At 63.5% G+C, this 56,728-nt stretch carries 51 protein-coding genes (2 of these 51 cut by a window edge); 30 read left to right on the plus strand and 21 right to left on the minus strand.

Features of this window, described 5'->3' with window-relative positions; all coding sequences use genetic code 11:
- The 6 genes from VC352_RS22180 to VC352_RS22205 all read left to right on the plus strand — a co-directional run.
- Positions 1-436 carry the 3' portion of an alpha/beta fold hydrolase gene (locus VC352_RS22180; protein ID WP_322981669.1) on the plus strand. The gene continues 476 nt to the left of window position 1, outside the view, so only the last 436 of its 912 coding nucleotides appear in the window; the start codon falls outside the window, past its left edge; it ends in the stop codon at positions 434-436.
- Positions 415-945, plus strand: coding sequence for a DUF1569 domain-containing protein (locus tag VC352_RS22185; RefSeq protein ID WP_322981670.1), 531 nt, complete (start codon positions 415-417; stop codon positions 943-945). The genes VC352_RS22180 and VC352_RS22185 overlap by 22 nt, the downstream gene beginning before the upstream one ends.
- 111 nt (positions 946-1,056) lie before the next feature.
- Positions 1,057-1,968 (plus strand): SDR family oxidoreductase, encoded by a 912-nt coding sequence (locus tag VC352_RS22190; RefSeq protein ID WP_322981671.1) that lies wholly within the window; start codon positions 1,057-1,059, stop codon positions 1,966-1,968.
- A 147-nt stretch (positions 1,969-2,115) separates the two neighbouring features.
- Positions 2,116-2,724, plus strand: a complete 609-nt coding sequence (locus VC352_RS22195) for a DUF2846 domain-containing protein (RefSeq protein ID WP_322981672.1) — start codon at positions 2,116-2,118, stop codon at positions 2,722-2,724.
- A 78-nt stretch (positions 2,725-2,802) separates the two neighbouring features.
- Positions 2,803-3,387, plus strand: a complete 585-nt coding sequence (locus tag VC352_RS22200; protein WP_322981727.1) for a DJ-1/PfpI family protein — start codon at positions 2,803-2,805, stop codon at positions 3,385-3,387.
- Positions 3,388-3,482: 95 nt separating this feature from the next.
- Positions 3,483-3,785, plus strand: a complete 303-nt coding sequence (locus VC352_RS22205; protein ID WP_322981673.1) for a ribbon-helix-helix domain-containing protein — start codon at positions 3,483-3,485, stop codon at positions 3,783-3,785.
- A 227-nt stretch (positions 3,786-4,012) separates the two neighbouring features.
- On the opposite strand, the gene VC352_RS22210 is transcribed toward VC352_RS22205, so the two are convergent.
- The 7 genes from VC352_RS22210 to VC352_RS22240 are packed head-to-tail and all read right to left on the minus strand — an operon-like array spanning position 4,013 to position 10,404.
- The gene (locus tag VC352_RS22210) at positions 4,013-5,491 is read right to left on the minus strand and encodes a sensor histidine kinase (RefSeq protein ID WP_322981674.1); all 1,479 of its coding nucleotides are present in this window, start codon (positions 5,489-5,491) and stop codon (positions 4,013-4,015) included.
- On the minus strand, positions 5,488-6,144 hold the full coding sequence (locus VC352_RS22215; RefSeq protein WP_159973319.1) for a response regulator transcription factor: 657 nt from the start codon (positions 6,142-6,144) through the stop codon (positions 5,488-5,490). The genes VC352_RS22210 and VC352_RS22215 overlap by 4 nt, the downstream gene beginning before the upstream one ends.
- A 24-nt stretch (positions 6,145-6,168) precedes the next feature.
- Positions 6,169-6,819: a tetratricopeptide repeat protein gene (locus tag VC352_RS22220; protein ID WP_322981675.1), complete on the minus strand. Its 651-nt coding sequence runs from the start codon at positions 6,817-6,819 to the stop codon at positions 6,169-6,171.
- 11 nt (positions 6,820-6,830) lie between these two features.
- Complete coding sequence (locus VC352_RS22225; RefSeq protein ID WP_322981676.1) at positions 6,831-7,622, minus strand: SDR family oxidoreductase; 792 nt, start codon at positions 7,620-7,622, stop codon at positions 6,831-6,833.
- A gap of 4 nt (positions 7,623-7,626) precedes the next feature.
- Positions 7,627-8,286, minus strand: a complete 660-nt coding sequence (locus VC352_RS22230) for an iron-containing redox enzyme family protein (RefSeq protein WP_322981677.1) — start codon at positions 8,284-8,286, stop codon at positions 7,627-7,629.
- Positions 8,283-9,731, minus strand: coding sequence for an AMP-binding protein (locus tag VC352_RS22235; RefSeq protein ID WP_322981678.1), 1,449 nt, complete (start codon positions 9,729-9,731; stop codon positions 8,283-8,285). Before VC352_RS22235 ends, VC352_RS22230 begins: the two co-directional genes overlap by 4 nt.
- Positions 9,715-10,404 (minus strand): thermostable hemolysin, encoded by a 690-nt coding sequence (locus tag VC352_RS22240; RefSeq protein ID WP_322981679.1) that lies wholly within the window; start codon positions 10,402-10,404, stop codon positions 9,715-9,717. Before VC352_RS22240 ends, VC352_RS22235 begins: the two co-directional genes overlap by 17 nt.
- Before the next feature lie 319 nt (positions 10,405-10,723).
- Between VC352_RS22240 and VC352_RS22245 the strand changes: the two genes are divergently transcribed.
- The 5 genes from VC352_RS22245 (at position 10,724) to VC352_RS22265 (ending at position 19,344) form a co-directional block, all read left to right on the plus strand.
- Positions 10,724-12,646 (plus strand): class I SAM-dependent DNA methyltransferase, encoded by a 1,923-nt coding sequence (locus VC352_RS22245; RefSeq protein WP_322981680.1) that lies wholly within the window; start codon positions 10,724-10,726, stop codon positions 12,644-12,646.
- Positions 12,643-13,983: a type I restriction endonuclease subunit S gene (locus VC352_RS22250; RefSeq protein WP_322981681.1), complete on the plus strand. Its 1,341-nt coding sequence runs from the start codon at positions 12,643-12,645 to the stop codon at positions 13,981-13,983. The genes VC352_RS22245 and VC352_RS22250 overlap by 4 nt, the downstream gene beginning before the upstream one ends.
- Before the next feature lie 156 nt (positions 13,984-14,139).
- Positions 14,140-15,075, plus strand: a complete 936-nt coding sequence (locus VC352_RS22255; RefSeq protein WP_322981682.1) for a GIY-YIG nuclease family protein — start codon at positions 14,140-14,142, stop codon at positions 15,073-15,075.
- Positions 15,072-16,121: a PDDEXK nuclease domain-containing protein gene (locus tag VC352_RS22260; protein ID WP_322981683.1), complete on the plus strand. Its 1,050-nt coding sequence runs from the start codon at positions 15,072-15,074 to the stop codon at positions 16,119-16,121. The genes VC352_RS22255 and VC352_RS22260 overlap by 4 nt, the downstream gene beginning before the upstream one ends.
- 28 nt (positions 16,122-16,149) lie before the next feature.
- Positions 16,150-19,344, plus strand: a complete 3,195-nt coding sequence (locus VC352_RS22265; RefSeq protein WP_322981684.1) for a type I restriction endonuclease subunit R — start codon at positions 16,150-16,152, stop codon at positions 19,342-19,344.
- 1 nt (position 19,345) lies between these two features.
- On the opposite strand, the gene VC352_RS22270 is transcribed toward VC352_RS22265, so the two are convergent.
- Positions 19,346-19,744, minus strand: a complete 399-nt coding sequence (locus VC352_RS22270) for a nuclear transport factor 2 family protein (RefSeq protein ID WP_322981685.1) — start codon at positions 19,742-19,744, stop codon at positions 19,346-19,348.
- A 112-nt stretch (positions 19,745-19,856) separates the two neighbouring features.
- Here VC352_RS22270 and VC352_RS22275 point away from each other — a divergent pair, with 112 nt between their 5' ends.
- From VC352_RS22275 to zapE, 3 genes are read left to right on the plus strand one after another with little or no spacing between them, the layout of a single operon-like run.
- A complete protein-coding gene (locus tag VC352_RS22275) occupies positions 19,857-20,447 on the plus strand; it encodes a GNAT family N-acetyltransferase (RefSeq protein ID WP_322981686.1) in 591 nt (196 codons plus the stop codon).
- Positions 20,444-21,328: a carbon-nitrogen hydrolase family protein gene (locus tag VC352_RS22280; protein ID WP_322981687.1), complete on the plus strand. Its 885-nt coding sequence runs from the start codon at positions 20,444-20,446 to the stop codon at positions 21,326-21,328. Before VC352_RS22275 ends, VC352_RS22280 begins: the two co-directional genes overlap by 4 nt.
- Entirely contained in the window at positions 21,325-22,443 is a 1,119-nt protein-coding gene (gene zapE / locus VC352_RS22285) for a cell division protein ZapE (protein WP_322981688.1), read from the plus strand. The genes VC352_RS22280 and zapE overlap by 4 nt, the downstream gene beginning before the upstream one ends.
- 1 nt (position 22,444) lies before the next feature.
- On the opposite strand, the gene VC352_RS22290 is transcribed toward zapE, so the two are convergent.
- The gene (locus tag VC352_RS22290) at positions 22,445-22,993 is read right to left on the minus strand and encodes a cysteine hydrolase family protein (RefSeq protein WP_322981689.1); all 549 of its coding nucleotides are present in this window, start codon (positions 22,991-22,993) and stop codon (positions 22,445-22,447) included.
- Between the two features lie 93 nt (positions 22,994-23,086).
- On the opposite strand from VC352_RS22290, the gene VC352_RS22295 reads away from it, so the two are divergent.
- The gene (locus VC352_RS22295) at positions 23,087-24,061 is read left to right on the plus strand and encodes a GlxA family transcriptional regulator (RefSeq protein ID WP_322981690.1); all 975 of its coding nucleotides are present in this window, start codon (positions 23,087-23,089) and stop codon (positions 24,059-24,061) included.
- Positions 24,062-24,133: 72 nt separating this feature from the next.
- The gene (gene dsdA, locus VC352_RS22300; protein ID WP_322981691.1) at positions 24,134-25,495 is read left to right on the plus strand and encodes a D-serine ammonia-lyase; all 1,362 of its coding nucleotides are present in this window, start codon (positions 24,134-24,136) and stop codon (positions 25,493-25,495) included.
- Positions 25,496-25,658: 163 nt separating this feature from the next.
- Here dsdA and VC352_RS22305 read toward each other — a convergent pair whose 3' ends face one another.
- Together VC352_RS22305 and VC352_RS22310 are read right to left on the minus strand one after the other, a co-directional pair.
- Positions 25,659-28,475: a calcium-binding protein gene (locus VC352_RS22305; protein WP_322981692.1), complete on the minus strand. Its 2,817-nt coding sequence runs from the start codon at positions 28,473-28,475 to the stop codon at positions 25,659-25,661.
- A gap of 166 nt (positions 28,476-28,641) precedes the next feature.
- Positions 28,642-30,165, minus strand: a complete 1,524-nt coding sequence (locus tag VC352_RS22310; RefSeq protein WP_322981693.1) for a fumarate hydratase — start codon at positions 30,163-30,165, stop codon at positions 28,642-28,644.
- 274 nt (positions 30,166-30,439) lie between these two features.
- Between VC352_RS22310 and VC352_RS22315 the strand changes: the two genes are divergently transcribed.
- From VC352_RS22315 to VC352_RS22330, 4 genes are read left to right on the plus strand one after another with little or no spacing between them, the layout of a single operon-like run.
- A complete protein-coding gene (locus tag VC352_RS22315; RefSeq protein WP_322981694.1) occupies positions 30,440-31,567 on the plus strand; it encodes a GGDEF domain-containing protein in 1,128 nt (375 codons plus the stop codon).
- Entirely contained in the window at positions 31,560-32,495 is a 936-nt protein-coding gene (locus tag VC352_RS22320) for an iron-sulfur-binding ferredoxin reductase (RefSeq protein WP_322981695.1), read from the plus strand. Before VC352_RS22315 ends, VC352_RS22320 begins: the two co-directional genes overlap by 8 nt.
- A gap of 31 nt (positions 32,496-32,526) precedes the next feature.
- Positions 32,527-33,300, plus strand: a complete 774-nt coding sequence (locus VC352_RS22325) for an enoyl-CoA hydratase (RefSeq protein ID WP_322981696.1) — start codon at positions 32,527-32,529, stop codon at positions 33,298-33,300.
- Positions 33,300-33,503: a hypothetical protein gene (locus tag VC352_RS22330; protein WP_322981697.1), complete on the plus strand. Its 204-nt coding sequence runs from the start codon at positions 33,300-33,302 to the stop codon at positions 33,501-33,503. Before VC352_RS22325 ends, VC352_RS22330 begins: the two co-directional genes overlap by 1 nt.
- 54 nt (positions 33,504-33,557) lie before the next feature.
- On the opposite strand, the gene pyk is transcribed toward VC352_RS22330, so the two are convergent.
- From pyk to VC352_RS22345, 3 genes are all read right to left on the minus strand, one after another.
- A complete protein-coding gene (gene pyk, locus VC352_RS22335) occupies positions 33,558-35,009 on the minus strand; it encodes a pyruvate kinase (RefSeq protein ID WP_322981698.1) in 1,452 nt (483 codons plus the stop codon).
- Positions 35,010-35,080: 71 nt separating this feature from the next.
- Positions 35,081-35,989, minus strand: coding sequence for a universal stress protein (locus VC352_RS22340; protein WP_322981699.1), 909 nt, complete (start codon positions 35,987-35,989; stop codon positions 35,081-35,083).
- Between the two features lie 68 nt (positions 35,990-36,057).
- Entirely contained in the window at positions 36,058-36,864 is an 807-nt protein-coding gene (locus VC352_RS22345) for a tetratricopeptide repeat protein (protein WP_322981700.1), read from the minus strand.
- 150 nt (positions 36,865-37,014) lie between these two features.
- On the opposite strand from VC352_RS22345, the gene VC352_RS22350 reads away from it, so the two are divergent.
- The 3 genes from VC352_RS22350 to VC352_RS22360 all read left to right on the plus strand — a co-directional run bounded on the left by VC352_RS22350 (position 37,015) and on the right by VC352_RS22360 (position 38,537).
- On the plus strand, positions 37,015-37,389 hold the full coding sequence (locus VC352_RS22350; RefSeq protein WP_322981701.1) for a tetratricopeptide repeat protein: 375 nt from the start codon (positions 37,015-37,017) through the stop codon (positions 37,387-37,389).
- A gap of 310 nt (positions 37,390-37,699) precedes the next feature.
- Positions 37,700-38,122, plus strand: coding sequence for a DUF4124 domain-containing protein (locus tag VC352_RS22355; RefSeq protein WP_322981702.1), 423 nt, complete (start codon positions 37,700-37,702; stop codon positions 38,120-38,122).
- Between the two features lie 58 nt (positions 38,123-38,180).
- Positions 38,181-38,537, plus strand: a complete 357-nt coding sequence (locus tag VC352_RS22360) for a PilZ domain-containing protein (RefSeq protein ID WP_322981703.1) — start codon at positions 38,181-38,183, stop codon at positions 38,535-38,537.
- Between the two features lie 2 nt (positions 38,538-38,539).
- Here VC352_RS22360 and VC352_RS22365 read toward each other — a convergent pair whose 3' ends face one another.
- On the minus strand, positions 38,540-39,343 hold the full coding sequence (locus VC352_RS22365; protein WP_322981704.1) for a SirB1 family protein: 804 nt from the start codon (positions 39,341-39,343) through the stop codon (positions 38,540-38,542).
- A 106-nt stretch (positions 39,344-39,449) separates the two neighbouring features.
- Between VC352_RS22365 and VC352_RS22370 the strand changes: the two genes are divergently transcribed.
- The gene (locus VC352_RS22370; RefSeq protein ID WP_322981705.1) at positions 39,450-40,472 is read left to right on the plus strand and encodes a Leu/Phe/Val dehydrogenase; all 1,023 of its coding nucleotides are present in this window, start codon (positions 39,450-39,452) and stop codon (positions 40,470-40,472) included.
- A 47-nt stretch (positions 40,473-40,519) separates the two neighbouring features.
- Here the strand turns inward: VC352_RS22370 and VC352_RS22375 are convergent, their stop codons facing one another.
- Positions 40,520-40,777: a YebG family protein gene (locus tag VC352_RS22375; RefSeq protein ID WP_322981706.1), complete on the minus strand. Its 258-nt coding sequence runs from the start codon at positions 40,775-40,777 to the stop codon at positions 40,520-40,522.
- A gap of 109 nt (positions 40,778-40,886) precedes the next feature.
- The gene (locus VC352_RS22380; protein ID WP_322981707.1) at positions 40,887-41,852 is read right to left on the minus strand and encodes an MBL fold metallo-hydrolase; all 966 of its coding nucleotides are present in this window, start codon (positions 41,850-41,852) and stop codon (positions 40,887-40,889) included.
- A 226-nt stretch (positions 41,853-42,078) separates the two neighbouring features.
- Between VC352_RS22380 and VC352_RS22385 the strand changes: the two genes are divergently transcribed.
- Positions 42,079-43,251, plus strand: coding sequence for a diguanylate cyclase domain-containing protein (locus VC352_RS22385; RefSeq protein WP_322981708.1), 1,173 nt, complete (start codon positions 42,079-42,081; stop codon positions 43,249-43,251).
- 123 nt (positions 43,252-43,374) lie between these two features.
- The gene (locus VC352_RS22390) at positions 43,375-43,869 is read left to right on the plus strand and encodes a phosphate-starvation-inducible protein PsiE (protein ID WP_322981709.1); all 495 of its coding nucleotides are present in this window, start codon (positions 43,375-43,377) and stop codon (positions 43,867-43,869) included.
- Positions 43,870-43,957: 88 nt separating this feature from the next.
- Here the strand turns inward: VC352_RS22390 and VC352_RS22395 are convergent, their stop codons facing one another.
- Both VC352_RS22395 and VC352_RS22400 read right to left on the minus strand, forming a co-directional pair.
- Positions 43,958-46,588, minus strand: a complete 2,631-nt coding sequence (locus tag VC352_RS22395; RefSeq protein WP_322981710.1) for a DEAD/DEAH box helicase — start codon at positions 46,586-46,588, stop codon at positions 43,958-43,960.
- A 121-nt stretch (positions 46,589-46,709) separates the two neighbouring features.
- Positions 46,710-47,582: an AraC family transcriptional regulator gene (locus VC352_RS22400; protein ID WP_322981711.1), complete on the minus strand. Its 873-nt coding sequence runs from the start codon at positions 47,580-47,582 to the stop codon at positions 46,710-46,712.
- A gap of 178 nt (positions 47,583-47,760) precedes the next feature.
- Between VC352_RS22400 and bglX the strand changes: the two genes are divergently transcribed.
- The 4 genes from bglX (at position 47,761) to VC352_RS22420 (ending at position 55,067) form a co-directional block, all read left to right on the plus strand.
- Positions 47,761-50,055 (plus strand): beta-glucosidase BglX, encoded by a 2,295-nt coding sequence (gene bglX, locus VC352_RS22405; RefSeq protein ID WP_322981712.1) that lies wholly within the window; start codon positions 47,761-47,763, stop codon positions 50,053-50,055.
- A gap of 299 nt (positions 50,056-50,354) precedes the next feature.
- Positions 50,355-51,851: a glucan biosynthesis protein G gene (locus VC352_RS22410; RefSeq protein ID WP_322981728.1), complete on the plus strand. Its 1,497-nt coding sequence runs from the start codon at positions 50,355-50,357 to the stop codon at positions 51,849-51,851.
- Entirely contained in the window at positions 51,844-54,390 is a 2,547-nt protein-coding gene (mdoH, locus tag VC352_RS22415) for a glucans biosynthesis glucosyltransferase MdoH (RefSeq protein ID WP_322981713.1), read from the plus strand. The genes VC352_RS22410 and mdoH overlap by 8 nt, the downstream gene beginning before the upstream one ends.
- A 143-nt stretch (positions 54,391-54,533) precedes the next feature.
- Positions 54,534-55,067 carry a cytochrome b gene (locus tag VC352_RS22420; protein WP_322981714.1) on the plus strand — a complete coding sequence of 178 codons (534 nt, stop codon included), beginning with the start codon at positions 54,534-54,536 and terminating at the stop codon, positions 55,065-55,067.
- 179 nt (positions 55,068-55,246) lie between these two features.
- Here the strand turns inward: VC352_RS22420 and VC352_RS22425 are convergent, their stop codons facing one another.
- Together VC352_RS22425 and VC352_RS22430 are read right to left on the minus strand one after the other, a co-directional pair.
- Positions 55,247-56,482 carry an MFS transporter gene (locus tag VC352_RS22425; protein ID WP_322981715.1) on the minus strand — a complete coding sequence of 412 codons (1,236 nt, stop codon included), beginning with the start codon at positions 56,480-56,482 and terminating at the stop codon, positions 55,247-55,249.
- Between the two features lie 107 nt (positions 56,483-56,589).
- A protein-coding gene (locus tag VC352_RS22430; RefSeq protein ID WP_322981716.1) for a LysR family transcriptional regulator crosses the window boundary here: on the minus strand, positions 56,590-56,728 show its 3' end. It continues 761 nt past the right edge of the window; the window shows 139 of its 900 coding nt (coding positions 762-900); its start codon lies off the right edge, out of view; the stop codon is at positions 56,590-56,592.

Here is a 56,728-nt window from a genome sequence, read left to right on the forward strand (position 1 = left end):
GTTCGGGCCGCTGATCGGCCGGCTGTTCTCGCGGCGCAGCCTGGCGCAGAGTTTTGCCCGAATCTTCGGCCCGCAGACTCAGGCCAGCGATGACGAACTGGATGACCTGTGGCGACTGGTCGAATACAACGCCGGCCCAGCGGTGATGCACCGCCTGATCCGCTACATGCCCGAGCGGCGCCAGCAGCGCGAGCGCTGGGTGGCGGCCATGCAGGCCACGCGCGTGCCGATGCTGGTCATCGACGGCGCCTTCGACCCGATTTCCGGTGCCCATATGGTGGCGCGCTACCGGGAGCTGATCGAAAACGCCGATACCGTTCTGCTCGACGGGATCGGACATTATCCACAGCTCGAGGCACCCGCCGAAGTGCTCGGGCATTACCTGCAATTTCGTGATCGCCTGGAGTCCATGGCATGCAACGCAGAACGCTTCTGAAAGGTGCCGCCCTGGGCGGTGTGGCCGCGCTGGGTGCGGGTTTCTGGGCATTGCCCAGCGGCCCTCGTCCGGCCGCGCTGACGCTGGATGGCGCACGTCAGGTGCTGGATTCGCTTGCTGGGCGGCAGCTCAGCAGCATCCGTGGCTGGAGCCCAAGTGAAGTGTTCAACCACTGCGCGCAAAGCATCGACTATTCCATCGATGGTTATCCGCAGCTCAAGCCGACCTGGTTTCGCAGCAGTCTCGGCCCGGCTGCCTTTGCCGTGTTCAGCGCCCGAGGTGCGATGCGTCATGCGCTGGATGAACCCATTCCCGGTGCAGCCCCGCTGGCCGAACCGAGCAGCCAGGAGGCGGCACTGCAGCGCCTGCGCGCAGCCTTCGAACGCTTCGCGGCCTATTCGGGGGAACTGCAGCCGCATTTCGCCTATGGCGCGCTGACGCATGCCGAGTATGCCGAAGCGCACGTGATGCACCTGTACAACCACCTCAGTCTGATTCGTCAGGCATGAACGATAAGGTCGCATTATCGCCTGCCATTCAGGTGCCCCGCGCGGCCTTGTGAAGCTCGCGGGGCTGCCTGACACTCGGGACATTCGCAATCTGCCCGAGGAGCCTGCCCGATGAACGATACCGTCCGTTTCGAAGATCAAGTGGTGATAGTCACCGGTGCCGGCGGTGGTCTGGGCCGTGCCCATGCGCTGCTGTTCGCCCGCCATGGCGCCAAGGTGGTGGTCAACGATCTGGGAGGCAGCACCCACGGTGAAGGCGCCAACGCCTCCGCCGCCGACAAGGTGGTGGAAGAGATTCGCGCCTTTGGCGGCACCGCCGTGGCCAACCATGATTCGGTGACCGATGGCGACAAAATCGTACAAACCGCGCTGGATCATTTCGGCCGCATCGACGTGCTGGTCAACAACGCCGGCATCCTGCGCGACAAGAGCTTCCACAAGATGGAGGACGCCGACTGGGATCTGGTCTACAAGGTGCACGTCGAGGGCGCCTACAAGACCACTCACGCTGCCTGGCCTCACCTGCGCGAGCAGAACTTCGGCCGGGTGATCTTCACCTCGTCCACCTCCGGCATCTACGGCAACTTCGGCCAGAGCAACTACGGCATGGCCAAGCTTGGCCTGTACGGCCTGACCCGCACCCTGGCCATCGAAGGGCGCAAGAACAACATCCTGGTCAACGCCATCGCCCCGACCGGTGCCACGCGCATGACCGAAGGGCTGATCCCGCCACAGGTGTTCGAGCAGCTCAAACCCGAGCTGGTCAGCCCGCTGGTGGTGTACCTCGGCAGCGCCGCCTGCCAGGACACCGGTGGCCTGTTCGAGGTCGGCGGTGGCTGGGTTGGCAAGGTGCGCTGGGAGCGCAGCCTGGGCGCTGGCTTCGATCCCAAGGCCGGCTTCAGCCCCGATGACGTTGCCGCGCAGTGGCAGCGCATTTGTGATTTCGAAGGTGCCGCGCACCCGGCTGACAACGTCGAGGCGCTCAAGGAAATGATGGCGAACCTGCAGAAATACGCGCTCTAAGCAGTAGGCGAACCGCACAAGGCCGGCAGCGATGCCGGCCTTTTTCGTGAGCGATCCGCATAGGTCGCGACCCGCACTTTCGTCGGGTGCCTGCGCCTCGCTGGCCGACTAAGCTCGGTGCATCTGCCTAATAACAGGGAAGCCTTGATGCGCCGTCTGCTGCTGTCATTGCCTGTCGCTCTGCTCGCCGGTTGTTCGACCCCTGGCGCCTTCTTCGGCGAGCTGGATGGCGAGGCCTTCTCGCCGCAGCAGCTAAGCGACGAAAACCATGCACTGGTCTACCTCTACCGCCCGCGCAGCGACTGGGCCGACCAGGAGCTGGAGGCGCCAGGATTGTTTATCGACAACCGCCTGGTTGGCAGCCTGCCGAGCAACGGCCATCTGCTGCTGGAGGTCGACGCCGCCAGCTACAAGCTGGAGATGCGCCGCCCGCTGGCGGGCAGTTTCTGGACGTTGCTGGCCGACGGGCCGCTGGATTTCACCCTGATCGCCAGCTTTACCCTCGATGCCGCCGTCGGTGCCAGCTATTACCTGCGCTACGACGAGGACGGCCCGCCGCCCAGCAGCAGCGGCCTGGACAGTGCCGGCGAGGGGCCGCTGCAGCGGGTGTCCGCCGAGTTGGCCGAGAGCGAGCTCGGTGCCACCCGACGGGTGCAGCCGGCGGAGCATATCGCCGCCAGCCAGGAAGACCCGGAGCGGCCGCAGCGAGGCTTCTGGCGCTCGATTGGCCAGGCGTTGGACAAGGTCGGGATCTGAACACGTAGTACCCGGTTGTTACCCGAGGGTGGAAAAACAGGCGAATAATGAGGCCGTTCCCCCCACCTTCAGGAGACGATCATGGCTGCCAAGAAGATTCTGATGCTGGTCGGCGACTACGCCGAGGACTACGAGACCATGGTGCCCTTCCAGGCATTGCAGATGGTTGGTCACATCGTGCATGCGGTCTGTCCGGGCAAGAGCGCCGGGCAAACGGTGCGCACCGCCATCCACGATTTCGAGGGTGACCAGACCTACAGCGAGAAGCCGGGGCACAACTTTGTGCTGAACTTCGACTTCGCCAAGGTACGTGCCGAAGATTACGATGCCCTGGTCATTCCCGGTGGCCGCGCGCCGGAATACCTGCGCCTGAATGCCGAGGTAATCGCCCTGGTCAAGGCCTTCGCCAGCGCCGACAAGCCCATCGCTGCCGTCTGCCACGGCGCCCAGTTGCTGGCAGCAGCCGGTGTGTTGCAGGGGCGTGAGTGCAGTGCCTATCCGGCCTGCGGCCCGGAAGTCAGCCTAGCGGGTGGCACCTATGTCGACATCCCGGTGGATCAGGCCCACGTCCAGGGCACGCTGGTCACTGCGCCGGCCTGGCCTGCGCACCCCGCCTGGCTGGCGGCGTTTCTCAAGGTGCTGGGCACGGAAATTCGCCTGTAAAGCCCGTAGCCCGTACGCAGCCCGGGGCGCATCATGGACATTCGTCAGTCCACGCGTGGCGGGTTGCACCCGCCCTACCTTTGAGGACACACCTGATGTGCGAACTCTATGTGAAGGCCGACCCCATCCTCTACGAATCGCGCTCACGCTCGCTGCGCATTCGTGGCGTGGTGACCACCTTGCGCCTGGAAAACCAGTTCTGGGACATCCTCAGCGAAATCGCCGAGGTCGATGGCATGACCACCAACCAGTTGATCGCCAAACTCTATGAAGAGGTGATGGACTTCCGTGGCGAGGTGGTCAATTTCGCTTCCTTCCTGCGCGTCAGCTGCACCCGCTACCTGGCGCAGAAGGCCGGGCGCCCGGTGCCGCTGCGGCTGGTCGGCGCGGCCGGATGAATCACGGGTACATCCAGAAATTCGGGTGATCTTCCACGCTCGGCGTAACGGCTTGCTGAGCGGGGCGGGTTGGCTGGAAGAAACGTTTGATCAGGCTCATGGGTCGGGCTCCTGTGAGTGGTGGCGAACAGGCGGCCATGATCGATGGGGAAGGGCGATTGAGAAAACGGATTGTCTCTATCTGATCAATAGTTTTATCAGAAGGCAGGCGCGGATCTATCCGCGCCTCAAGCCGTGCGCCTTGGCAGGCGCACGCTGACCTGCAGGCCGCCCAGCGGGGAGTCTTCCAGGCTGATGCTGCCCTGATGCAGTTCCACCACGCGGCGCACGATCGACAGTCCGAGCCCCGCGCCCTGGCCTTCGCCGAGGCGGAAGAAACGCTCGAACAAACGCTCACGCATGTCGGCCGGCACGCCCGGACCACTGTCCTGCACCTGCAGCACCAGCGCCTGCGCATCGGCCAGCAAGTGCACCTGGATGCAGCCGCCGGCCGGGGTGTATTGCACGGCATTGCTGATCAGGTTCTGCAGCAGGATGCCCAGGCTCGGTGCGTCGGCGATCAACTGGTAGTTGCCGCCTTCGCCAGCTTCGAGAATCAGATCCTGCTGGCGATTGAGCGCCAGTGGCGTCAGCTCGGCCAGCTCACCACGCAGGAACGCCAGCAGATCCAGATTGCCCATGCTCAGGCGCACGCTGTTGGGGTCGAGGCGGGCCAGGGTGAGCAGTTGCGCGACCACGCGGGTGGCGCGGTCGACGCCGCCTGCCAACTGGCGCAGGGCTTCGTCGCGGTCGCCGGCATCGGGTGCTTCCAGCGCGTTCTGCGCGTGGATACGCAGCACCGCCAGCGGTGTGCGCAACTCGTGGGCCGCGTCGGCGATGAAGCGCTTTTCCTGGTCGAGCAACTGGTTGACCTGCATCAGCAGGCGGTTGAGCGCCGCCGCCATCGGCTCCAGTTCGGTCGGCAAGGGCGGGAAGACCAGTGGTGCCAGGCTATCCGGTGCCCGGCCACGGATGGCATCGGCCATTCGTTGCAGCGGGTTCAGGCCCCAGCCCACCGCCAACCACAGCAGCAGACCGACCAGCGGCAGGCCGACCAGCAGGGGCTGCAGGCTGCGCTGGGCGATCTTGCCGATCAACTCGCCGCGCACATCTTCACGCTCACCGGCCAGTACCCAGTGATAGTCGCGGCTGTCATGCAGAACGAACACGCGCCAGCGATGCTCACCGATGCTCAGCGTGTGGTAACCGATCAGGTAGCGGGCCAGTTGCGCCAGGCGTTCGCGCATGGGCTGGCCATCGTTGGGTAGCACCAGGCCGAGCTGTTCGATCATGTCGTTGAGCAAGCCTGGAGGGGCGCTGGCGGATTGGAACAGCAGCTTGCCGTCGTCATCGAGCATCTGGAAGGCCAGCTTGCCTTCGTATTCGTGGCCCAGCAGGTTGTCCGGGTTCTGCGACTTATGCAGCAGCAGCGCTTCATCGAGTACCGCCTGCATCTCGCGGCGGCCTTCATCATCGAGGTCGTGACGCACCAGGCCCATGAGCAGGCGCGCGGTCTGCGAGAGCTGGGCGTCGAACAGCTCGCGCACCTCATGCACCGAGTCGTTATAGATCTTGTGGCTGATCAGGCCGAAGCTGGCGGCCAGCATCAGCAACAGGAGAACCAGCAGGCGGGTACGGATGGAGCCGAGGACTTTCAGCAGCCTCATTTGTCCACCAGATAGCCGACGCCACGCACGGTGCGGATCAGCTCCGGGAAGAATTTCTTGCGCAGGTGGTGCACGTGCACTTCCAGGGCGTTGCTTTCCACTTCTTCGTCCCAGCCATAGAGCGCCTGCTGCAGCTTGTCGCGGGTCAGTACGCGACCGGGCTGGATCAACAGTTCATGCAGGAGCAGGAATTCCTTGCGCGGCAGGCTGACGGTATTGCCCTGGTACTCGACCACCTGGCTGGCCGGGTCGAGGCGGATACCACGGTATTCCAGCGCCGGTTCGGGGCGCTGGAAGCTGCGCCGCAGCAGGGCACGCAGGCGTGCCTTGAGTTCGGCGACATCGAAGGGTTTGATCAGGTAGTCGTCGGCGCCGGCATCGAGGCCGGCGATGCGGTCGCTGGTGGCGTCACGCGCCGTGAGCACCAGCACCGGCACCGGGTTGGCCGCGGCACGCAGGTGCTTGAGCACCTGCAGGCCGTCCATGCGCGGCAAGCCCAGATCGAGGATGGCCAGCTCGAAACTCTCGTGGCTCAGCGCATGCAGCGCGCTGGCACCGTCCTGCAGCCAGTCGACGGTGTAGCCCTCCGGTTTCAATGCGGTTCGAATGCCTTCGCCCAATGCCTGGTCGTCTTCGACGAGAAGAATGCGCATGGCTACTCCTGTAAGCGGTCCGAGTTACTTGAGTTTACGCTCGACCTGCTGCAAAAGCGCCTGGGCTTCTGCACGACGGCCCTTGTCGGCGAGTTCGCGGCCTGGGCGATCCTTGGCGGCCAGAGCTTTTTCCAGCGCGGCGCGGGCTTCCTCAAAGCGCTTCTGCCGTTGCAGGAAGTCGCCGTAGAAGTAGTTCGGGTCGATGCCGTCCGGGTTGATCGCCAGCGCCTGCTTGAGCATCTTCTCGGCCTGTTCGTCATCGCCGAAACCGATCGGCCAGCCTGGCACCTGGTAGTAGAGGCTGCCGAGGCTGGTGTAGGCCGAGCCGCCCAGCGCCTGCGGGTCGATGGCCAGGGCCTGTTCCAGGTTGCTCTTGGCTTCCTTGACCAGGCTCAGTGCGCCGAGGCCACCTTTGGCGCCGGCCTCGGTGCTGAGAATGATGCCGCGCCAGATCAGCAGCTCGGGGGCTTTCGGCTCGCTGGCCAGGGCCGCGTCGGCCTGGGTGACCAGCTTGGCGAAGGCTTCCTCACGCTGCTTTTCCGGCGTCTGGTAGTTGATCTCGGCCCAGCTCGTCTGCAATTGGTGCAGCTGCGCTTCGCCGCTCTCGCTGAGGGCGAAGGCGGGCAGGGTGGTGAAGCCGAGCGTGGCGATGATCAGGGTACGCAATGCGTTCACGGGCAGTTTCCTCAGTGTTTATGACGGGCGAAGCGTTGGATGATCGGCAACTGCTTGCGCAGGGCCTGGTCGACCACGCGTGGCAGCAGGCCGTTGAGGCGCACGAACAGGCGCTCCGGCCAGCCCAGATAGCGCTCTTCCTGCTCGTGGCGGATGGCTTGCAGCAACTCGGCGGCGACCTTTTCCGGGTCATCCATGGCCACGCCCAGTTCGTCGTTCATCGCCACCACGCTGGGCGCGTTCATCGCCGTGCGGGTGGCGCGTGGGGCGAAGTACAGAACGCGCACATTGGTGTCGGCCAGCTCGCGGCGCAGCGCTTCGGAGAACCCGCGCAGGGCGAACTTGCTGGCGCAGTAGGCGGCGAAGCCCGGATAGCCGATGGTGCCGAAGGTGGAGCCGACGTTGATCAGCAGGGCACGGCGCTGCGCGCGCAGCAGCGGCAGCAGGCGCTGGGTGAGTTGCAGCGTGGCGGTGACGTTGAGGCCGATCAGCTCGGCGATCTGCTGCTCGTCCTGCTGGTCGAGCAGGCCGAAGCGGTTGACTCCGGCGGCATTGATCACGCAGTTGAGGCCTCCGAAGTTCTGCGCCGCCGCGACTAGCGCATCACGCCCGGCGCGGGTGCCGATATCGGCCTGCACCAGCTGGATCTGTTGCGGGAAGCGCTTGAGCAGCGGCTGCAAGGCGTCCAGGTGACGGCCTGCCAGGAGCAGGTGGGCACCTTCATTGGCCAGGGCGTACACCAGCGCCTGGCCGATACCTCCGCTGGCACCGGTGATCAGGGCACGGCAATCCGTAGGTTGCATGGCTTCACTCCTGGGCAGAAAGCGGCAGGCTGCGGAACATATCGCCGTACAGACGGTAGACGACCTTGGCAGTGTGCACCACGGCGGCCTTGTCATCGTCGTTGTCCAGGCGGTTCATCAGCTTCTTGAAGAACTCGATGTGCTCCAGATCCAGGCTGCCGTGGGAGTTGAGGTAGCTGAAGGCCTTGCTCGGCAGCTGCAGCTTGTCCTGGATGATGCCGGCGGCCTGGGTGGCCAGGGCGATGCTGGTGCCTTCGAGGACGTTGACCATGCCAAAGAAGCTCACCGGGTTGTGCCGGGCGATGCGGTCGTAGACGTAGGCCACCATCAGCTCGGTGGCCATGTGCGGGGTGCCATGGCGCACCGCTTCCTTGTCCGCACCGCAGGCGGCGATGTCGTTGAGCACCCACTCCTGGTGGCCGGTTTCTTCCTCGATGTACTCGGCGATGGCTTCGCGCAGCCACTCCAGGCGCTCCGGCAGACGCGCGCCGCAGGCCATCAGCAGCGGTACGGTGTGCTTGACGTGGTGGTAGGCCTCGGTGAGGAAGGCGATGTAGCTGTGCAGGGCGACCTGACCGGTCATGGCCTGCTGGATGATCGGCGCACCGAGCAGGTAGTCGCGTTCGGCTTGGGTCTGGGCCAGCAGGGATTCGTAGAAGCTCATGCGTGTACTCCTTCTGCCATCAAGGCTTCGATGGCGGCTTGGTAATGGTTGAACAGGGCGGTGCGGCGCAGGCGACCGTTGGCCGTGGCCAGGTCGTTGCTCGCGTTGAAGGGGGCATCGGCGCGCAGCCAGTGGTGCACGCGGGCGTAGTCCGGCAGGCCGTGATTGACGGCGTCCACGGCCGCCTGCAACTGCGCGTCAGAGGTATTGGGGTAGCGCGGCACCAGCACCGCGACGTTGGCTGGCAGCGCCTCGCCGTGCAGCCAGGCCTGGGCGATGGGTAACTGCTGCACCAGCTCGGACTCGACCCATTCCGGGTTGACGTTACGCCCGTAGGCGGTGATGAACTGATGCTTCTTGCGCCCGTGCAGCACCAGGAAACCGTCCTCGAAATGACCGAGGTCGCCGGTGCGCAGCCATTCGCCCTGTGGCGCCGGATCGCCGATGTAGCCGAGCATGCGCGCGCCCTTGACCAGCACCTCGCCGTCATCCGTCAGGCGAATTTGCAGATGCTCCAGCGGTTTGCCGGTGCTGCCGATATGGCGCTGCTCGGGGGTGTTCAGGCAGACCACCGAGGCGCACTCGGACAGCCCGTAACCCTCGAAGATCGGCAGGCCCAGTGCATCGGCGCGTTGCAGCAGCTGGGCGGAGACGCGCCCGCCACCGACGGCGACGAAACGCAGCGAGCCCGGCACCGGCAGTTTGCGCTCGGCCGCGCTGACCAGCGCCAGCAGCAATTGCGGCAGCAGGATCAGGCTGTTCGGCTGGGCGGCTTGCAGCGCCTGCAGAAAGCGCATCAGGTCGAAGCCACTGGCGCCGCTCAGGCCGATCTGCGCCATGGGCATCAGCTCCACGCGCGCACCGGCCAGCAGCGGCGCGTAGACGCCAGCGATGTTCTCCAGCAGGGTCGCCAGCGGCAGGATGCACAGATGGCGCTCCACTTCGCGGCTGGCGCTGGCCTTGACCAGGCTGTCGGCCACCGCCAGTTGCGTGGCCAGATCCAGGCACACGCCCTTGGGCTGACCCGTGGTGCCGGAGGTGTAGGTGATCTTGCAGGTGCCGGCATGCAGCTCGGGCGGCTGGGCCACGGTGCGGCGATGAATGTCGTTCTCGACGGTGGCGAAGCCGGGGGCGCCGGCGCCGATCAGGCAGTCGATGCCGGCACTGTCGAGTACATGGCGCTGCTGATCGGCGGAGAAGAACCCCGGCACCGGCACGCAAACCAGGCCGGCATGCAGCGCCGCCAGATCCCACAGCACCCAGTCGATGCCGTTATCCAGCGCCAGTGCCACGCGCTGGGCGCCCAGCTCGCGCAGATGGCGGCTGCGACTGGCCACGGCCGCCAGCAGACCGTCATAGGTGAGTTCGTGGCTATCCTCGACCAGCGCCGTGCGCGGGCCAAAGGCGGCCAGACGCTCGAAGAAGGATTCAGCTGCAGACCACATGGGGCATGTCCTCCAGGGCATAGAGTGGTTGGTGACCGAGACGGGGGTAGGCGCCCAGTTGCAGCAGACGCTGATGGCCGCCATGGATGTCGCCGGCCATGACCAGCGGGCGGCTGTCGTAGTAACTGCCCCAGTCGGCCAGCTCTTCGCCCATACGGGTCGGGTCTGCCTCGCCGAGGGCGATAGGGGTCAGGCCCAGGCGCTGGAAGCTGTTGAGCAGCGTCGGCGTACCGGTGAAGGTGACCCAGCGAAAACCCAGGGCTACCAGCAAGTCGGTCAGCGCAACGATCAGCAGACGCGCCGCGCCGGGGCTGTCAGCGGCCAGGTTGCCGACTTCCACCACCTCGCCACGACCGGGTTCGACATGACCCAGGCGGCCGCCGATAGCGGTTTCGATCGGCTCGTTCAGGTAGCGCTCAAGAAACAGCGCCCCGCTATTGCCACCGCGCACGCCCACCGCACCGAGCAGTTGCCCGGCCTGGTTTTCCAGGCCGAACAGGCAGGGCATGAAGTGACGGATGCGAGCACCGTGCTGCAACTCGAAGCGCTGGCGGATGAACTGCTCCAGCATTTCGCGCCGCGCGCTGCCAGGGGAAGCCAGGTGGAGTTCGTAAGTATCGCCGCGCCCGATACGGGCAACGGGACGGTCGTGATGCGCCCAGGGTAGTTCCATCGTCGGAACCTCGGTGATTGGCCTGGGGGTGATTCTGGGAGGGCTGGCTTAACGCTGTATTAAGGCTTTGCAGAATGTTTCGGGCGTTGGGTTATCGCGGCTAAAGCCCCTCCTACAGGCCGTGCGGCAGCGGAGGCCAGCGTTCAGGCTCAGCACCCCTAGGAGGCGCTTTAGCGGCGAGCTTTTCTATCGCGGCTGAAGCCGCTCCGCTCTGACACTGGCTCATGAGCGGGGGAGCGGGTAAGGTTCGCCATCGTTAGAAACACCTCGCAGGCAGGCGCGCAAGGCGCCTTGCGGCATTCGCTCAAGGAATACACGCGTGAACCAGCAAAACCTCGCCGACTTCATCTGGAACGTGGCCGATGTGCTGCGCGGCGACTTCAAACAGTCCATCTACGGCCGCATCATCCTGCCCTTCACCTTGCTGCGTCGTCTGGAGTGTGTGCTGGAGCCAACCCGTGACGCGGTGCGGGCCCAGCATCAGGCGATGAAATCCAGCAGCGTTGATCTGGATCTGATCCTGCCCGCCACGGCCAAGGCCACCTTCTACAACGTCTCGCAATTCGACCTGGCCACCCTGGGCGCCACCGACACCCGCGCCAACCTCGAAGACTACATCGCCAAGTTTTCCGCCAACGCCCGCCAGGTGTTCGAGCACTTCGCCTTTTCCGACTGGCTGGTGCAGCTCGACAAGGCCAAGTTGTTGTACCTGGTCACGCAGAAGTTCGCTGCCATCGACCTGCACCCCGAGGTGCTGAGCAACCACGAAATGGGCCTGGTGTTCGAGCACCTGATCCGCAAGTTTGCCGAATCCGCCAACGACACCGCCGGGGAGTTCTTCACTCCGCGTGACGTGGTGCGCCTGACCACCACCCTGGTATTCGCCCCCGATCACCGCGCCCTCAATCAGGAAGGCGCGGTGCGCACCGTGTACGACTGCGCCGCCGGTACGGGCGGTTTTCTGTCTTCGGCCATCGAACTGGTCAAGGATGAATGGAAGGCTCCGGCGCGCATCGTGCCCTACGCCCAGGAGCTGAACCCGGAAACCTACGCCATCTCCGTGGCGGACAAACTCATCCAGGGCTTCGAGACCAAGAACATCAAGCTTGGCAACACCCTGTCCAACGACCTGCTGCCCGCCGAGCGCTTCGACTACTGCCTGGCCAACCCGCCGTTCGGCGTGAAGTGGGAGAAGGTGCAGCCGCAGGTGCAGGCCGAGCACAGCCAGCATGGCTTCTACGGGCGCTTCGGCCCTGGCCTGCCGCGTGTGGGCGATGGTTCGCTGCTGTTTCTGATGCACCTGCTGTCCAAGCGCAAACCGCCGGAGGAGGGCGGCACCCGCATCGGCATCGTGCTGTCCGGCTCGCCGCTGTTCAACGGTGGTGCCGGCTCGGGCGAGTCGGAGATTCGCCGCTGGATACTGGAGAACGACTGGCTGGAGGCGATCATCGCCCTGCCCAATGACCTGTTCTACAACACCGGCATCGGCACCTATGTCTGGGTGCTGTCCAACCACAAGGACGAACTGCGCAAAGGCAAGGTGCAACTGATCGACGCCACCGCCATGCACGCGCCCATGCGCAAGAGCCTGGGCAACAAGCGCAAGTACCTGTCCGAGGCGCAGATCGCCGAAATCGCCAAGCTGCACGAAGCCTGCGAGCAAGGCGCCCAGTCGAAAATCTTCGCCACCAGTGACTTCGGCTACCGCCGCATTACCGTCGAGCGCCCGCTGCGCCTGCGCTTTAGCGTCACCGCGGAAAAGCTCGCCGCCTACCGCGAGGCCAAGGGTGCTGATCAGATCGACGCCTTCGCCAGCGTGAGCGGCGAGTTCGACAATCTGCCTGCTTTTCTCAAGGCCGCTGGTATCAAGAAGCTTGGCAAGGGCGCGCTGAAAGCCGCACTGGCCTGCTTCGGCGAACGTGACCCCAGCGCCCAGCCGATGCTCGATGAAAAGGGCAAGCTGCAGCCCGACCCCGACCTGCGCGAGTTCGAGAACGTGCCGCTGAGCCAGCACATCGACGACTACTTCGCCCGCGAAGTGCTGCCCCACGTGCCCGATGCCTGGATCGACACCGGCAAGCTCGACCCGAAGGATGGCCAGGTGGGCATCGTCGGCTACGAGATCAACTTCAACCGCTACTTCTACGTCTACCAGCCGCCGCGCCCGCTGGCCGAGATCGACGCCGACCTCAAGGCCGTGGAGGCCGAGATCGCCGCGCTGCTGGGTGAGGTGACGGCGTGAGTCAGTACAAGCCGTACCCGGCCTATAAGGATTCCGGGGTGGAGTGGTTGGGGCGGGTGCCGGAGCATTGGCAGGTGAAACGCCTCAAGCATATCGCTACCGTGCAAACCGGTATGGCGAAAGGCAAGGATCATGAAGGTAAGGACACCATCGAGGTGCCCTACCTGCGCGTTGCCAATGTGCAGGATGGCTATTTATCGCTGGATGACGTGGCGACAATGGAAATCCCGCGTGAAGAGCTGGCACGTTATAGCTTGCAGCCCGGTGATGTGTTGATGAACGAAGGGGGTGACTTCGACAAGTTGGGACGCGGCAGCGTGTGGCAAGGTGAGATCGAACCCTGCATTCACCAGAATCATGTGTTTGCCGTGCGGCCTTTTGCAGTGTCATCGGCCTGGCTGAACGCCTTTACCGGTTCGCTTACGGCTCAGTTCTATTTCATGGGGCGCGCGAAACAGAGCACCAATCTGGCCTCCATTTCTTCCAGCAGCATCATGGAACTGCCCGTAGTAGTGCCGCCTGAAGTAGAAATTGACTTGCTACTTTCCCAACTCGACCGCGAAACCGCCCGCATCGATGCGCTGATCGAAAAGAAAACCCGCTTTATCGAACTGCTGCGCGAAAAGCGCCAGGCGCTGATCACCCATGCCGTCACCAAGGGGCTTGACCCGAACTTAAAGATGAAAGACTCCGGCGTGGAGTGGCTGGGGGAGGTGCCGGAGCATTGGGCCGTCTGTAAGCTCAGCTTCCGTTACTCGGTCGAGCTAGGAAAAATGCTAGATGAGAAGCGAATTACGAGTGCCAGCCTACGGCCTTACCTGCGTAATCAAGATGTGCAGTGGGGACAGATAAATACCGAGAGTTTGCCGGAAATGGACATCCATTCTGAGGAGTTATCGCGTTACACCGTGCTTAATGGTGATCTTCTAGTATGTGAGGGCGGTGATGTAGGCCGTGCCGCAATATGGCGCGGCGAGAATGGAGTAATTGGCTATCAAAAGGCTTTGCATCGTTTGCGCCCTCGTAATGATGTTGCTGATACCGCGGAGTTTTTTTTCTTCGCTCTGATGGCTGCCAAGCTGAAAGGCGTTTTCGATGAGTCAGACTCTAAAGCGACCATCGCACATCTGCCGGCTGAGAAGTTTCGCCAGTATCGCTTTGCTTTCCCTCCGGAATATGAACAGCGCGAAATTGCCTTCCATATACGTACCCAGACACAACGTCTGGAGAAAATACTGTCAACGACGGAGCACAGCATCACCCTCCTAAAAGAACGCCGCTCCGCCCTGATCACTGCTGCTGTCACCGGCCAGATCGACCTGCGGGAGGCGGTATGAGCTGTAGGGTGGATCACGCTTTATCGATCCACCGAGCGCTCTTGCAGGGGGCTGCCTGCCGCCGTGTTGTGCAGCGGTGGATGAAAAGAGCGTTATCCACCCCGCGTGATATGTTCCGCTCCACGCTTTTTCGCTAACACCTGACAAGGACGTGCCATGACCCAAGGCCGCAGCATTCGACTCTTTCTGGTGGATGGCACGCCCAATGGCCTGCTGACCGCCGAGATCATGAATTGGACGGGCCATGTGCTGACCGGCCCGCGCAGCAAGCTAGCCGAGCTGGTGCAGCGCCCGGAATGTGCGCGTACCGGCGTGTACTTCCTGGTCGGCCCCGACCCGGACGACAGCCTGCGCACTCGTGTGTATATCGGCGAATCCGACGATGTGGCCCAACGCCTGAAAACCCATAACCGCCCGGAAGACGCAGGCGGCAAGGATTTCTGGGAGCGTGTGTGCCTGGTCACCAGCAAGGATCAGAACCTGACCAAGGCCCATGTGAAGTACCTGGAAAGCAAGCTGATCGGCATCGCTACCAGCGCCGGGCGTTGTGTGCTGAGTAATGGCACGGCACATGAGTACGCCGGGCTGCCCGAGTCTGACCGCGCCGATATGGCGTTCTTTCTCGACCAAATCCGCACGGTGCTGCCGGTGCTGGGTTTCGAGTTTCTGCGTGAGTTGAGCAAACCGCCTGCTCCGGTGATGGCCGAGAGCGTACCCATCATCGAGCGCTCGCCGCGTTTCCGTCTGGATATTCCCAAGTTCGGCGTGACGGCTTATGCCCAGGAAATCGGTGGTGAGTTCTTCGTGCTCAAAGGCTCGCGCACGCGCAAACAGTGGATTGGCGTGGATGGCGGTTATCAGGGATTGTTCCTGCAACTGGTCGCCGATGGCGTGCTGATCGCTGATGGTGCTGAGCACCTGGCATTCAAGGACGACTATGCATTCGCCAGCCCCAGTGCAGCAGCGGCAGTGGTTTCCGGGCGTAGCGCTAATGGCCGTGTCGTCTGGTCTGTCGATGGCACCGGACAAACCTATGCCGCTTGGCAGGATCAACAGCTAAGCGCGTTGCAACCGGCGCTGGAAGACGCATGAGCGCGTCCAACCAACAGACCGCGCTGCAACCCTTGCTCGCCGAGCTGGCTGGGCTGATCCGCCAGGCACGGCAGCAGGCGGTGCGTGCGGTAGATGCGATTCAGGTGCAAACCTGCTGGGAAGTGGGGCGGCATATCGTCGAGTTCGAGCAGGCTGGGCAGGCACGTGCTACCTACGGCAAGAAGCTGCTGGCCAACCTGGCCAATGGGCTGACGGCCGAGTTCGGCAAGGGCTTCGATGAGCGCAACCTGCGGCATATGCGCGCCTTCTATCAGGCATTCCCGATTTGGAACGCACTGCGTTCCGAATTGAGCTGGACGCACTATCGCACTCTGCTCAAGGTGGAAAGTGACAGTGCCCGCCAGTGGTACATGAACGAGGCCGCCACGCAGAACTGGAGCACCCGCGCGCTGGAGCGGCAGATCGGCACGCTGTATTACGAGCGCCTGCTGGCCAGCCAGGATCGCGCGGCGGTGGAGCAGGAAGCCGCGAGCAACCTGCAGGCACTGGGCAAGAGCCCGCGCGACTTCGTACGTGACCCGGTGCTGCTGGAGTTTCTCGGCCTGCCCAATGCCGGCACCTTGCTGGAAAGCGAGCTGGAGCAGGCGCTGATCGACCAGTTGCAGCAGTTTTTGCTGGAGCTGGGCAAGGGCTTCGCCTTCGTCGGTCGGCAGCAGCGCATCAGCACCGAGAGCAAGGATTTCTACATCGACCTGGTGTTCTACAACTACCTGCTCAAGTGCTTCGTGATCTTCGATCTCAAACGCGGCGAGCTGACCCATCAGGACATCGGCCAGATGGATATGTATGTACGCATGTTCGATGACCTTAAACGCGGCCCGGAGGATGGCCCGACTGTTGGCATCATCCTCTGTGCGCAAAAAGATGCGTCGCTGGTGCGCTACTCGGTGCTACAGGGCAGCGAGCAACTGTTCGCCAGCAAGTACAAGCTGGTGTTGCCCAGCGAAGAAGAGCTGCGCGCCGAGCTGGATCGGGAGCGGGCGCGCCTGGCCGAGCAGCACGGGCTGTATGACACGCGGGCCTAAGCCCACTGATTGGATTGCGAGGGATGGCATGAGCCACGTGCACCACGAATGCGAATTGGAGCGACACATCGTCGAGCAACTGGCCGCTGCCGGGTGGCTGGTCGGCCGCTCCGCGAACTACGACGCGGCGCGTGCGTTGTACAGCGAAGATGTGCTGGCCTGGCTCGATACCAGCCAGGCTGAGGCGATGGCCAAGCTGCGCGCACTCAATGGTGCGGGCACCGAGGCTGCGTTGCTCGATCGCCTGGTCAAGCAACTGGAGAACAAGACCGAAGGCGGCACGCTCAATGTGCTGCGCAGCGGTTTTTCCATTGCGGGCGCCGGCACCTTGGCCATGAGCCAGGCGCTGCCCGAGGATGCGCGCAATGAAACGGTGGCCATGCGTTACGCCGCCAATCGCCTGCGGGTGGTGCCGCAATTGCGTTATTCGCAGGACAAGGCCGACGAACTCGACCTGGCGCTGTTCATCAACGGCATACCTGTGGCCACGGTGGAACTGAAGACCGATTTCACCCAGTCGGTGGAGGCGGCCATGGCGCAGTACCGCCAGGATCGTCGCCCCGAGCGCAAGAGCGGCGGTACGGAACCGCTGCTGACTTTCAAGCGCGGCGCGGTGGTGCACTTCGCCATGAGCGACAGCGATATCCGCATGAGCACGCAACTGGCGGGAGCCGAGACGGTTTTTCTGCCATTCAACCGAGGTAATGACGGTGCTGCCGGCAACAAGGCCGAAGGCGACGACTACCCGGTGAGCTATCTGTGGCAGAGCGTGCTGCAGAAGGACAACTGGCTGCACATCTTCCACCGCTTCGTGCTGTTGGAGCGCAAGGCCCAGCAGGACGCCAACGGCAATACCCGATTCAGGGAGCGCCTGGTATTCCCGCGCTTTCATCAGTGGGACGGGGTGACGCGAATGATCGATGCGGTGCGCCGTGAGGGTGTCGGCCAGCCGTATCTGATCCAGCACAGCGCCGGTTCCGGCAAGACCAACACCATCGCCTGGACAGCGCATTCGTTGATTCGTGTGCGCCGGCCTGATGGCGAGCCGTATTTTCATAGCGTCATCGTCGTCACCGACCGCCAGGTGCTGGATCAACAGTTGCAGGAGGCGATTCGCCAGATCGACCACCAAGCCGGTGTGGTGCGCGCCATCGACCGTGAGCAGTCCAGCCTGCCCAAGAGCAAGCAACTAGCGGAGGCGATGCTGGCGGGTGTGCCGATCATCGTCTGCACCCTGCAGACCTTCCCTCATGCGCAGAAGGCCATTCTCGAAGAGCGCAACCTGCGTGATCGCCGCTTCGCCATCATCATCGACGAGGCGCACAGCTCCACGGGCGGCAGCACGGCGGATGATCTGCGTTACGTGCTCACCGGGCAGAGCGAGGATGAGTGGAAGAAGCTATCGCGTGATGAGCGTTTGTCGGTCTGGCAGTCGTCGCGCAGCCGGCCGAACAACGCCAGTTATTTCGCCTTTACCGCCACGCCCAAGCATTCGACGCTGAGCCTGTTCGGTCGTCCGCGCCAGCCCGAGTTGGCAGTGAGCAAAAGCAACCCACCTGTGCCGTTTCACCTGTACACCATGCAACAGGCCATCGAGGAAGGGTTCATCCTCGATGTGCTGCGCAACTACACCAGCTACGACGTGGCGCTGCGCATCGGCAACGAGCTGGTGGACGACAAACGCGTGGACGAGAAGAGCGCGCGGCGCAAGCTGGCCAAGTGGCTGTCGCTGAACCCGGTGAACGTCGGGCAGAAGGTCGAGCTGATCGTCGAGCACTTTCGCAAGAACGTCGCTCACCTGCTCGGTGGCCAGGCCAAGGCCATGGTGGTGACCAGCTCGCGCGCGGCAGCGGTGAAGTACCACCTGGCGCTGGAGGATTACTGCCAGCGGCGTGGCTACGGCAATGTGCGGGCGATGGTGGCGTTCTCCGGTGATGTGCCCAACCTCGACCCTGATCTGAAAGCGCCGCTGGCCGCCAGCCTGCCGGACGAGCATGCCTTCAACGAGCAGAACCTCAACGCCAAACTGGGCAACCAGGACATGCGCACGCTGTTCGATACGCCGCATTACCAGGTGATGATCGTCGCCAACAAGTACCAGACCGGCTTCGACCAGCCCAAGCTGGTGGCCATGTACCTGGACAAGAAGATTTCCGGTGTGGAAGCGGTGCAGACCCTGTCACGGTTGAATCGAACCTATCCAGGCAAGGACAAGACCTACGTCATCGACTTCGCCAACGAGGCCAAGGAGATTCTCGAAGCCTTCCAGACCTTCTACCGCGATGCGCGGATGGCCGATATTCAAGACCCGAACATCGTCTTCGATATTCGCCAGCGCCTGGATGGCATGCACCTGTACGAGCGCGCCGAGGTGGAGGCATTCGGTGATGCCATCGTCGATCCCAAGGTCACGCACCAGAAACTCTATGCGCTGACTCAGCCGGCTACTGACCGCTTCAACGGCAAGCTCAAGACCCTCACCGATGCCATTGAGCAATGGGAGCGGGCTTTGCTCAAGGCCGAAGAAGCGGGCGATGAAGCCGGCGCAGCCTATGCCGATGCGCAGCGTGCGGAGTACTGCAAGCAACGCGACGCGTTGTTGATCTTCAGCGAGAGTCTGTCCAAGTTCGTGCGTTGCTATGAATACATCGCGCAACTGGTGGACTTGGGCGACCCGAGCCTGGAAGCCTTCGCCAGTTTCGCCCGCCTATTGCGTAAGCGCCTCAAGGGCATTGGCGCCGAGCAGGTGGATCTGGGCGATCTCAAGCTCAGCCATTACCGAGTCAAATCGGGTGAGCGCCTCGATGGCGTGGCGGTGCAAGGGGAAACACCCGGCCTGTACGGTATTACCGACAATGGTCTGCGCGAGGCCCGCGACCGTGAGAAGAAGTACCTGACCGAGCTGATCGAGCGGCTTAACGCTGCCTTCGGCAAGGATGTTTCCGACACCGATCAGGTGATGTTGGCGCTACAGGTGTCCGAGACGCTGCGCAGTGATCCGGTGGTGATGGCGCAGATTCACAACAACGACCTCGAACAGGCGCTGAAGGCTGACCTGCCGATCCGCGCCGTTGAGGCCATAGTCGGTGCCATGAGCAGCCATAACAGCATGGCGACTCGCTTGCTGAGCGATGAGCCCAGCCGCGAGTTCTTCATCACAGTGCTCTACGAGCTGCTCAAGCGTGATGTGGGGGCGCAGTTGCTGGGCGCTGCGCGGCAGTGATTCAGCAGACCTGAGCGATCCAGTCATTCAGGTTGTAATAGTTGCTGATGCGCGCGACCTTGCCGTTTTTGATCTCGAAGAAGGCGCCGGCTGGCAGCACGTAGGTCTGGCCGTTGGCCGGTGGCAGGCCTTCGTCGTCGGCCAGGTACTCGCCATGCACCACGAACTCGGCGGCCGCGCGGTCGCCGGCGGCGTTCTGCATGACCACGATGTCGGCCAGGCGCTCGCGGTAGCAGCGGTTCATTTTGTCCATGAAGGCGGCGAAGGTGGCCTTGCCGACCTGGCGCTCGCCCTGGTTGATGTCGTGCACCACGTCCTCGGCCAGCAGGTCGAGGAAGGTGGGCATGTCGCCGGCGTTGAAGGCGGCGTAGTAGGCCTGAACCAGTTCGGTGGCGGTCATGGCTAAGTTCCTTTCGTAGCGTGGTTAGTGGTGGGTTGGCCCGCATGATAAGTTCGCGCCTTCGAGCCGGCATAGCCGCCGGCGTCACCCTGCTGCTGGCGAACGACTCCAGATGGACATCGAATTGCTCCGGGGGCCGCAGATAGCCCCCCATATCGAAGACCTGGCGCATTTGCGGATCACGGTCTTCCGCGAATTTCCCTACCTCTACGACGGCAGCCTCGACTACGAGGCCGAGTACCTCGATACCTATGTGCGCAGCGCCGATAGCCTGTGCGTGCTGGTGCGTGACGAAGGCCGAGTGGTCGGTGCCTCGACGGCGCTGCCGCTGGCCGATGAAACCCTGGAGTTCCAGCAGCCGTTCTTATCGGCGGGTTGGGATCCGGCGCGCATTTTCTACTGCGCCGAGTCGGTGGTGTTGCCGGCCTGGCGCGGCCATGGTCTGGGTGTGCGCTTCTTTGCCGAGCGCGAGGCACATGCGCGCCAGCTGGGCCGTTTCGACTGGTGCGCCTTCTGCGCCGTGCAGCGCCCGTCCGATCATCCCCGGCGCCCCGCCGACTACCAGCCGCTGGACGCTTTCTGGGCGCGTCGCGGCTATCGCCATCATCCCGAACTGCACACCCAGTATCATTGGCGCGATCTGGACGAAGCCGAGGAGTCGGCCAAGCCCATGTCGTTCTGGCTCAAGGAACTCAGCTCATGATCAAGGTTGCCGCCTGCCAATATCACATCGACCTGCTGACGAGTTGGGACGCTTATGCCGCGCATCTGGCCGCGCTGTGCGAAGAGGCCGCCGGGCAGGGCGCCGAGCTGCTGCTGCTGCCGGAATACGCCGGGCTGGTGCTGACCGGGCAGTTGCCAGAGGCCCAGCGCAGCGATCTGCATGGCTCCATTGCCGGCATCCAGGCGCTGCTGCCGCGCTGGCTGGAACTGTGCGAGAGCCTGGCGCGGCGGCTGAAGGTGCATCTGCAACCCGGTTCGGTGGCTGTGCTGGATGATGACGGCCTCTACCGCAACCGCGCCTGGCTGTTCGGCCCGGACGGCTGCCTGGGCAGCCAGGACAAGCTGATGATGACCCGCTTCGAGCTGGAGCAATGGCAGATCGCTGCCGGCAGCGGGCTCAAGGTATTCGACACGGCGCTGGGCAAGCTGGGCATCCTGATCTGCTACGACAACGAGTTTCCGCTGCTGGCGCGCACCCTGGCCGAGGCCGGAGTGGATCTGATTCTGGCGCCCAGTTGTACGGACACCGAAGCGGGCTTCTATCGTGTGCGCATCGGCGCCCAGGCCCGCGCTCTGGAGAACCAGATCGCCGTGCTGCAGTCGCCCACCGTCGGCCTGGCGCCCTGGTCGCCAGCGCTGGACGAGAACATCGGCCGCGCTGCGCTGTACGTGCCTTCGGATTACGGCATGCCGGCCACTGGCGTGATTGCCGAGAGTGCCGAGCTGTGCCCCGCACGCAGCCACTGGCTGTTCGCCGAGCTGGATCTGGCCGAGGTGCGCCGCGTGCGCGAGCAGGGTCAGGTATTCACCCGGCGTGACTGGCCAAAGCAGTTCGAAGGCAGCCGGCTGGTGCTGCGTTGAACGCGCCAGAGGCATTGCCAGGCTCGCCGCTGGCTGCTTATGAACAGGCCCTGGCGGGTGGCTTCGTCGCCGATGCCGCGCAGCGCCGAGCGGTCGAGGCGCTGCAGCAGTGTCATGAGGCCGTGCATCGCGGTGAATGCCCGCCCGGTGTTTACCTCTGGGGGCCGGTGGGGCGCGGCAAGACCTGGCTGATGGACAGCTTCTACAACAGTCTGCGAGTGCCGGCGCGGCGGCAGCATTTCCATCACTTCATGCAGTGGGTGCATCGTCGCCAGTTCGAGTTGACCGGCAATGCCGACCCACTGCGTCTGCTGGCCGAGGAGCTGGGGCGCGAGCTGCGTGTACTGTGCTTCGACGAACTGTTCGTCAGCGACATCGGCGATGCCATGTTGCTCGGTCGCCTGCTCAGCCTGGTGGTGGAGCAACGCGTGGTGCTGGTGGCCACGTCCAACCAGCCGCCGGATCAGTTGTATGCCGACGGTTTCAACCGCGAGCGTTTCCTGCCGGCCATCGCCGCGCTCGAAGCGCACATGCAGGTGGTGACCGTGGACGGTGAGCAGGATCATCGCCTGCACCCCGGCGCCGAGGTGCAACGCTATTGGGTGCAGCAGCCGCAGGCGCTGGCTGAGCTGTTTGCCCGCGTGAGAGAGGGCCAGGCGGTCAGCCGTGAGCCGGTCGAACTGAGCTATCGGCATATCGCCAATCTGGGCCACAGCCCGGCGGCGCTGTGGTGCCGCTTCAGCGATCTATGTGAACAGCCGCTGGCCGCAGCCGATTTCATCGAGCTGTGCGAGCGCTTTCCGATCATCCTGCTTGGCGAGGTGCCACGCCTGGGCGGTGAGCAACGCGAGGGCCGCATCGCCCGTGGCACCGAGGACGGCGCCGAGCGGGTCGTGGCTGGCGATCGGCCGCTACCGGCTCTGGCGCGCAATGACGATGCGGTGCGCCGCTTCATCGCTCTGGTCGATGAGTGCTACGACCGCCGCGTGCCGCTGTATATCGAGGCCGAGGTAGCGCTGGAGGCGCTGTACACCCAGGGCTACCTCGAGTTTGCCTTCCGCCGCACGCTGAGCCGTTTACGCGAGATGCAACTGCAGCGCTTTGGCGCCAGCTGAATCAGCCGGCCAGATACTGTTCGGTCGAGACGACCTGGGCATAGGCGAAGGCCAGGGCGGCCATGTTGGCTGCGTGCACCTGAGCAGCGGCCACGGTGACGCCTTCGAACGTCTGATCGTGGGTGGCGCAGGCATCGTGAACGACCGTGGTCGCGTAACCGAAGTCGGCACTGGCGCGGGCTGCAGCGGCGATGCACATGTGGCTCATGGCGCCGACCAGGGTGATCTGCTCGATGGCGGCTGCATCGAGCTGCGCCTTGAGGTCGGTGCCGAGGAAGGCATTGACCTGATGCTTGAGCACGATCGCCTCGTCGGCCTGCGGTAGCACGCTGGCATGGGTACGGGCACCCTCACTACCTGGGGCGAAGAAGGGCGCATCGTCGCTCTCGAACTCATGACGGACGTGAATAACCGTATCGCCCGCCGCGCGCGCGGCTGCCAACACCTGTGCGGCATGGGCAGCGGCAGTGTCCATGCCGGCCAGCGGCCATTTACCGTCTGCAAAGTAATCGTTCTGGATGTCGATGAGGATCAGGGCGCGCTTGCTCATGGGGTTCTCCGTGGGATGATGTGCGCCCACATTAGCGCTGCAGCGCTGGCGTGAGGATGGGCGAGGCCGACAATCTGCGGGGAAAAACTGACAATGAGCGAACGTTGCCTGGAGATCGGACTGTTGCTGTATCCGGGGGTGCAACTGGCTGCGGTGTACGGCCTGGGCGATCTGTTCGGCGTGGCCAACCGCCGGGTCGTCGAGCAGAACCGCCACGGCCTGCCTACCTTGCGCATCAGCCATTGGCAGGCGGATGAGAGCGGTCGTTTGCGCCGGGTGTACGACAGCCAGCCGCAGGACGCCGGCACGCCGCAGGTGGTGATCCTGCCGCCCTGCCTTGACGGTGACGCCGAGCAACCGCTCGCCGCCTGTTACCACGACTGGCTGCGCCACCTGCATGGTACCGGAGCGACCCTGGCCTCGGTCTGCGCGGGCGCCTTCCCACTGGCCGATGCCGGTCTGCTCGACGGCCGCACGGTGACCACGCACTGGGCCTTGGCAGCAGAACTGGCGGCGCGTTTTCCCAGGGTTCAGGTGCTGCCCGAGCGCATGGTGATCGACGATGGTGACCTGATCACCGCCGGCGGTCTGATGGCCTGGACTGACCTGGGATTGGCACTTGTGACGCGCCTGCTGGGGCCGACCATTGCCGCAGAAACCGCACGCTTTCTGGTGGTGGATCTGAACCGCGAATCGCAGCGGCATTTCAGCAGCTTCGCGCCCAGCTTCGATCATGGCGATGCGGCGGTGTTGGCCGTGCAGCACTGGCTGCAGGGCGACGCTGGCGCCGAGGCGAGTCTGGCCAGCATGGCGGCTCGCGCCGGCCTGGGTGAACGCACCTTCCTGCGGCGCTTCCGCGCGGCCACCGGGCTGAAACCCACCGAGTATTGCCAGCAGTTGCGTGTGACCAAGGCCCGCGAGCTGCTCGAATTCACCCGCCAGAGCATCGATCAGGTGGCCTGGCAGGTGGGCTATCGCGACAGTGGAGCCTTCCGCAAGGTGTTCGCCCGCCTGGTCGGCGTCTCGCCGGGTGACTATCGCCGGCGTTTCGGTACGGCTGCGCGCTAGTCATCCTTTGCCAGGCGACTGACAGGCTTATCTAATGCTCTCAATCCGATGCCTGCAATCAGGAGTACCGTCATGATCCTTGGCAAACCGCTCGCCGCCTGGCGCGCGCAATACCCGCTGCTCGACGAGCTGATCGCCCTGCGCGAAACCAGTTGGTTCAATCCTGCCGTGGCACCTGCCGCAGAGGCGCTCGGCGATGTCGGCTTGAGTGCTGTTGACGTGGCCGAGGCCAGTGCGCGCCTGGAGCGCTTCGCACCCTATCTGGCGCGGGTCTTTCCGCAGACCGCCGCCAGCGCCGGGATCATCGAGTCGGACATCCTGCCTCTGCCGCAGATGCAGGCCTTGCTGAGTGAAGAGATTCAGGGCGAAGGCGAGATTGGCGCGCTATGGCTCAAGCGTGACAGTCACCTGCCCATCTCCGGTTCGATCAAGGCCCGCGGCGGCATCTACGAGGTGCTCAAGCATGCCGAGGATTTGGCGCTGGCCGCCGGCCTGCTCAGCCTCGATGACGATTACGCCTGCCTCGACAGCGATGCGATGCGCTCCTTCTTCGGTGGCTATCAGGTGGCGGTCGGCTCCACCGGCAATCTCGGCCTGTCCATCGGCATCATCAGCGCGCGGCTGGGCTTTCAGGCCACGGTGCACATGTCCGCCGATGCACGTCAGTGGAAGAAGGACAAGCTGCGTGCCCATGGCGTGACCGTGGTCGAATATGCCAGCGACTACAGCGTGGCAGTGGAGCAGGGGCGGCGCCAGGCCGAAGGTGATCCGCGCTGCCACTTCGTCGATGACGAGAACTCCAGGTACCTGTTCCTCGGCTACGCGGTGGCCGGCGAACGCCTCAAGCAGCAACTGGCTGCGGCCAAGGTCGTGGTCGATGCCGAGCATCCACTGTTCGTCTATCTGCCCTGTGGTGTCGGCGGTGGGCCTGGTGGTGTGGCCTTCGGCCTGAAGCTGGCATTTGGCGATGCGGTGCATTGCCTGTTCGCCGAGCCGACGCATTCGCCGTGCATGCTGCTCGGCGTTCACACCGGCCGGCATGAAGAACTGGCGGTGCAGGATTTCGGCATCGACAACCGCACCGCAGCCGATGGCCTGGCGGTCGGCCGCCCATCCGGCTTCGTCGGCCGGGCCATGCAGCGCCTGATCGATGGCTACTACACGGTCAGCGACGAGCAGATGTTCCGCTACCTGGCGCTGCTGGAACAGGCCGAAGGCCAGCGCCTGGAGCCTTCGGCCCTGGCCGGCATGCCGGGGGTGCTGCGTGTGCTGGCCGAGCAGCAGGGCTACCGTCAGCGCATGGGCCTGACGCCGCAACGTATGACACAGGCGACCCATCTGGTCTGGGCCACGGGCGGCAGCATGGTGCCGGAGGCGGAGATGGAGCGTTATCTGACCATCGGGCGAGAGCAGCTACAAGCCGGAAAACGCTGAGAGCGTATTGCTGGCCAGTGCTATGGCCGGAAGATCCCCCGGCTGCCTTGACAGGGACTGATAGCTGAATGAGCTCCGCCCGACAATAAGGGCGGAGTTCGATTCGAGCGATCCAGAGGGCGAGCCTGAAGGGGCGGTCGGATGAGACGATACGCAGCTATTTTTAGCCGAGCAGCAGATCCCCAGCCTGCAGTTGACTGACGCCGAGTAGCTTGATGGAAAAGTCCGGGTTGAGATCGCCGCCACTGTTGCCATAAAGCATCAGACCGTCGTCCACACGCTCGTAGCGCAGTTGCTTTGTACCATCGAAAGCATCGTCGCCCTTGAAGCTGTAGCCCTTGAATGCCTTGAAGTCGAGTGTGTCCTCGCCGCTGACGAAGTCGACGATCACGTCCTGATTTCCCTCGCCCAAGCCCAGGTGGTTGAGTGCAGTGAAGCGGAAAATGTCATTGCCAGCGCCGCCGCTGAGTATGTCTGCGCCTATACCGCCGATCAGGATGTCATTGCCGTCGCCACCGAAGAGCTGATCGTTGCCGGCCTCTCCGCTGAGGATATTGTCGGCATCGTTACCGGTCAGGATGTTGTCGAGCGCGTTGCCCGTCAGGTGGAGCTGGACGCTGCCGGTCTGGCTGGCATCGAGGTTTTCCAGATGGAGTTGAAGCTTAAGGGTGCTGGCCTTGAGGGTGTCGTTACCACCTCGCAACACGAGCGTATCGTTGCCTTCTCCAGCCAGTTCGGTGATGGAGTCTTGCAGGGTGTTCTTGCTGGTCAGGTCGACGATATAGGTGTCGTCGCCTTTACCACCGAGCAGCTTATCCACGCCAGCGCCGCCATCAAGGGTGTTATTGCCGTCGTTGCCGATCAGCGTGTTGGTCAGGGCATTGCCGGTCGCATTGAGGTTATCGCTGCCGAGCAGGCTCAGGTTCTCCAGGTTGTCACCGAGGACATAGCTCACGTAGACCTTCACCAGGTCGATGCCACCGTTGGCTTCCTCGATCACCGTGTCGCCGGCGCCGACGATATAGGTGTCGTTGCCACCGAGGCCACGCAGTTCGTTGGCTGCGGCGTTCTGCGAGCCGTCCAGGATGTTGGCCAGATTGTTGCCGGTTCCGGAGATGGCCTGATCGCCGGTCAGCTCCAGGTTTTCCAGGCCGTTGCCGAGGGTGTAGGCGATGCTTGCCCGCACGGTGTCGATGCCGGCGCTGTCGATGATCACGTCGCCGCTGTCGTCGACGATGTAGGTGTCATTGCCTGCGCCACCGTTCATCACATCGGCGCCCAGACCGCCATCGAGCACGTTGTTCGCCGCGTTGCCAATCAGGGTGTTGGCGAGGTCGTTACCGGTCAGGTTGAAGGCGACCTTGCTGGTCAACGTGGCATTCTCGACATGATCGCCCAAGGTGTAGGTGCCACCTGCCGTGGCGATGGCAACCTGCACCAGGTCGATGCCTTGATCGGCCTGTTCGGTGACCACATCGCCGACATTGTCGACCACGTAGGTGTCGTTGCCATCACCGCCGATCAGGGTATCGGCACCGGCGCCGCCGTTGAGCACATTGTTCGCCGCGTTGCCGGTAATGACGTTGTCCAGCGCGTTACCGGTCAGGTTCAGGCGGGTGCTTCCGGTCGCACTGGCGTCGAGATTTTCGAAGTTGTTGGCCAGGGCGATGGTCGCCACCGTGGTCAGAGCCGCATTGCCACCGCGCAACTGGACGGTATCGCTGCCCTCGTTGGCATTTTCAACGAAGCTATCTTCCAGAGTGTTCTTCGTGGTCAGGTCGATGATGTAGGTGTCATTACCCTTGCCACCGCGCAGCGTGTCCACGCCGGCGCCGCCATCGAGCACGTTGTTGCCGTCGTTGCCGGTGATGGTGTTGACCAGGCCGTTACCCGTGCCATCGATATGAGTGCTGCCCAGCAGCGTCAGGTTCTCCAGGTTATCACCCAGGGTATAGCTATACGCGGACTGTACCGAGTCGATGCCGCCGTTGGCTTCTTCGATAACCGTATCGCCGATTCCGACGATATAGGTGTCGTTACCGCCCAGGCCACGCAGTTCGTTGGCTGCGGCGTTCTGCGAGCCGTCCAGGACGTTGGCCAGAGTGTTGCCGGTACCGGAGATGGCCTGATTGCCGGTCAGCACGAGATTTTCCAGACCGTTGCCGAGGGTATAGCTGAGGTCGGTCTCCACCGTGTCGATACCAGCACTGTCGATGATCACATCACCGATGTCGTCGACCACATAAGTGTCGTTGCCAGCGCCGCCGTTCATCGTGTCGGCACCCAGGCCGCCATCGATGCGGTTCGCGGCGGCGTTGCCGAGCAGAACGTTGTTCAGGTCATTGCCCACGAGATTGAAGGCGACCTTGTTGATCAGGGCAGCATTTTCCAGATTAGCGCCCAGGGTGTAGCTGCCGCCTACCGTGTTGATGTCCACTCTGACTTGGTCAGTGCCTTCATTGGCATTTTCGATGATCACGTCGGTCAGGCTGTCGATCACATAGATATCGTCGCCCAGACCACCAGTCAGGGTGTCGCTACCTGTACCGCCATCGAGCAGGTCATTGCCATTACCACCAATCAGTTGGTCATCGCCGGCATAGCCATAGATGCTGTCGTTACCTTCGTACCCCGCGAGTACATCGGCGTACTTCGAGCCTTTAACGGTATCGTTGCCAGCATGCATGAGTAGCAGCAGCTCGGCGGCTCGTTGACTGGTGTAGAGGTTGTAGACAGTAACTGCGCTGAGGGAAAGCCCGCTGATGCTCATGAACAGCGTCCCATCCTGGGTGTAGCTGTAACCGTTCAGCGTTCCTCCAGTGACGGCATCGCCCCAGTAATTGAACCTGAAGCTGCCAGTGAAGCTTTCCTTGTGATAGCCATCTGTAATCGTGAGGCGGGTGCTCGAGCCGCTGACTTCACCCAGCCAGGAGCTCTGGTCAAAATCGGCGAGTGGGCGGTAGTAACTGATGACGGCCATGGCAACATCCCTGTAAGGCTGAGGTTGGCGATTCTGAGCCCGGATATGCTTGATGGCAATATGCTCCTTGGCCGCCTCGATGATTTTTCTGGGCCACATAAACGCAGAAGCCCGGCACTTGGCCGGGCTTCTGCTTGCAGTGTGAAGCTTATCGCTTGCGACTGCCTTACTTCACTTCCACCGCCAGACTTTCGGCGATCTTCTTGCTCCAGATCGCCGGGCCGGTGTTGTGCACCGACTCGCCCTTGGTGTCGACCGCGACGGTCACCGGCATGTCCTTGACCTCGAATTCGTAGATCGCTTCCATGCCCAGCTCGGGGAAGGCGATGGTCTTCGAGGCCTTGATCGCCTGGGCCACCAGGTAGGCGGCGCCGCCGACGGCCATCAGGTACACGGCCTTGTTGTCCTTGATCGCTTCGATGGCGATCGGACCACGTTCGGACTTGCCGATCATGCCCAGCAGGCCGGTGCTTTCCAGGATCTGGCGAGTGAACTTGTCCATGCGCGTGGCAGTGGTCGGGCCGGCTGGGCCGACCACTTCGTCACCGACCGGATCGACCGGGCCGACGTAGTAGATGAAGCGGCCTTTCAGGTCTACCGGCAGCTCTTCGCCCTTGTTCAGCATGTCGACCATGCGCTTGTGCGCAGCGTCGCGGCCGGTGAGCATCTTGCCGTTGAGCAGGACGGTCTCGCCCGGCTTCCAGCTCTGCACTTCTTCCGGGGTGATGGTGTCGAGGTTGACGCGGCGCGCGCTCGGGCCGGCTTCCCAGACGATTTCCGGGTAGGCGTCCAGATCCGGCGCTTCCAGCGAGGCCGGGCCGGAGCCGTCGAGCACGAAGTGAGCGTGACGGGTGGCGGCGCAGTTGGGGATCATGCACACCGGCAGGGAGGCGGCGTGGGTCGGGTAATCCATGATCTTCACGTCGAGCACGGTGGTCAGGCCACCCAGGCCCTGGGCGCCGATGCCCAGCTGGTTGACCTTCTCGAACAGCTCCAGGCGCAGTTCCTCGATGCGGTTCTGCGGGCCGCGGGCTTTCAGCTCGTGGATGTCGATGTGCTCCATCAGCACTTCCTTGGCCATTACCGCAGCCTTCTCGGCGGTGCCGCCGATGCCGATGCCGAGCATGCCCGGCGGGCACCAGCCGGCGCCCATGGTCGGTACGGTCTTGAGCACCCAGTCGACGATGGAGTCGGACGGGTTGAGCATGGCCATCTTCGACTTGTTTTCGGAGCCGCCGCCCTTGGCCGCGACGTCCACTTCCACCTTGTCACCGGGGACGATGGAGTAGTGGATCACCGCCGGGGTGTTGTCCTTGGTGTTCTTGCGGGCACCGGCCGGGTCGGCCAGGATCGAGGCGCGCAGAACGTTCTCGGGCAGGTTGTAGGCGCGACGCACGCCCTCGTTGATCATGTCGTCGACGCTCATGGTGGCGCCGTCCCAGCGCACGTCCATACCGACCTTGACGAATACGGTGACGATGCCGGTGTCCTGGCAGATCGGGCGGTGGCCGGTGGCACACATGCGCGAGTTGATCAGGATCTGCGCCATGGAGTCCTTGGCGGCCGGCGACTCTTCCTTCAGGTAGGCCTCGTGCATGGCCTGGATGAAGTCGACGGGATGGTAATAGGAGATGAACTGCAGGGCGTCAGCGACGCTCTGAATCAGGTCGTCCTGCTTGATCACGGTCATTGGGGCGCTCCTCTGTCAGGGAACATCTATAAGGAAGCGCCGAATCATGACCCGGCGCAACGGCGTAAAAAGGTCGGGGAAATCGTCCCGCGACGGCCTGGACAATGGCCGCCGGCAATGGCGGGCCACGAAAAAGGCGCGGCAGTATAACGCGCCGGGGTTGAGGGGCACAGCAGTCGAGGTTGAAGAAGGGCTGACCCCGGCTGAGTTGTAACTAGGATTTTTCTGAGGAGGCCTGTAGAGTACGGCCAGATGCCAGTATGGGACGGAGCCCATGAGCTCGATCAGCCGCCGCGCCTCGCAACGCAGCTTGCAGAAACTATTGCTCAAACGCTTCGCCATGGCAGTCACGACCTACGCGATGATGGCGCTTGTCTGCTGGTTCGCCATCTTCAATGGTCTGTTCATCGGTACGGTCAGTACCGCCGGCTGGCTCACCCTGGGCGTGTTCGCCAGCCAGCTGGTATTCCTCTGGCTGTTTCTTTCCGGCCGCAATCTCCGTTGCGCCGACCCTAGCCTGACTGAAGCTCAGGTGCTGGTAGCGCTGGCCTGGCAGCCCCCGGTGCTGGCGCTGTTCGACAGCGCGCGCGGGGTGATGATGGTCTTCTACGTACTGATCCTGCTGTTCGGCGTATTCCAGCTGCGCCCGCCTGTGTTCGTGCGCTGCGCGGCCTTCGCCTTCCTCGGTTTCGCCGCGATGGTGCTGCTCGAGGCCTATCGCATGCAGTTGGTCGACCCAAGCATGGCCTGGTTGCAGGTGTGGGTGCTGTTCATTCTGCTGGTCTGGTTGTGCCTGTTTTCCAGTTACGTGCAGGCGATGCGCAAGCGCATGCGTCAGCGCCGTTTCGCCCTGCAGGCGCACCAGGACACGCTGCGCGGCATGATGCGCCAGCTCGAGGATCTGGTCGCCACCGACGAGTTGACTGGCCTGTTCAATCGTCGCCATTTCCTGCGCTTGGCCGGGCGTGAGCTGCAGGCGATGCATGCAGGGCAGCGGCACGGCCTGGCGCTGATCGACCTCGATCATTTCAAGCGTATCAACGACCGCTACGGCCATGCTGCCGGTGACCGCGTGCTGCAAACCTTTGCCTCCGTGGCGCGTTCCTGCCTGCGTGACGGCGATACCATCGCCCGTTATGGCGGTGAGGAGTTCGTGCTGCTGCTGCCCAATACCGATGCCGATCAGTTCAGCAGTTGCTGCGAGCGCCTACGAGAAACCTTCAGTCGGGCTGAACCGGTGGGCGTAAAGGTGGATAATCTCAGCCTTTCCGTGGGCATGACCCTGCTCTGTGCCGGAGACGACCTCGACGAGGCACTGCACCGCGCCGATCAGGCGCTCTACCAGGCCAAGCGCAGTGGTCGTAACCGTTGCGAAGCCACCTGGGATGAGGCTGATGCCTGAACTGCGCGTAGGTGACCGAAGCTTTCAGGTCACTGCACAAAGCAACCTGCTCGATGCCCTGTTGGGCAATGGCGTAAGCGTGCCGTACAGCTGCCGCTCCGGCAATTGTCATGCCTGCCTGGTGCGCTGCCTGCGTGGCGAGCCGCGGGATCGTTTGCCTGAAGCGCTGCCGGCTGAGCGCCGCGCGGAGGGTTGGCGTCTGGCCTGTCAGTGCCAGGTGCTCGACGATCTGCAGGTGGAGCCCTTCGATCCGCAACGTGATGGCATGTCCGCCGAGGTGCTGAGCGCCGACTGGCTCAGCCCACGGGTATTGCGTCTGCGCCTGCAGCCGAGCCGTCCCTTGCGTTATCGACCCGGCCAGCACCTGGTGCTGTGGTGTGGCGAAGTGGCGCGGCCCTATTCATTGGCCAGCGTGCCGGCGGAGGACACCTGGCTGGAGTTTCATATCGACTGCGGCCATAGCGGAGCCTTCGCCGATGCGGCGCGTTCATTGGCTGTGGGCGATACGCTGCGTCTGGGCGAGCTGCGTGGCGGCGCCTTGCATTATGACCCCGACTGGCAGGCCCGTCCGCTCTGGTTGCTGGCCGCAGGTACCGGCCTGGCGCCGCTGTTCGGCGTGCTGCGCGAAGCCCTGCGCCAGGAGCATGCAGCGCCCATTCGCCTGCTGCATGTCGCTGCGGAGCCGGCCGAGCATTACCTGGCCGAGCCCTTGCAGACGCTGGCTACTGCTCATCCACAGTTGCAGCTCGAACAGGTGACGGCGGCGCAGTTGCCGGCTGCTTTGGCTGAACTGCGCCTTGTTTCGCGGCAGACCCTCGCCTTACTCTGCGGCCATCCCACGACGGTCGAGAGCTTCGCGCGGCGCCTCTACATGGCCGGTTTGCCGCGCGGCCAGATGCTCGCCGACGCCTTTCTGACCCGCGCCTAGGTCGTCTGCCGATGGCGCTGCGGAGTGCCTGATGAGCGAGTACCTGTCTATCGCGCGTGACGACGGCCTGTTGACCTTGCGCATGCAGCGCCCGGACAAGAAGAACGCGCTGACCCGCGCCATGTACGCCGGCATGGCCGAGGTGCTGGATGAGGCTGCGCGCGACTCCAGCGTGCGCGTGGTATTGCTGACCGGCGGCGAGCATTGCTTCACCAGTGGCAACGATGTCAGCGATTTCCTGCAGGCGCCGCCCAGCGGGCTGAACAGTGAAGTATTCCAGTTCATGCGCGCACTGTTCGACTTTCCCAAGCCGGTCGTGGCGGCGGTGGCGGGCCCCGCAGTCGGCATCGGCACCACCTTGCTGCTGCATTGCGATCTGGTCTACGTCAGCCGTGATGCGCAATTGAAGATGCCTTTCGTCAACCTCGGCCTGTGCCCGGAGTACGGTTCCAGTCTGATTCTGCCGCGCCTGCTCGGGCACGCACGCGCTGCCGAGTTGTTGTTGCTCGGGCAGAGCTTCAGTGGCGAGCAGGCGGCGGCCTGGGGCATCGCCAACCAGGCGCTCGACGATGGCGCCGCGACACTTGGCAAGGCCCGCGAGATGGCGCGGCGGTTTCTCCAGTTGGCGCCATCGGCGCTCGCCGACAGCAAGCGCCTGATGCGTGCACCGGATCGCGAGCAACTGCGCCAGGTGATCGAGGAGGAGGGTGCCTTGTTCGGTCAACGCTTGCGCTCACCGGAGGCCATCGAGGCGCTGACGGCGTTCATGCAACGGCGCCCGGCGGATTTCACGAGGTTCGCCTGATGGACGCTGCCGCGCTGCTCTGGGGCTTGCTGTTCGGCAGCATCGGCCTGGGCTTCGTCATCTACGGGCGACGCCAGAGCAAACCCGTGCCGTTTCTCTGTGGCCTGGGACTGATGGGGTTGCCCTACCTGGTCGATGGCACATTGTGGTTGGTGCTGGGCGGCTTGGCGCTGATCGGCATTGCCTATTTCGTGCGTACCTGAGCCCCAGAAACGAAGAGGCCGCTCACTGAGCGGCCTCTTGCATTCACGCCTGGATCACACCATCGGATCGCCGACATGCAGGATCTTCATGGTGTTGGTGCCGCCGGTGCCGTGGTAGCTGTCGCCCTTGGTCAGGATGACCCAGTCACCCGGTTCCACCACGCCGCGCTTGAGCAACTCGTCCACCGCGGCCTGGCTGACCTTGTTCGCCGGCAGCGAAGCCGGGTCGAACGGCACGGTGTAGACGCCGCGGAACAGCGCCACGCGGGCCTGGGCTTCGCGGTGCGGGGTGAAGGCGAAGATCGGGATCGACGAGCGGATGCGCGACATGATCAGCGGGCTGTAGCCACTCTCGGTCAGGCTGATGATGGCCTTGACGCCCGGGAAGTGGTTGGCGGTGTACATGGTGGCCAGGGCGATGCTTTCGTCGCAGCGCTCGAAGGTGCGGCCCAGACGGTGGCTGGACTGCTTGCTGGTCGGGTGCTTTTCGGCACCCAGGCACACGCGGGCCATGGCCTGTACGGCTTCGACCGGGTATTCGCCGGCGGCGCTCTCGGCCGACAGCATCACCGCATCGGTGTAGTCCAGCGCGGCGTTGGCCACGTCGGAGACTTCGGCGCGGGTCGGCATCGGGCTGTGGATCATCGACTCCATCATCTGGGTCGCGGTGATCACGGCTTTGTTCAGGCGACGGGCGTGAGCGATGATCTTCTTCTGGATGCCGACCAGCTCGGCGTCGCCGATTTCCACGGCCAGGTCGCCACGGGCGACCATTACTGCGTCACTGGCGCGGATCAGGCCGTCGAGGGCTTCGTCATCGGCCACGGCTTCGGCGCGTTCGATCTTGGCCACCAGCCAGGCGGTACCGCCGGCTTCGGTGAGCAGGCGACGGGCGTAGTCCATGTCGGCAGCGTCGCGCGGGAAGGACACGGCCAGGTAGTCCAGATCCATCTCGGCGGCGACCTTGATGTCGGCCTTGTCTTTCTCGGTCAGGGCCGGAGCAGTCAGGCCGCCACCACGGCGGTTGATGCCCTTGTTGTCCGACAGCGGGCCGCCGATCAGTACGCGGCAATGCAGTTCGTCGGCGCCCTTGAGTTCGACGCGCATGACCACGCGGCCGTCGTCGAGCAGCAGTTCGTCACCAACGTCGCAATCCTGGATCAGCGCAGGGTAGTCGATGCCGACCACGTCCTGAGTGCCCGCAGTGCGCGAGTGGCTGGAGGAGAGGCGGAACAGGTCGCCATCCTTGAGTTCGATGCGCTTGTTCTCGAACTTGGCGATACGGATTTTCGGGCCTTGCAGGTCGCCGAGCAGGGCGACATGACGGCCATGCTTGGCAGCCAGTTCACGAACCAGAGCGGCACGCGCCTTGTGATCGTCGGGCGTGCCGTGGGAGAAGTTCAGACGGGCCACGTCCAGGCCGGCGAGGATCAGTTGTTCCAGCACTTCCGGCGAGCTGCTGGCTGGGCCCAGGGTGGCGACGATTTTGGTGCGGCGAAAGGTCATGCACGAACTCCCTAGTGGACTATGCCTGGGAGGCTACTACGGCCTTTCGCTGTAGTCATTGTTCCTGTGCACTACCCTTTGTCGTCCGCTTTGAGCACCAGCAGGTCGCACTCCACGCGCTCCAGCACCCGTTCGGCGGTATGGCCGATCAGCAGGCTGTCCAGTTGGCCGCGGGCGATGGCGCCCATCACCAGCAGATCGATATTGTGCTTGTGCACGAAATGCGGGATGGCGTCTTCGGCGAAACCGTCGAGCAGGTGGGCGCGTTCGGCGGCGATCGGATACTGGCCGATCAGAGTGTCGAAGGCCTGGCGATGCGCCTGAGCGCTGCGCGTCACGTAGTCGTCATACGCCTGGGCTACCTCGGCATCGAACAGCAGCGAATGCGGCATTGGCGCCAGGGCATGCACGTAATCGCCCTGCAGGCCGAGTTGCATCTGCAATGCCTGGCTTTCGCGGATCAGCTTGTGGTCGAGTGCGGCCGGTTTGTCGGCGCTGTGCAACGGGTCGAGCGCGGTACACATGCGCTGCCCACGCCAGTGCATGTCGTGCACTAGCCACAGCGGCATTGGGCAATGGCGGATCAGTTGCCAGCAGGTGTCGCTGAACAGCAGGCGACGCAGCATGCCTCCGGGGTGGGCGGACTTGAGCAGCAGGTCGACCTGAAGCTCGGCGGCTCGGGCGAGAATGGCCTCATGACGGTGCTTGTGCCAGCGCACTTCCACGTCGATCTGCAGCCCCTCGTCGATAAATTCGGCGACGCTGGCGTGCAGGCTGTCCTGGCGCTGTTGCAGCAGCGCTTCGCGGGCGCGTTTGAGCATGTGCCCGTCGAGCAGGCCGTTCTCGAGGCGCGGGTGGTAGTCCACCTGCAGCAGATGCAGGCGCACGCCGCTCTGGCGGGCCAGCCACAGCGCGCGTTGCAGGGCGGGTTGCTGATCCTGGTCGGGGTCGATGATCACCAGCAGGCGTTCGAGTTTCATGACGGGGCCTCGCCTTGGGGGAGTTCCCGCATTACAGGTCAGCGCAGGCCATCCGGCATTGATGTGGGTCAGCGTTGCCCCGGGTTCAGCGCCAGATCGAGGTGGCGAGCCGCTTTCGCGGCGAGTGCGCCGTTGGGGTATTGCGCCAGCAGGCGGCGCAGGTAGGCAATGGCCTTGTCGCGATCCGGTGTCGGGTTGTCGGGCGCCATGTGCATCAGTGCCAGTTGATACAGCGCCTTCTCCTTGATGTCGGCCGGTACATGCGGGTCAGCCAGGCCCAATTGGTAGAGCGTTTCGGCTTCGGCGACGCGGCCCTTGAGCACGGCGCGGCGCGACAGCAGGGTCATGTCCGGATCGAGGCTGGGTTGGTACAGATCGAGATTCTGGCTCGGCTGCCACTGCGCCAGGCGTTCGCGTGCGTTCTGCTGGATGGGCTGCGCGTCGCGCTGGCGCATCAGTGTGATGCGCTCCTCGGCGCGGCTGGCGGTGTGCGTGGCGGGAAACTCGTTGATCACCTGGTAGAAATAATTGCGTGCCCGGGTGTCATCACGCTGATCATTGAAGGCGTTCATGTAGATCAGGCCGATCTGGTACAGCGCGATGGCGCGCACCTCGCTGCTCAGGCGGGTGTCGCGGTAGCCCTCCAGGTAGAGCGCTTCGGCCTTGTCGCTGTGGGCATCGCGAATGGCCAGGGCGCTGTAGGTCAGCAGATCACCTTCCTCTTCGATGGCTGCCGCCATGCGCTTGGCCTTGAGCGCCTTGTATTCCACCACCTCGTTGGTGGTCAGTTGGGCGACGAACAATGGCGTGGTCGGCGCACAGGCGCTCAACAGCAGGGCGCCGAGGGTAATGGGAAGCAGGCGGGTGAGCGGCATGCGGGCTCCTTGGCCGTAATCGACCGGTGGCCCGCAGTCTAGTGTGAGCTGTTCAAGGTGCAAGGCGATGGCTGCACAACCCATCGGAGGTTTGTGGCTGTTCAGTTTTTCTCCACGCTGTCGATACACTGCTCATTGGAGGATTTGCCCATGCGTACCCTGATCATTCTGGCCGTGGCCCTGGCTGCTACGGGTTGTTCCCGTGTCTCGCTCGATCATCACCTGAACAATGCCTATCGCGCCTATAACGAAGGTGATTGCGCCCAGGCTGCGCTGGAGCTTTCGCAGGCCGAGCGGCAGAGCCGCTCGCGCAGCTACGTGCAGCCGGAAATCTCCCTGTTGCGTGGCCAGTGCCTGGAGCGGGAAAGCCTGTTCGTCGACGCGGCGCAGACCTATCAGTTCATCATTACCCGTTACCCCGCCAGCGAGTACGCCTACCGTGCGCGGGCACGTCTGCAGACGCTGGAGCAGCTCGGCCACTACACGCCTGGTGCGCCGGCCAAACCCAGCCCGGCTCCGCTGTAGGGCACCTCTAAAAACTACCTCGGCTTTGGCTTCCTGCGTCGCTCTACCTCCTGCATCCATGCAGTCGTGCGTTGCCATCGCTGCGTTAAAAACAGGCTCGTGCGCGAGTCCGATCAAAATGCTCATTTACAGCGCGTAAAGTCGAACGCGACTCCGAGCGTTTTTCGCCTGTTTTTGCGGGGCCGCCATCGGTATTGCGCTGGCTGCCTCGCCTACGTTTTTAGAGGCGCCCTGTAAGTGGCGGGCAGTGCGTCTTTGCCGGTTCCGCGTGGCGGTATAAGCTGACGGCCTTCGTTCATGGAGGATGAACATGCGCCGTCTGCTGCTGATCGCGTCGTTACTGCCGGCTCTGGCAGGTGCGGAAATCTATCGCTGGACCGATGCACAGGGGCAGGTGCATTTTGGCCAGCGCCCGGTCAATGGTGCCGAGCGGGTCGAGGTCAAACCGCAGGTGGTCGAGCGCGACGCCCACACCCGCGAACGTGAGGCACGCAGCGAGCGCTACTACCAGGCGCGTCAGGCCGAGCGCGAGCAAGCCGCCGCCACGGCCGCCCAGCAGCGTCAGGAGCGCGACGGCGAATGTCGCGAGTTGCGCCAGCGCCTGGCGCAGTTGCCCGATGGCTATCGGTATTTCCGCGAGGGCGCCAACGGCGAACGAATCTACTACAGTGATGAAGAGCTCGACGCCGCTCGTCGCCAGGTGCGCGAACGGCTCGCCGAGCGGTGCTCCTGAGGCTGGTGTGGTGGCGGCCAGGGGCGCATACTCCAATCCCTTGTAGCGATATGCCACCATGCGTAGCCAACGTCGAATCGAGCGGCACCAACTGCCCTACTACCTGAAGGTGTTCAACCGTATCACCGACAAGCCGATGGGGTCCATCGGCAATGTTTCGGTGGACGGGCTGATGCTGATCAGTCAGTTACCCATGCTGGTCGGCGGTTGCTTCGACATGCGCCTGAAATTGCCGGGTCTGAGTGGCCCGCATTTCATCGACTTTTCCGCCAATTGCCAGTGGTGCCGCGAGGACGTCACGCCAGGCAGCTACGACTCAGGTTTTGCCCTGGTTGCACCGCCGGCGGATTACATCGAGATGATCGACGCGCTGCGCTACTACTTCAGCTTCCACACCCAATCAGCCTCGGCCTGATTTCAATGCAGTGCCGTTACCGCCTCCAGATTACGCAGGCGTTGGCTCAGGTGCAGGCGTTGCCCGACTTCCTCGCATAGCAGCAGCGCATGCTGCAGGTCGTAGCGTTCGCCCTGCGGGCATTCCAGGCGGTGATAGATGTCGGCGCGAGCCAGGTGATCGGCCAGATTCGGCGGGCCCAGCTGCAGCACGCGCTCGGCATCCTTGAGCGCGGCCAGGTGGTCGTCCTGTTGCAGGTGCAGGTGACGCAGGTTGCGTGACAGACGCTGCAGCATGCCGCGTGCGTCGGCGCCTTGCAGATGCGTTGCGCTCAGTTCCACCGCCGGCCCCAGGTGATGCAGCAGCAGTTCGCGGCAGTCGCGCGTATACAGGCGGCGCCCGCCACAGGGATCGAGCAGGTGATCGGCGCCAGGCACGCGCAGGAGAAAGTGCCCGGGAAAGTTCACGCCCTGCAGCGGTATATCCAGACGTCTGGCTAGTTCCAGCGCGATCAAGGCCAGGACCAGCGGCTGGCCGCGCCGCCAGCGCAGCACTTCGTGCAGCAGCGCGTGGCGAGGGCGTGTCGGGCCCTCGTCATTTTCGAGGTAGTCCAGTTCGCTGAGGCGTCGCAATAGCGGTTGCGCCAGCTCACGCCGCGGCAGTTCCGGCAGGCCGGCATCGATCTGTACCTGCAGGCCATGCAGATCGGCCAGCGCCTGAGCCGGTTGCAGGTGCGGGTCATGCTCGGCGGCAATCCACAGTGCCGCTTCGAAAAAGGCCGGCGGCTCGCGCTCCAGACACAGCAGACAGGCTTGACGTGGGCTCATCGCACAATCTCCGCTTGGTCTCTGGTTTGTAGCGCTTTGTCGGTCGGGCGTCCAGTTTCGGCCTGCGGCCTATACTGGGTGGACACGTTCAGACGGGGAGCCTGCCATGTTTGCTGCGATGGAAGCGGCCCGCCTCGAGGCCCTGCACCTGGTGCAGGATCCGGCCAGCGGCCTGCGTGCCGTGATCGCCATCCACAACACCCGTATGGGGCCGGCACTGGGTGGCTGCCGTTATCTGCAATATGGCGATGAGCGCAGTGCCATCGAAGATGCCATCCGCCTGGCCAGGAGCATGAGCTACAAGGCGGCGCTGGCGGGCCTGGAGCAGGGTGGGGGCAAGGCGGTGATTCTGCGCGAGCCCCATGTGCAGAACCGGGCGTCGTTGTTCGAGGCATTCGGACGCTTCATCGAAACCCTGGGTGGCCGCTATATCACCGCCACCGACAGCGGCACCTCAAGCATCGACATGGATTGCATCGCCCGGCATACCCAGCACGTCACCAGCACCAGCGAGCAGGGCGATCCTTCGCCGCTCACGGCCATGGGCGTATTCACCGGTATTCGCGCCACGGCCATGGCACGGCTGGGCAATGATGATCTGGATGGGCTGCGCGTCGCCATTCAGGGGCTGGGCAGCGTTGGGTTCGCGCTGGCCGAGGCCCTGCATGCCGCAGGCGCCGAGCTGCTGGTCAGCGACCTCGATGGTGGTCGCGTGCAGCTCGCCGTCGAGCAATTGGGGGCGCATCCGGTGGCATGCGAGGCATTGCTCACCACGCCGTGTGACATCCTCGCCCCCTGTGGCCTGGGTGGCGTGCTCGACATGCAGACGGTTGCTCATTTGCGTTGTGCTGCCGTGGCGGGCGCGGCCAACAATCAATTGGCCAGCCCGGACGTGGCCGAGTCACTGGAGGCGCGCGGCATCCTCTACGCGCCGGACTACGTGATCAATGCCGGCGGCTTGATCCATGTCGCCCTGCGCCATCTTGGCGAACCGCCGAGTGCGGTCACCGCCCATCTGGCCCGCATCAGGCAGCGGCTGACGGAAATCTACGCTCATGCCCAGGCGGACAAACGTTCCCCCGCGCGCGTTGCCGACCAGTTGGCCGAGCGGCTGTTGTACGGCGCCTGAGCTACCCCATAAAAAGAAAGCCCCGCAGATGCGGGGCCAAGGGGACATCATTCGGCGTTCTCGCCCAGCTCGTCGAGTGCGTCGGGCTGGTTCTTGAAGGCCTTGGCGAACACATCGCGATTCTTGGCCATATAAATGCCCAGTTCTTCGCCTTGCTGCTCGCTCAGCGAGGGAACGGCCTTGTGCAGCACCTCGGTCAGCCGCTCGGCCAGCTCGAGCATCTTGTCGTAACGATCGGCTTCGGCCTTATCCATGAACAAATGCTCCGGATCGCGACTGCTGCGGTACACCACTTCGACGGCCATTCATCACCTCATCTGCCTTCATGCGTGTCAGTTGTTTGCTGTGTATTTATACAGTGTTCGAAGCATAAAGAACTCGCTGCCATTTGGCCAGCAGCGAGTGAGCCGATATTCACCGATCACTGCGCACCGGGCTGAACTCGACTGGTACCCAGGCGTAGCCCTGTGCTTCCTTGCGCACGTGACCGAGACCGGGGAAGGGCAGGTGCGCGCCGGCAACCCAGAGTTTGTCCTGAGCCGCTTCGGCCAGCAGACGCTGGCGCGACTCACGCGCCTTGTCGCTGTCGACGTCGAACTCGATCACCACCTCCGGCTTGGCGAACTGCACGGCATGGTTGTGCACGATGTCGCCCCAGACCAGCAGGCGCTGCTCGCCCGACTTGAACAGGTAGGAGGTGTGCCCAGGCGTATGACCGATGCTGGATACCAGGTCGATACCGGGCAGCAACGTACCTTCGTTCTGGTACTGCTTGAGCTTGCCGGCCTTGATGTAGGGCGCAACAGCGGTCTGGGCGAGCTTGAACATGCCCTGCATGCCTTCGGGCGCCTTGGCCATGTTCGCCTCGCTCAGCCAGAAGTCCGCTTCGGCCTTGGGAACCTCCACGGTGGCGTTGGGGTAGGCCGGGGTGCCGTCGGTTTTCAGCAGGCCGCAGGCGTGATCCGGATGCAGGTGGGTGAGCAGGACGGTATCCACCTGATCGGCCGTATAGCCGGATGCCTCGAGGTTGCGTTCTACCACGCCGAGGGTGGGGCCGAAGCATTGCGCGGCGCCGGTGTCGACCAGCACGAGGTTGTTGCCGGTGTTGACCAGGTAGGCATTGACTGCGGTCTGCACGCCAGGCGTGGACTGCACGAACATACGCGCCAGCAGATCCTGCAGATCCTTGTCGCCAATGCCCTTGAGCAGGGTGCTGGGAAGGTCGACGTAACCGTCATAGAGCGCGGTGACCTCGAACTCACCGAGCATCATGCGGTAGTAGCCTGGCACCTGGGTTTTCTGTTGGGCCGGCGCCTGGGCATGGGCGGGCAGGCTGAACCAGGCGATCAGGGCAGCGGTACCGATCGATAGAAGTCGCATGTGTTGCTCCTTGGGCGAGTCAAAGACAGAAGTTTGCGCCGTGATGGCATATTTTGCGAGCCGGCAAATAAGTTGTGCTGTACAGGTTGTGTATATGTCACGGCAGGCCCAGAATCCATCGGCAGATGCTGGTGCAAATCCCGTTTTGAACCGTTATCTCATTGGCCGCTAGGGTGTCGTCAGAGCACTACCGAAACCTTCGTTGACCCTTTGGCGCGAGGTCTACATGTTCAACTCAATTGGTCGAGTCGAGCGCAAGCTGCTTGCGCTCGTGGCGCTGTTCTACCTCAGCCTGATGCTGCTGGTGGGTGCCATCTGGGGCAGTCAGACCAGCTTGTCGAATGGACGCTCTGTACAGGATTTGTATCGGTCGCTTTACCTGCTTTCCGAGCTGCTCTCCAGCCTGCAGGATGCCGAGATCGGTCAGCGCGGCTACCTGCTGAGCAATGATGAGCGCTACCTGGCGCCATACGAACGGGCAATCAAGCTGGTCGACGGTCAACTGGAGCAGTTGCTCGAAAACCCGGTGCTCGACTCCTACGCAGCTGATCTTGCCGCCATTACGCAGCTCAGTCGGCTCAAGCGCGACGAGTTGGCCGATAGCATTGCGCGGCGTCGCCAGAACGGCAAAGACCGCCCGGAGGGGCTGGAACCCAGGGGCAAGGTCTATATGGACGAACTGCGAGCACGCATTGCCCATATTCGCAGCGGCGTGAGCGCAGCCCTGCTCGAGCAGAAGCAGGATCTGGTCACGCGGTCGGCGCTGGCACTTTGGGGCGGCGGTGGCGGTGCCGTGCTCATGCTGGGGCTGCTGACGCTGCTGTTCGTCGACCTGCGCAAGGATTTGCGCGAGCGTGCCGAGTTGCTCCAGCGCCTGGCGTTCGAATCGCAGCACGACAGCCTGACGCAACTGCCCAATCGCCGTGCATTCAATGACGCACTCGATCAGGCCGTGGCGTTGGCGCGCCGCGGTGAGCGGCAGGTGGCGCTGCTGTACCTCGATCTGGACGGTTTCAAGCCGGTGAACGACCAGCTTGGGCACGCGACCGGAGATGCGCTGCTCAAGGCGGTGGTGGCGCGCTGGCAGACGGTGATACGCGAGGGCGAGTTGTTGGCACGGCTCGGTGGAGACGAATTCGCGGTGATCGCGGCAGGCGATGCCGATGCCGTCGAACGCTTGGCGGCACGTTTGATCGAGGTACTAGACAGCGCCCTGCTGCCGCAGCATCCGCAGGTGCGGGTCGGTGTCAGCGTGGGGCTGGCGCTCTATGCCGAGCACGGTGAGGACAGGCGCCGGCTGGTCGCGGCAGCCGATACCGCGATGTATCGTGCCAAGGAGGCCGGCAAGCACTGTTATGCCTGGCCTGAATCCCGCTCTCCGGTGTTGGCCGCTGTGTAAGGCTGTGTCTTGCGGTCATCTTCCAGCTTCATCCTGTAGTTGGTCTTTTTCCTGCATCCTCGTTTGGGGAGCGCTCATCCCGAGCGCTCAGGCGTCGATGCCGGTTTTGGGGAGAAGTACGGAATGAATTGGGCGGAACGTCTGCGCGAAGGGCTGCATGGCCTGGCCGAATCGCTGGGCAACCTGTTGATGGAGGCCTTCCATTATCTGGCGTTGTTCGCCATCGGTGCGATCACCGCCTGGGCGGGTGTGATGGCTTTCCTCGGCATGCTGGAGAAAGGCCACATCACGGTCGATGACATCCTGCTGCTGTTCATCTACCTGGAACTGGCAGCGATGGTGGGGATTTATTTCAAGACCAACCACATGCCGATTCGCTTCATGATCTATGTGGCGATCACGGCACTGACGCGTTTGCTGATCTCCGATATTTCCCATACCCACAAGCCGAGCTGGGGTGTGGTGATGGTATCGGGCGCGATTCTGCTGCTGGCGCTGGCGATTCTGGTGGTGCGCTATGCCTCGTCGCGTTTCCCAGCCGTGGCAGCGCCCAATCCGCGCAGCAAACCGCGTAATCGCGAGGATGCCGAGGCCGAGCGCGACGATACGTCGGATTGACGCGTAGGGTGAATGACGCTCTTCTCATCTACCAGGGCGGGCGTCACGGTGGATCGATGGAGCGCGATCCACCCTACGAGACGCGGTGTCAGTCGAGTGGTGCGAACAGCGCTGCCAGATCGGCTTCATCCAGTTGCCACTGGCCCTGGCTGCTGCCTTCGAGTACGCCCTTGGCCAGGCTGGCCTTGGCCTGCTGCAATTGCTGGATCTTTTCCTCGACGCTGCCACGGGCGATCAGCTTGTAGACGAATACCGGCTTGTCCTGGCCGATGCGATAGGCGCGGTCGCTGGCCTGGGCTTCGGCGGCGGGGTTCCACCAGGGATCGAAGTGAATCACGGTGTCGGCGGCGGTCAGGTTCAGGCCGCTGCCGCCTGCCTTGAGGCTGATCAGGAACACCGGAAATTCCCCGGCCTGGAAGCGCTGCACCGGCGTGCGCCGATCCTGGGTGCTGCCGGTCAGTTTGGCGTAGCCGATGTCGCGTGCCAGAAGCTCCGCTTCGATCAGTGCCAGCATCGAGGTGAACTGCGAGAACAGCAGCACGCGGCGGCCCTCGGCGACCAACTCCTCGAGCATGTCCAGCAGCGCGCTGAGCTTGCCGGAGTCGCTGGCCTGCAGCGCTTGGTCCGCCTCGCCCAGCAGGCGCAGGTCACAGCAGCTCTGGCGCAGGCGCAGCAGCGCTTCGAGGATGACGATGTGGCTGCGCGCCAGGCCCTGGCGGGCGATTTCGTCACGCACCTTCTGATCCATGGCCAGGCGCAGGGTCTCGTAACGGTCGCGTTGCAGCTGCGTCATCTCGACCCATTGGACGATCTCGGTCTTCGGTGGCAGTTCGCTGGCCACCTGTTCCTTGGTACGGCGCAGCAGGAAGGGGCGGATACGTCCATTCAGGTGGTTCAGGCGTTGGGCGTCGCCACGTTTCTCGATGGGCGTGCGGTAGTCACGGGTGAAGGCCTTGGCGTCGCCCAGCCAGCCCGGCATGAGGAAATGGAACAACGACCAGAGTTCGCCCAGGTGGTTTTCCAGGGGCGTGCCGGTCAGGCACAGGCGCAGGTCGGTCTGCACCTGAGCGGCGGCAGTAGCCGCCTTGCTGCGCGGGTTCTTGATGTTCTGCGCTTCGTCGAGGATCAGCAGGCGATAACGCTGCTGATTCAGCGTCTTGAGGTCGCGCGGTAGCAGAGCATAGGTGGTGAGGATCAGATCGTGCTCGGCGATCTCCTCGAACAGCGCCTTGCGTTTGCTGCCATGCAGGGCCAGTACGCGCAGGCTGGGCGTGAAGCGTGCGGCCTCGTCCTGCCAGTTGGGGATCAGGCTGGTGGGCATGACGATCAGCGCTGGCCTGTCGAGACGTCCGGCCTGTTTCTCGCAGAGAATGTGCGCCAGGGTCTGCAGGGTCTTGCCCAGGCCCATGTCGTCGGCCAGCACGCCGCCGACACGCAGTTCAGCCAGGGTCTGCATCCAGTTCAGGCCTTGCAACTGATAGCTGCGCAATTCGGCCTGCAAGCCCTCGGGTGGAGCTATCTCGCGCACGGCCAGGTTCTGCAGGCGCTGGGCAAAACCGCGCAGTTCTTCGCCCCCTTGCCAGCTCAGTGCGGAACCATGCGCGAGTTCGCCCAGGCGCGCGGCATCGGCGCGGCCCAGGCGCAGCGGCAGATGGTCTTCGCCCGGGTCGCGGAAATACAGCTCGCCCAGGGTAGCCAGCAATGGCTTGAGGCGAGCGAAGGGCAGGGCGATGCGTTTGCCGCCGTGTGGCAGGTTGACCAGCAGGCGGTCTTCATCGGCACGCTGGGCCAGCGCTTCGGGCGCCAGCAGCCAGGGCGTGCGGCGAATGGCCTGGAGCAGGATCGGCAGCAGGCTCAGGCGCTGGCCTTCGACTTCGATGCCCAGCTCCAGATCGAACCAGTTCTGCTGCGGATCTTCCTCGACCTCGGCGTACCAGCTGTCGACCTCGGCGAGGTTGTACTGGAAGTCGGGGCGCATGTGGATCTGCCAGCCTTCGGCGCGCAACTGCGGCAACTGCTGCTGGACGAAATTCAGCCAGTCGCGCTCGCGTTCCAGCTCGAATGGCTCGCCTGCTTCCGCCGGCAGTGCATCGCTCTGGCGCAAGGCTACCTGCAGGCCAAGGCTTTCCAGGCGCTTGCGCAGAGCGGCCTCGGCGGCGCCATCGCGGATCAGGCGCAGATTGGTTTCTGCATCCAGACGCTTGACCAGATCCTTGGCCGGTTTGCCGAAGACCTTGTGTCCGGCATAGTCGAAGGCCAGTGCGGCGCGGTGCTGGGTCTGCTCCTGCATGCGCCCCTTGCGCGCATCGAAATGCACGCGCACCTGGCTCCCCAGGCTGAGGATGGCCGTGGGCGCGATGCCCTCCAGACGCGTTTCCGCCAGTTCCTTGTCGGCCACGATGATGGTCGAGAGGTCGCTGCCAGCGCGTTGCTGGGCTTCCAGGGTGAGCAGGGCGGCGGCTACATGCTTGCAGTTGAAACCCACCGGACAGGTGCAGTGACCGGTCACGCTCCATTTGCGCCCGTAAGGGTGCAGGGTGATGCGTTGCTGGTAGGTCTCCCAGCCGGATCCGCGGCAATTGGCGAGCAGGCTGTTGTCCCTGAGGCTGAGCAGTTTGCTGCGCTTTTCTTCCGCGTAGGCGATGCCACGGCGCAAGTCGCCGGCACCGAATTCGGAGCGCCAGTCGTCCTGGTGCAGGTGATGGATATCCAGGGTCATCGACGATGACTCGAGCGAGCAGTAGCGAGGCGCATGAAACAGCCGTTGATCGATGCAAAGCCGCAAATTCTCGCATAGCTGCACGGCGATTAGCAGGCGTGCCGACGAGATTGCAGCGATGCTAGATAAAGGCGTTACGGTACTGGCCGGGCGTGGCGCCGATGGCCTGGCGGAAACGATTGCTGAAGTGGCTGGCGCTGGCGAAACCACAGGCCAGGGCCACCTCGCCCAGCGCCAGTGTGCCGTGGCGCAGCAGATGGCAGGCCTGAGCCAGGCGCCTGGCGAGTACGTAGCGGTGCGGCGGCAGGCCGAAGCTGATCTGGAACATGCGCGCGAAATGGTATTCCGAGAGGGCGCAGAGGCCGGCCAGCTCGCTCAGCGGCAGCGGTTCGGCCAGGTGCTGCTCGATATAGTCGCGCAACTGGCGACGTTGGTGTGGCGCCAGGCCGCCTTTCAGTTGCAGGCCCTGACGCAGGCCAACCTGGGTCAGCAGGGCGTGGTCGAGCAGGTCATGCGCCAGGCTGCTGGCCAACACGCGCTCGCTTGGCTCCTGCCAGTCGAGCGTGCACAACTGACGGAAACGAGTCGCCTGCTCGGCGTCCTCGAGGAAGGTGGCCTCTGTCAGTTGCAGGCTACGCGGTTCGCGGTCGAGCAAGGTGACGGCGCCCAGGGCGAAACGCTCCGGTTCGATATAGAGGTGCGCCAGTTGCACCTTGCCATTGATGATCCAGGCCGACTCATGCCCGGCCGGCATGACGCACAGGCGATCCGGCGCGCCTTTGGCAAACGGCTGCTCACGGCGGAAGGTGCCGGTGCCGCCGCTCAGGTAGCACGACAGGGTGTGATGGCTCGGGGCGACGTAATCGCGGGAGTCGTGGGCATTGCTCCAGCGCGCCAGCGCCAGGCCAGCGCCCAGATCGGCCCGCGCATGCAGGTGCGCATTGGGCGATTGGCTCATGCTGTGAAAGACCTGCAGATGTTCCAGTGGCGCCATCACATTCTCCGGTTGAGCGATGATGCTACCCTCACTGCACCGGCATGCCAGCCCCTTGGCCATAAAAAGCGCAAGTTCATGCAAGTGAATATTTTTCTCTCGCCCAGGCGCGGGATGTGCGCAGTCGCGGTATCTTGGCGGCCATTCGAATAATGCACCCAGCTGGATGTCACACTTGATGAAATGCCTGCACCCGCTCGCGCTCGCCACTCTTCTTTGCTCTTCAGGCCTCGTTTTCGCCAGCCCCTCGCTGGATGACAAGGACGCCTTTATCAATGATCTGATCAATCGCATGACGCTGGAGGAGAAGGTCGGTCAACTTCGATTGATCAGTATCGGTGCTGAGATGCCGCGCCAGCTGATACGTCAGGAGATCGCCGCCGGGCGCATCGGCGGGACTTTTAACTCCATCAGTCGACCGGAGAACCGACCGATGCAGGAGGCCGCCATGCGCAGCCGCCTGAAGATTCCGATGTTCTTCGCCTATGACGTTATTCATGGCCATCGCACGACATTCCCCATCGGCCTGGGTCTGGCGTCGAGCTGGGATCTGCCCGCGATCGAGAACAGCGCGCGAATCGCAGCGCTGGAGGCCAGTTCCGACAGTCTGGACATGACCTTCGCGCCGACCGTGGATATCGCTCGCGATCCGCGCTGGGGGCGCACATCCGAAGGCTTTGGCGAAGATCCGTTCCTGGTCTCGCGTGTGGCCGAGTCGATGGTCAGGGGCTATCAGGGCGAGGGTGCCAACTCACCGCAGCGCATCATGTCTGTCGTCAAACACTTCGCCCTGTACGGCGCCGTGGAGGGCGGGCGTGACTACAACGTGGTCGATATGAGCCCGATGCGCATGTACCAGGACTACCTGCCGCCCTATCGAGCTGCCATCGATGCCGGTGCGGGCGGGGTGATGGTCGCCCTGAATGCGGTCAACGGTGTGCCGGCTTCGGCCAACACCTGGCTGCTACAGGATCTGCTGCGTCGCGACTGGGGATTCAAGGGCGGGGTGTTCAGCGATCACGGCGCCATTACCGAGCTGATGCGCCATGGCGTGGCTGCTGATGGCGCCGAGGCGGCGCGCTTGGCAATCAATGCAGGGGTGGGCATGAGCATGGCCGATACCCTCTATGATCAGGAACTGCCGAAGCTGGTCAAAAGTGGAGCAGTGTCCGAAACCGTACTCGATGACGCCGTGAGGCATCTGCTGGGCACCAAGTACGATATGGGCTTGTTTCATGATCCGTTCCTGCGTATTGGCCGTGCAGAAGACGATCCGGCCGACGTGAATGCCGAGCAGCGTCTGCACCGTGACGAGGCACGTGCCATGGCGCGTGATTCCATGGTGCTGCTGGAAAACCACGGTGACACGCTGCCGCTGAGCAAGAAAGCCACCGTCGCACTGATTGGTCCGCTGGCTGATTCCCCGGTGGATATGCTGGGTAGCTGGTCGGCTGCGGGTATTCCTGAGCAGGCGGTGACCCTGCGAACCGGCATGGCCAAGGCGCTCAAGGGGCAGGGCATGTTGATGTACGCGCGTGGCGCCAACGTCACCGACGACCCCCATGTGATCAACTACCTCAACCAGCTCAACTGGGATCGCCCGGAGGTGGTGCTCGACAAGCGCACGCCACAGGCGATGCTGGAAGAAGCGGTGCGTGTCGCGGCGCAGGCCGACGTCATCGTCGCCGCCGTGGGCGAGGCGCGCGGTATGTCGCACGAGTCCTCCAGCCGTACCCGTCTGGATCTTCCCGACAGCCAGCAGGCCCTGCTGCGCGCGCTCAAGGCCACCGGCAAGCCGTTGGTGCTGGTGCTGATGAACGGCCGCCCGCTGGCGCTGACCTGGGAGAAGGAAAACGCCGACGCCATGCTGGAAACCTGGTACAGCGGCACTGAAGGCGGCAACGCCATCGCCGACGTGCTGTTTGGCGAGCACAATCCGTCGGGCAAGCTGCCGATCACCTTCCCGCGCTCGGTCGGGCAGATTCCCACCTACTACAATCACCTGCGTCTGGGCCGCCCTTATACCCCCGGCACGCCTGGCAATTACACCTCGCAATACTTCGAGGAGCCCAACGGCCCGCTGTATCCGTTCGGTTATGGCCTAAGCTACAGCGACTTCAAGCTGTCGGCGCCGAAACTCTCGGCCGAACGCATGAAGGCGGATGAAAAAATCCGTGTCAGCGTCACCCTGAAAAACGCCGGAACCCGCGCCGGTGCGACCGTCGTGCAGCTGTATCTGCATGACGAAGCGGCCTCGGTGATCCGTCCGGTGAAGGAACTCAAGGATTTCCGCAAGGTCAAGCTTGAGGCAGGTGAGTCACGTGAGGTGAGTTTCGAGATCGACGAGCCGATGCTGCGCTTCTACGATGCCAGCCTGCGCCATGTCAGCGAGCCAGGTGCTTTCCGCGTTCAGTTAGGGCTGGATTCGGAGGCTGTGCAGGAGGCCCGATTCGAACTGTTGCCGCGCCAGTGAGCGGTGCGGCCCAAGGAGGCGAAAATATACCTGTGTGAGCCCCTGTGCCGGGCAGCGCGATCCGGTAATAATGCGCAGAAAAATACGTGCATACGGCCAGTAGCCATCTTTTCGAGGCCTGACGTGACACGAGCGCTTTCTTGCATCATTTTCCGCCCAAATTTGAACCCCGTGCAGCGGCGACCCGTGGGGCGTCCGCTGCGCGTCAATCCGTATGCCTTGGAGGCTGTTAGTCAATGAGTCGTCGTTCTGGAACCCGTCTGGGCAAGACCGGCCGGTTGATCCTGTGCACTTTGCCCATGCTGTTCGCTGCCCAGATCTGGGCATTCGATCTGGATGATGTGGCAGTCAAGGCCAAGTCCCTTGCGTCAGAGCGCTATAGCGCTCCGCAGAGCCGCTTGCCGACGGCGTTGCGTCAGATGCCATTCGCCGATTACCAGAAGGTGCGCTTCCGTGAGGATCACGCCTACTGGCGCGATGGCAAGACGCCGTATCAGCTGTATTTCTTCCATCAGGGCATGCACTTCGACGTTCCGGTGAAGCTCAACGAGGTCACCGCAACCGGTACTCGGGAGATCAAGTATTCCCCGGAGATGTTCGATTTCGCTGACGTCAAGCTCAACCCGGATGACCTCAAGGATCTGGGTTTTGCCGGCTTCAAGATCATTCATCCGCTGAATGAGCCGGGCAAGCAGGACGAAGTGATGAGTGTGCTGGGCGCCAGTTACTTCCGCATCGTTGGCAAGGGCCAGGTCTACGGCCTGTCGGCTCGCGGCCTGGCGATCGATACCGCACTGCCATCGGGCGAAGAGTTCCCGCGCTTTACCGAGTTCTGGATCGAGAAGCCGAAATCCGATCGCGCCACCCTGTTGTTCTATGCGCTGCTGGATTCGCCGCGTGCCACCGGTGCCTACCGTATGGAAATCGACCCGGGCCGCGACAGCGTGCTCGACGTGCAGGCCAAGGTGTACCTGCGCGAGCCGGTTGAGAAACTCGGCATCGCCCCGCTGACCAGCATGTACCTGTTCGGTGCCAACCAGCCCTGGCCGCGCCACAATTACCGCCCGGAGCTGCATGACTCCGACGGCCTGGCCATTGCCGCCGGTAACGGCGAGTGGCTGTGGCGCCCGCTGAACAACCCCAAGCGCCTCAACGTCAGCAGCTACAGCATCGAGAATCCGCGTGGCTTTGGTCTGATGCAGCGTGGCCGCAGCTTCGCCCAGTACCAGGATCTGGATGATCGCTACGAGCTGCGTCCCAGTGGCTGGGTGGAAACCGTCGGTGATTGGGGCCCTGGCCACGTCGAACTGGTGGAAATTCCGACCCCGGATGAGACCAACGACAACATCGTTGCGCTCTGGCGCCCCGAGAAGCAGCCGGCGCCGGGTGAAGCCCTCGACGTTCACTACCGTCTACACTTCAGCCGTGACGACGCCAAGCTGCATGATCCGAAGCTGGCCATGGTCACTCAGACCCGCTTGTCCGAAGGTGATGTGAAACAGGCCAACCTGATTCGTCAGCCTGATGGCAGCACCGCACTGGTGGTGGATTTCGCCGGCCCGGTACTGGCTGAACGTGCGCCGGATGCGGCCATCGAGCCGCAGATCAGCGTCGATGGCAATGCCGACATCGTGGAGAAGAACCTGCGTTACAACCCGGTGAGCAAAGGCTGGCGCCTGACCCTGCGGGTCATGGTCAAGGATCCGGCGCAACCGGTGGAAATGCGCGCTGCCCTGATTGAGGACGGCAAGCCCCTGTCGGAAACCTGGAGCTATCAGCTGCCTGCCCATGAATAAATCTCCCGACGCTACGCTGATCCAGGACTATCTGGACGAACTGCCCCTGGATCAGGCTCAGCAACAGGAACTGGAGCGCCGCCTGGAGGAGGGCGGCGATCTGGCTGAACTGCATCACGCCCTGCAGCCTCCGGCAGTCGCCGCGCAAGAAGTGGATGAGGAAACCCGCGAACTGCTCGAGTCCGTGCCAGTGCGCTTGTCCATGGGCTGGCCCGATGCCGTCGAGCGGGGTTGCCAACTGGTGCAGGATCACCAGGGGCGACCGACCATCGAGTCGACGCCGCCGATCAAGCGTACGCGCATGGTGCCGGAGCCCTGGCAGACCAACATTCTCGAACTTGGCTGGTGGCGCCTGAAGGGGCACAAGTCGAACCCGCGGCCCCGTACCCGTGAATCCGAAGACTTCAGTGAAGAACACTGGCGCCACGTGGCTGCGGTACGCCGTGCAGCGCTGATGGTGCTGATGATCGCGCAGACTGTGGTTGCCACCTGGTACATGAAATCGGTGCTGCCTTATCAGGGCTGGTCACTGGTCGATCTGGGCCTGGTGTTCGAACAACCCTGGTTGGAGTCGGCACGGCAGATCCTGCCCTATGTGGTGCAAACCAGCATCCTGGCGCTGTTCGCGCTTCTGTTCTGCTGGGTGTCGATGGGCTTCTGGACGGCGCTGATGGGCTTCTTCCAACTGCTCAAGGGGCGTGATCGCTACAGCATCTCTGCCACGTCGTGCGGCGACGAGCCGATTTCGCCCAAGGCCCGCACTGCGCTGGTCATGCCGATTGCCAACGAGCACGTGCCACGCGTCTTCGCTGGCCTGCGCGCGACCTTCGAGTCATTGAAGAAGACCGGCCAGCTCGAGCATTTCGACTTCTTCATCCTCAGTGACAGCAACGATCCGGACATCTGCGTGGCCGAACAGCAGGCCTGGATGGAGCTGTGCCGCGAGGTCGAGGGCTTTGGCCATATTTTCTACCGTCGCCGTCGGCGTCGGGTGAAGCGCAAGAGCGGCAACATCGACGACTTCTGCCGTCGCTGGGGTAGCAACTACCGCTACATGGTGGTGCTCGATGCCGACAGCGTGATGAGTGGTGAATGCCTGACTCGCCTGGTGCGCCTGATGGAGGCCAACCCGGGCGCCGGTATCATCCAGACCGCGCCGAAAGCGTCGGGCATGGACACCCTCTACGCCCGTCTGCAGCAGTTTGCCACGCGCGTCTACGGCCCGTTGTTCACCGCCGGCCTCAATTTCTGGCAGCTCGGCGAGTCGCACTACTGGGGGCACAACGCGATCATTCGGGTCAAACCCTTCATCGAGCACTGCGCTTTGGCGCCGTTGCCGGGCAAGGGCGCCTTTGCCGGTGCGATTCTGTCCCACGACTTCGTCGAAGCTGCATTGATGCGCCGTGCCGGCTGGGGTGTGTGGATCGCTTACGACCTGCCAGGCAGCTACGAAGAGCTACCGCCGAACCTGCTCGACGAACTCAAGCGGGATCGACGCTGGTGTCAGGGCAACCTGATGAACTTCCGCCTGTTCCTCGTGCGGGGCATGCATGCGGTGCATCGCGTGGTGTTCCTCACCGGCGTCATGTCCTACCTGTCGGCTCCGCTGTGGTTGCTGTTCCTGGTGCTCTCCACCAGCCTTTTGGCGATCCATACCTTGATGGTGCCGGAGTACTTCCTGCAGCCCAATCAGCTCTATCCGCTGTGGCCGCGTTGGCAACCGGAGGAGGCCGTGGCGCTGTTCTCGGCGACCATGACCCTGTTGTTCCTGCCCAAGCTGCTCAGTGTGTTGCTGATCTGGATTCAGGGCGCCGAGGAATACGGCGGTCGCATGCGCGTGCTGCTGTCGATGCTGCTGGAAGCGTCCTGCTCGGTGCTGCTGGCGCCGGTGCGCATGCTGTTCCACAGCCTGTTCGTCACGGCCGCCTTCCTCGGTTGGTCGGTGCAATGGAACTCGCCGCAGCGCGTGGATGATTCCACGCCCTGGAGCGAAGCCTTCCGTCGCCACGGCACACAGGTATTGATCGGTATCAGCTGGACGGCGCTGGTGGCCTGGCTCAACCCGGACTTCCTCTGGTGGCTGGCACCCATCGTCGTCTCGCTGATTCTGTCGCCGGTGGTTTCGGTGCTGACCAGTCGTACCGCTCCCGGCCTGGCCGCCAAGCGCGGCAAGTTGTTCCTGATCCCCGAGGAGCATCAGGTGCCGCGTGAGTTGAGCGATACCGCTGAGTACGAGCACCTGAATAGCTCGCGTGCCCTGCGCAAAGGCTTCGTGCGGGCAGTGGTCGACCCGCTGTACAACGCTCTCGTATGCGCCATGGCGCGTGCGCGCCATGCCAAGGTAGTGCCCGCTGCCGAGGCTCTGCGTGACGAGCGCATCGAGGAAATCCTTGCGGCCGGCCCCGATGGCCGCGTCGAGGCGACTCGCTGGCGTCTGCTCAACGACCCCGATGGCATGGCCCGCCTGCACGCCCGTGTCTGGCAGGAGCCGCAATATCGCGCCTGGCGCGACGCACGCGAAGCGCTCCGCGACAGCTGACGATTCTGCGAGCCCTTGCTTGCAAGGGCTCGCCGATATACCTGCTAACCTGAAGCGAAGTCGCCGCAGCCTGTGCGAGCAGGTGATGCTGATTTACTGGTAGCAGCCGGCCAGGGATCGAATTCGATAGAAAAGGAGCCGCCATGTCCAATCTTCACGATTCTGCAGATCGCTATGGTCTGGTCACGCGCCTGCTGCATTGGAACATGGCGATTCTTCTGGGCTGGCAGTTCGTTACCGTGATCGCCCATACGGCCATGGAAGACAGCGGCCTGGACAAGCTCCTGTGGAGTACGCACAAGCCTACCGGCTTGCTGCTGATGATCCTGGTGCTGATTCGTCTGGTTTGGGCCGTTGCCAGCCACAGCCGTCGCCCCGCTGCAATCAGCCTGATGGCAAAGCTGGGGCATGCTTCCCTGTATGTGCTGATGTTCGTCATTCCATTCGTCGCGCTGCTGCGTCAGTACGGCTCGGGTCGCGAGTTCGTGGCATTCGGCATGACCCTCATGCCGGGCTTTAGCGACGGCAAGATCAGATGGATGATCGAACCGGCCAATCTATTGCACGGCAACCTCGGCTGGCTGCTGCTGGTGCTGGTCATCGGCCATGTGGTGATGGCGTTCGTCCATCGTCGACTGGGCGGTGAGGACGTCCTGGCACGCATGATCGGTCGCTGAATCCGCTGGCTATGGCAAAAGGCTTACACGCTCAGGCGGCAACCGCCACTGTTGCCATCGAGGGCTGATCTCTAATCTACACACACATCCCCTGCAGCGATGGATCGCTGAGGATCACGGAAGATGACCAGGCCAAGATGGCTACCGACAGGATGTCGGATGGTTGGGAAGAAACCCGCTTAGGCGGGTTTTTTGTTGCCTGCGATTTTTGTATTTGCGCCGACTCCTAACTTCTCTTTACCGATGAATACCAGCAGTGCGAGCAATGGCAGTCCGGCGGCCAGCAGTGCCGTGCCCGACCAGCCGAAGCGCTCGTAGACCGGGCTGGCCAGTGCCGAGCCGATGGCGCCGCCGACGAAAATGCTGGTCATGTACAGCGCATTGAGCCGGGCGCGGCTCTGCGGCTCCAGTGCGTAGATGCTGCGCTGGCCGAGCACCATGCTCATCTGCACGGCGAAATCCAGCACGATGGCGGTGACGATCAGGCCGATCCAGCCCAGCCCGGCGCTCAGCAAATTGGGGGCAAAGGCCAATGGCGCGAGGATCAGCGCCACCAGACTGGCGCGCCAGGTATGGCCGGCATCGGCCAGGCGTCCGGCAATAGGGGCCGCGACTGCGCCGATGGCACCGGCAAGGGCGAACAGGGCGATGTCCTGTTGGCTCAAGCCCAAGTGACGCGACAATTCCAACGGCGCCACCGTCCAGAACAGGCTGAAGCTGGCGAACATCAGACCCTGATAAAGCGCACGACGGCGCAGTGTCGGGTAGCGGCGCAGCAGGTTAACGAGCGAGGCCAGCAGTTGCCCGTAGCTTGCCTTGTGGTTGGGGGTGTGGCGCGGAATGGTGGTGGCGATCACCAGGGTAATCACCAGCATCAGGGCCGCTGCCATCAGGTACACCGCGCGCCAACCGAACTCACCGGCGATCAGGCTGGCCAGCGGGCGTGCCAGCAGGATGCCTAGCAGCAAACCGCTCATGATATTGCCCACCACACGGCCACGGCTGGCCTCCGGCGCCAGGTTGGCGGCCAGAGGGATCAGCATCTGTACCGAAACCGAGCTGAGACCGATCAGCAGCGCCAGACCGAGGAACAGATCCGGCTGGTTCGCGAAGGCGGCCGCCAACAGGCAGAGCAGGGCGGCGGCAGTGGTGATCAGCATCAGCCGACGGCTTTCCAGCAGGTCGGCCAGCGGTACCAGGAACAACAGACCGAGGGCATAGCCGATCTGCGTCAGCGAAACGATCAGGCTGGCGCGTTCGGCGCTGAGGCCGACATCCGGGGCGATCAGCTCGATGATCGGTTGGGCGTAATAGAGGTTGGCGACGATCGCGCCGCAGCACAGGGCGAACAGCAGCACCAGCGCCTGCGGCAGGGCTGGCGACTCGCTCGTGAGTGAGGAGGTCTGGCTAGTCATGATGGGATCTCGATGAGAGGAAGCGACAGGCGCAAGGTTAGGCAGGTAACGACTGGCGGAGAATCCGTCGAAGCGGCAACGCTGCGTTGCGCACCGTGCAAAAGCCCTTAGCTTTGCAGCAGTTCCTGGAGAAACTCGCTGAACGCGGCGATGCGCCGAGAGCCGCGGTGGTTCGGCAGGTACAGCAGATGAATGGTGCCTTCGTGCGGGCCGGGAGCGATTTCGTAGTCGGGCAGCAGGCGCTGC

The sequence above is a fragment of the Pseudomonas sp. C11 genome, assembly GCF_034683865.1.
Lineage (GTDB): Bacteria > Pseudomonadota > Gammaproteobacteria > Pseudomonadales > Pseudomonadaceae > Aquipseudomonas.

Excerpts from the sequence above, each read along its gene's own strand:
- VC352_RS22185 (WP_322981670.1), top strand. The coding sequence starts at position 415 with ATGCAACGCAGAACGCTTCTGAAAGGTGCCGCCCTGGGCGGTGTGGCC.
- VC352_RS22190 (WP_322981671.1), top strand. The coding sequence starts at position 1,057 with ATGAACGATACCGTCCGTTTCGAAGATCAAGTGGTGATAGTCACCGGT.
- VC352_RS22195 (WP_322981672.1), top strand. The coding sequence starts at position 2,116 with ATGCGCCGTCTGCTGCTGTCATTGCCTGTCGCTCTGCTCGCCGGTTGT.
- VC352_RS22205 (WP_322981673.1), top strand. The coding sequence starts at position 3,483 with ATGTGCGAACTCTATGTGAAGGCCGACCCCATCCTCTACGAATCGCGC.
- VC352_RS22210 (WP_322981674.1), bottom strand. The coding sequence starts at position 5,491 with ATGAGGCTGCTGAAAGTCCTCGGCTCCATCCGTACCCGCCTGCTGGTT.
- VC352_RS22215 (WP_159973319.1), bottom strand. The coding sequence starts at position 6,144 with ATGCGCATTCTTCTCGTCGAAGACGACCAGGCATTGGGCGAAGGCATT.
- VC352_RS22225 (WP_322981676.1), bottom strand. The coding sequence starts at position 7,622 with ATGCAACCTACGGATTGCCGTGCCCTGATCACCGGTGCCAGCGGAGGT.
- VC352_RS22230 (WP_322981677.1), bottom strand. The coding sequence starts at position 8,286 with ATGAGCTTCTACGAATCCCTGCTGGCCCAGACCCAAGCCGAACGCGAC.
- VC352_RS22235 (WP_322981678.1), bottom strand. The coding sequence starts at position 9,731 with ATGTGGTCTGCAGCTGAATCCTTCTTCGAGCGTCTGGCCGCCTTTGGC.
- VC352_RS22240 (WP_322981679.1), bottom strand. The coding sequence starts at position 10,404 with ATGGAACTACCCTGGGCGCATCACGACCGTCCCGTTGCCCGTATCGGG.
- VC352_RS22255 (WP_322981682.1), top strand. The coding sequence starts at position 14,140 with ATGACCCAAGGCCGCAGCATTCGACTCTTTCTGGTGGATGGCACGCCC.
- VC352_RS22260 (WP_322981683.1), top strand. The coding sequence starts at position 15,072 with ATGAGCGCGTCCAACCAACAGACCGCGCTGCAACCCTTGCTCGCCGAG.
- VC352_RS22265 (WP_322981684.1), top strand. The coding sequence starts at position 16,150 with ATGAGCCACGTGCACCACGAATGCGAATTGGAGCGACACATCGTCGAG.
- VC352_RS22270 (WP_322981685.1), bottom strand. The coding sequence starts at position 19,744 with ATGACCGCCACCGAACTGGTTCAGGCCTACTACGCCGCCTTCAACGCC.
- VC352_RS22275 (WP_322981686.1), top strand. The coding sequence starts at position 19,857 with ATGGACATCGAATTGCTCCGGGGGCCGCAGATAGCCCCCCATATCGAA.
- VC352_RS22280 (WP_322981687.1), top strand. The coding sequence starts at position 20,444 with ATGATCAAGGTTGCCGCCTGCCAATATCACATCGACCTGCTGACGAGT.
- VC352_RS22290 (WP_322981689.1), bottom strand. The coding sequence starts at position 22,993 with ATGAGCAAGCGCGCCCTGATCCTCATCGACATCCAGAACGATTACTTT.
- VC352_RS22295 (WP_322981690.1), top strand. The coding sequence starts at position 23,087 with ATGAGCGAACGTTGCCTGGAGATCGGACTGTTGCTGTATCCGGGGGTG.
- dsdA (WP_322981691.1), top strand. The coding sequence starts at position 24,134 with ATGATCCTTGGCAAACCGCTCGCCGCCTGGCGCGCGCAATACCCGCTG.
- VC352_RS22305 (WP_322981692.1), bottom strand. The coding sequence starts at position 28,475 with ATGGCCGTCATCAGTTACTACCGCCCACTCGCCGATTTTGACCAGAGC.
- VC352_RS22310 (WP_322981693.1), bottom strand. The coding sequence starts at position 30,165 with ATGACCGTGATCAAGCAGGACGACCTGATTCAGAGCGTCGCTGACGCC.
- VC352_RS22315 (WP_322981694.1), top strand. The coding sequence starts at position 30,440 with ATGAGCTCGATCAGCCGCCGCGCCTCGCAACGCAGCTTGCAGAAACTA.
- VC352_RS22320 (WP_322981695.1), top strand. The coding sequence starts at position 31,560 with ATGCCTGAACTGCGCGTAGGTGACCGAAGCTTTCAGGTCACTGCACAA.
- VC352_RS22325 (WP_322981696.1), top strand. The coding sequence starts at position 32,527 with ATGAGCGAGTACCTGTCTATCGCGCGTGACGACGGCCTGTTGACCTTG.
- VC352_RS22330 (WP_322981697.1), top strand. The coding sequence starts at position 33,300 with ATGGACGCTGCCGCGCTGCTCTGGGGCTTGCTGTTCGGCAGCATCGGC.
- pyk (WP_322981698.1), bottom strand. The coding sequence starts at position 35,009 with ATGACCTTTCGCCGCACCAAAATCGTCGCCACCCTGGGCCCAGCCAGC.
- VC352_RS22340 (WP_322981699.1), bottom strand. The coding sequence starts at position 35,989 with ATGAAACTCGAACGCCTGCTGGTGATCATCGACCCCGACCAGGATCAG.
- VC352_RS22345 (WP_322981700.1), bottom strand. The coding sequence starts at position 36,864 with ATGCCGCTCACCCGCCTGCTTCCCATTACCCTCGGCGCCCTGCTGTTG.
- VC352_RS22350 (WP_322981701.1), top strand. The coding sequence starts at position 37,015 with ATGCGTACCCTGATCATTCTGGCCGTGGCCCTGGCTGCTACGGGTTGT.
- VC352_RS22355 (WP_322981702.1), top strand. The coding sequence starts at position 37,700 with ATGCGCCGTCTGCTGCTGATCGCGTCGTTACTGCCGGCTCTGGCAGGT.
- VC352_RS22360 (WP_322981703.1), top strand. The coding sequence starts at position 38,181 with ATGCGTAGCCAACGTCGAATCGAGCGGCACCAACTGCCCTACTACCTG.
- VC352_RS22365 (WP_322981704.1), bottom strand. The coding sequence starts at position 39,343 with ATGAGCCCACGTCAAGCCTGTCTGCTGTGTCTGGAGCGCGAGCCGCCG.
- VC352_RS22370 (WP_322981705.1), top strand. The coding sequence starts at position 39,450 with ATGTTTGCTGCGATGGAAGCGGCCCGCCTCGAGGCCCTGCACCTGGTG.
- VC352_RS22375 (WP_322981706.1), bottom strand. The coding sequence starts at position 40,777 with ATGGCCGTCGAAGTGGTGTACCGCAGCAGTCGCGATCCGGAGCATTTG.
- VC352_RS22380 (WP_322981707.1), bottom strand. The coding sequence starts at position 41,852 with ATGCGACTTCTATCGATCGGTACCGCTGCCCTGATCGCCTGGTTCAGC.
- VC352_RS22385 (WP_322981708.1), top strand. The coding sequence starts at position 42,079 with ATGTTCAACTCAATTGGTCGAGTCGAGCGCAAGCTGCTTGCGCTCGTG.
- VC352_RS22390 (WP_322981709.1), top strand. The coding sequence starts at position 43,375 with ATGAATTGGGCGGAACGTCTGCGCGAAGGGCTGCATGGCCTGGCCGAA.
- VC352_RS22395 (WP_322981710.1), bottom strand. The coding sequence starts at position 46,588 with ATGACCCTGGATATCCATCACCTGCACCAGGACGACTGGCGCTCCGAA.
- VC352_RS22400 (WP_322981711.1), bottom strand. The coding sequence starts at position 47,582 with ATGGCGCCACTGGAACATCTGCAGGTCTTTCACAGCATGAGCCAATCG.
- bglX (WP_322981712.1), top strand. The coding sequence starts at position 47,761 with ATGAAATGCCTGCACCCGCTCGCGCTCGCCACTCTTCTTTGCTCTTCA.
- VC352_RS22410 (WP_322981728.1), top strand. The coding sequence starts at position 50,355 with ATGCTGTTCGCTGCCCAGATCTGGGCATTCGATCTGGATGATGTGGCA.
- mdoH (WP_322981713.1), top strand. The coding sequence starts at position 51,844 with ATGAATAAATCTCCCGACGCTACGCTGATCCAGGACTATCTGGACGAA.
- VC352_RS22420 (WP_322981714.1), top strand. The coding sequence starts at position 54,534 with ATGTCCAATCTTCACGATTCTGCAGATCGCTATGGTCTGGTCACGCGC.
- VC352_RS22425 (WP_322981715.1), bottom strand. The coding sequence starts at position 56,482 with ATGACTAGCCAGACCTCCTCACTCACGAGCGAGTCGCCAGCCCTGCCG.